The following is a 45,219-nucleotide window of genomic DNA, read 5'->3' on the forward strand; positions in this document are numbered from 1 at the left end:
CAAGCGAAGATAGAAAAATACATCGGAAGCATAGATTCAAATGATTCACTTTGGAGTTTTACCTTTCACATCCAGTTTTGAGGGCGCAAACCCTTGTATTTCAACTATAATTTTACCGAAAAGTATAGTTGACAAGTTCATCTCAATCCAGTAAGATGGACAAGTCTCAAATGTGGCGGTGTAGCTCAGCTGGCTAGAGCGTACGGTTCATACCCGTGAGGTCGGGGGTTCGATCCCCTTCGCCGCTACCACAAATGGAGGATTAGCTCAGCTGGGAGAGCATCTGCCTTACAAGCAGAGGGTCGGCGGTTCGAACCCGTCATCCTCCACCATAAAAATTTCAAAACATTAGCGCGGGGTGGAGCAGTTGGCAGCTCGTCGGGCTCATAACCCGAAGGTCACAGGTTCAAGTCCTGTCCCCGCAACCAATTTTTATGGAAACTTTTCAATAATACGGAGCTGTGGTGTAGTGGCCCAACATGCCTGCCTGTCACGCAGGAGATCGCGAGTTCGAATCTCGTCAGCTCCGCCATTTAATTTCTATTATGTTTGGCTCGGTAGCTCAGTCGGTAGAGCAAAGGACTGAAAATCCTTGTGTCGGCGGTTCGATTCCGTTCCGAGCCACCATTTTTACAACCGTGGAGGATTAGTGAAGTGGCTAAACACGGCAGACTGTAAATCTGCTCTCTTCGAGTTCGGTGGTTCGAATCCATCATCCTCCACCACTTCTATTTTAATAGGAGCCATTAGCTCAGTTGGTAGAGCACCTGACTTTTAATCAGGGTGTCGAAGGTTCGAGTCCTTCATGGCTCACCAGTTATTAATCGAACAGAGAGGGAAACCTCTCTTTTTTTGATTTTAAAATGTATTTATCTTATAATTCTACTTTTGAAATATCTCTTAAAAGGGGAGGTCGCCTGGTCATTCTCACAATGACTAAGCGACCTCCCCTTTTTGTATATTACTGTAAGTATTTCTTAAGCTCTTGAACGATTTCTGAAAGTCGAAGTTCTGTGTCTGCATCTAATGTAAATACATATTCACCAGTTTCAAGCTGCTCACGAGTAACGGCTGAATCTGTAGCATACATGCTCTTCGTATATTGTCGTGCACCCATAGAAGCAAGCACAGGTTTCAAGGAATAATCGATAGCGAGTAGATGTGACATTGATCCTGCGATAAAGACAGGTGTAATAATTTTTCCTTCGAATCCTTTTTGCGGCAGTAAATCAATATATGCTTTTAATACACCAGTAAATGAAGCTTTGTATACTGGGCTTGCAATAATAACAGCATCTGCCTGTTCAATTAGCTCATTTGCAGCGATAATATGTGGACTCATAAAGCGTGTATATACTAGATCCTCCGGGGGAAGATCTACAACATTAACAGCAGCAGTTTGAAATCCAGCTTCGGTTAATGCTTGACGAATATAGTTAGTCATACCGTTAAGGCGCGAGCTAGCGTTCGGACTACCTGATAAAATAACAACTTTACACATGATTTTACAGTATCCTCCTAAAACTTTTTATAATCTAAATAATAAGCTTCTTGTTAATAAAAAGTAGCTTCGAAAGCGTAGACCTAAAACTTTTTATAATCTAAATAATAAGCTTCTTGTTAATAAAAAGTAGCTTCGAAAGCGTAGACCTAAAACTTATTATAATCTGAATAATGAGCTTCCTGTTAATAAAAGTAGCTTCGGAAGCGTAGAACTATATAATTAGATCAATATAAGTGCATGTTAGTTTTGAACTTCATCTATAAGTGTATAAACTGTTATCAAGCGTATCATGAACTAGCGATAAGGGTCAAGAAACAAGAACAGAGCTTTTTTGTATCCGGCACTAATTAATATGGTACAATGACGGAAACTGCAGCAATGGGAGAGTGTCTAGTATGGGCGTTATAGATATGACCAAACAATTAGAACAAATATTGAATTGTTCTGTTATACGCAGCAATAGAAGTTTGGAGGATATTGCCCTTTTTATGGGACCTTCGTACGAGAATGCTACTATAGAAAAGGGACAGTATATAGAAGGAAATTATGATTGTTGGTTAGTTATGGATTTATTTGCAGAGTATTGTGAGGTCATTGAGTTTCAGCAGAAAACTTTGAGTACAACAGAAATGCAGCTTATTGCAATACTTTTATTGAATAGAACAAGTGTTACGCTTGATAACCAATATGCAGGAATGACGATGATTGAGAAGCAGGCAACGAAATTAGGCGAATGGCTTCAAAGTCAAATGGATGCTCATGCAACGAGGTCGAATATACCTGAGCATCTTATTATGTCAAGCTCCTTGTATCACGAAATGGTTCCTATTCTATTAATTGCTGATAGCTCTATACAATCCCATAGTAGCTACCCAGAGCTGGACAAGCTCCTTCGCTCTTTTCTATCTGAAGATGTTCTGCTTATTCCACTGCCGAATGATGAGTGGTTAATATGGGGACCGACTTCATTGCTAAGAGATGATGATTCCTCAGATTCTGATCATATAGATGAGGAGACGCTGGAAGATAGTTTATCTAATATTGCGCATGGTTTACATGATATGCTAGCTAGTGAATGGATTGGTGAAAGTCAGATCGCCATAACCTATCCGATCGTACCAGCTAAATCGATCGTTGAAACAATCGGGCAATTAAGAGAAAGTATTCATATTGGACGCAAATTTCATGTTGGAACCAATATACATTTGCCATGGTTGCTTCAATTAGAAGTATTGCTGCATGCGATACCCGAAGTGCATCGTCAGAAGTATTTAGAGCAATCATTGAAACGTGCAGATCTTTTTGTAGAAACAGAAATGCTAGCTACTTTAGAAACATTTTTCAGCTTGGATTGTAATGTTAGCGAGACAGCCAAGAAATTATATATTCATCGAAATACACTATTATACCGTTTAGATAAGTTGAAGCAGGAGACAGGACTTGATGTAAGATTGTTCCGCGATGCCGTATTAGTGAAGATTATTTTACTATTGTACAAAGTTACGAAAACACATTAATTTTTTTGTAAAGTATGTGCATAGTCAACTAACCGTACTTAGGATAAGATAAGGACATAAGAAAATTTCACTTTAGGGGGAAATACACATGGCAGGCGTACGTTTAGAAGGACTTTATAAAAAATACCCAGGAAGCGACAAAGCTTCTGTAACTGATGTTAGTCTTGATATTAAAGACAAAGAATTTTTGGTGCTAGTTGGTCCGTCTGGTTGTGGTAAATCTACAACTCTTCGTATGATCGCTGGTCTTGAAGAAATTTCTGAAGGTAAACTATTCATCGGCGACCGTTTGGTAAACGATGTAGCTCCAAAAGATCGTGACATTGCGATGGTATTCCAATCTTACGCTTTGTATCCACATATGAACGTATACCAAAACATGGCTTTTGGTTTGAAGCTTCGTAAATTCAAAAAAGCTGATATCGACAAACGTGTTCGTGAAGCAGCTGCAATTCTAGATATTACACATTTGTTGGAACGTAAGCCTAAAGCTCTTTCTGGTGGTCAACGTCAACGTGTTGCACTTGGTCGTGCGATCGTTCGTGAGCCTCAAGTATTCCTTATGGATGAGCCGCTTTCTAACTTGGATGCAAAACTTCGTGGACAAATGCGTGCGGAAATCTCTAAATTGACTAAACGTCTAGAGACTACAACAATTTATGTAACGCATGACCAAATCGAAGCAATGACAATGGGTGATCGTATCGTTGTAATGAAAGATGGTTTCATTCAACAAACAGCTTCTCCTGAAGAACTATACAACAGCCCAGTTAATATCTTTGTTGCTGGTTTCATCGGATCTCCGTCTATGAACTTCATCACTGGTTCAATTACAGAGCAATCTGGCGAAGTTAAGTTCAAAGCTAGTGGTGTAGACGTAGTTGTTCCAGAAGGTAAAGCAGCTACACTTCGTTCTAAAGGATTTATTGGTAAAGAAGTTGTTCTAGGTATTCGTCCTGAGGATCTTCATGAAGAGCCTGTATTCTTAGAAGCTTCACCAAAAACTATCGTTTCAGCTAACATCGAAGTTGCTGAAAACCTTGGTCATGAAATGTATCTATACCTTAACGGTATCGGCACTGATTCTGTAATCGCTCGTGTAGATGGTCGTTCTACTCTACGTGATGGCGCTACAGTTAAACTTGCAATCGACATGAACAAAGTTCATATGTTCGATAAAGAAACAGAACTTAACATTTTCGAAAGCTAAATTGTTATTAAGGCCTCACTGCAAACTATTGCAGTGGGGTTTTATTTATTATTGGGATATTTTATCCATTGTAAAGAGCCCTAACATTGCGTTTAGGCTCTTTTTGCTATACCATTGAGACATGATATATGATGGTTTATGGATTGTCATTGGAGGAGGAAATAAGTATGCCGAAGAAAGTAAAGGTAGCTGAACTTGTTAGACATTTCCAACTGGAAGTTCTATCGGGGGAAGATGGATTAAAACGATTAATTACCGTAGATGATTTGTATAGACCTGGCTTAGAAATGGCTGGCTATTTTCACTATCACCCAATCGAGCGCATTCAAATATTAGGTCGTACAGAGATTTCATTTATTAGTATGCTTCCGAGTGAAGAAAGACGCGAACGTATGCGCAAAATTTGTTTGGAAGAAACACCATGTATTCTTATTTCTCGCGGCTTGGAAGCACCAGCTGAGCTTATTGAATTTTCTAATGAAACTCAAATCCCTGTACTACGCAGTAATATTGCAACAACGATTCTATCTAGTCGCATTACAGATTTTCTTGAAAATAAATTAGCACCAACTGCCACCATTCATGGTGTACTAGTCGATGTGTATGGTGTAGGTATGCTAATTACTGGCGGTAGTGGTATCGGTAAAAGTGAAACTGCACTAGAATTAGTGAAGCGCGGACATCGATTAATTGCTGATGATGCGGTAGAAATTAGACAAACTTCAGATGGTAAGCTAACGGGTACAGCGCCTGAACTTATTCGTCATTTACTGGAAATTCGTGGACTAGGTATTATCAATGTAATGACTTTGTTTGGTGCGGGTGCTGTTCGTACACAGAAACGAATCGGACTAGTTATTCGTCTGGAAAATTGGCAACAGGATAAACAGTATGATCGTTTGGGACTTGATGAGGAAAAAACACAAATCATTGAGACGCATGTTCCACTTGTAACAATACCTGTAAGACCTGGACGTAACCTTGCTGTCATTATTGAAGTAGCAGCTATGAATTTCCGCTTGAAACGTATGGGCTACAATGCTGCCCTGCAATTTACGAATAAGCTAACGGAAACGATTGCCGATGATATGGAAGATTACGATTGATTAAGAAGTTATGTTACAGCAAGACGGTGAATAGAAAGGGTGAATGTAGTTGGAGTTAGTGCTTAATCCGGTTATGCTAGAAATCGGTCCGTTAATCATTCGTTGGTATGGTGTCATTCTTGCATTAGGTGCTGTAGCAGGTCTGCTATTAGCTATTCAAGAAGGTAAACGTTTTAGTATCAAGTCTGAATTTTTTATGGATTTATTATTAATAGGAGCCCCTACTGCAATTATTGCTGCACGGATTTATTACGTAGCTTTCCAGTGGGATCATTATAAAGATAATTTAATGGATGTATTCAAAATATGGGAAGGCGGCATTGCGATCTATGGCGCAATAGCAGGGGCGCTTATATGTGGATACTTCTTCAGCAAAGCAAGAGGATATAGTTTCTGGAGAATTGCGGACATTTGCGCACCAGGCCTATTAATTGGTCAAATGATTGGACGTTGGGGTAACTTTGTTAACCAAGAGGCTTATGGTGGTCCAGTAGAGGAATCATTTTTAAGAGATACATTACATATTCCGGGCTTTATAGTTGAACAGATGTATATTGTTAAGGAAGGGATATTTGTTCATCCAACGTTTTTGTATGAATCGTTATGGAGTTTAGTGGGACTAGCGATATTGTTTGTCATCCGTCGTCGCAAATTCTTGCGTGAAGGTGAATTAATTGCTACGTATATTGGTTGGTATTCTATCGGTCGTTTCTTCATAGAGGCGCTTCGTACTGATAGTCTTGGCTTTGTTGGTCCAACATGGTTAGCTAATCTAATTAATGGCTTATGGACACCGATGGAAGTTGTATTCCAGCAAGGGTATATGTCACCGTCTTACGGAAATATTCGTAGTTCGCAGTTAGTAGCATTGCTGCTTGTTCTAGGAGCAATTATTTTCGTTGTTGTGCGTCGTCTTAATATTAAATCAATTACGTACTACAATGATCCCCTTATTTGTACTAAGGTAGCTGCTGTTGTAGGAGTGGATCAAGTAGCAAATACAAATAGCGATACAAAGAAATCCCCAAAGAAAAAAGCTGATAGTTCAACTGCTATAGTTGATTCTAAAACGGATTCAACCAAGAAAACTGATAACCAAGGTTCAGATTCGAAGGCAGACCATCATTCTGATGGAGTTAGTCAAGCTGATTCATCGGGCGGAGATAGTGGTGGCGGAGAATAATTAACACAAATGATACGATTAAAGGATGGCATAAAATGAGAGCATACGATACGGTGCTATTTGATTTGGATGGCACAATACTAGATACAAATGAATTAATTATTAGATCATTTATTGAAGCGCTACAAGGTACGGTGGCTGACGATTTTAATCGGGATCATATTATTCCGTCAATGGGAGCACCGTTAGTAGATCAGATGAAACGTTTTTCAGGATTAGATGACGTCGAGCATCTTGTTGTGGCTTATCGTGAAGTTAACTTGCGTCTACATGATGAGTATGTAAAGGCTTTTGATTATGTAATAGAAGTGCTGGAACGTCTACAGACTGCTGGTGTGAAGATAGGTGTAGTAACTACGAAGATGCGTTTAACAACGGATCGTGGATTAGCCTTTGTTGATATCGCCAAATATATGGGCGCAGTCGTTACGATCGATGATGTAGTCAATGCTAAGCCTCATGCTGAGCCTGTTGAGAAGGCATTAGCATTACTGGGCGTAGGTCCGGAAAAAGCATTGATGGTCGGTGATAGTACGGTAGATATATTATCAGGCATTAATGCTGGAGTAGATACTGTAGCTGTAGCTTGGTCTATGAAGGGCGAGCAGGTGTTGAAAGAAGCAGGAGCGACATATGTCATTCATGATATGCGCGATCTTTATGCGATAGTAGGATTGGAGATTAACTAATTTGCGGAAAATTACTCGGTATCCAGTAGAAGGACCTAATGCATTGTGGCAGGTCTATTCTACAGTGAGTTATTGGAAATCTATTCGTAACTTTATAGCTATTCAACTTGCGCGATACTGCCCTTATCTTCCGCTGAAAAATTGGATCTATCGGCGCATATTAGGTATGAAGGTCGGGAAACATACTGCATTTGCGTTAATGGTAATGGTGGATGTGTTTTTCCCTGAAAAGATTACCGTTGGTAACAATAGCATTATTGGATACAATACGACGATCTTGACGCATGAATACCTTATTAAAGAGTACCGCCTTGGTGAAGTGCATATTGGAGCTAATGTGATGATTGGTGCGAATTGTACGATACTACCGGGTGTTACAATCGGCGATCATGCTGTAGTTGCTGCTGGCTCGCTTGTACATAAAGACGTAGCACCCAATAGCTTTGTAGGTGGTAATCCGATGACCGTAATAGCAAAGCAGAGGAACGAGTAAATGATATGCCCTTATTGCAAATATCTGACCATCAGATGTAGCGATAAGGGTATATTTGTATGCACTTGACTTTACTTATTATTACATGCTAAAATAGCAAAAACCTTTAATTTATTAGCATGGTAATATAGCAACGCTTTAATATGATAAAGAACTGAGGAGAACGGATATGTCTAAGCCTAAAGTATTTGAAAAACCAATTGGTTTAAAGGATTATTTGCCGAGTGTTGTGAAAAAACTTCGTGCAGTTGAACATAAAGTATTGAATTGCATGGAAGGATGGGGCTACGAGCAAATTATTACCCCTACGATGGAGTTTTACGATACGGTCGGTGTCGCAAGCTCAACATCAGATGAGAAGCTATTTAAGTTGTTGAATAATCGCGGTACGACGCTTGTGTTGCGCTCTGATATGACGGCACCTATTGCAAGGGTTGTATCTTCTTTACTGAAAGATCAGCAATTTCCACTACGCTTATCGTATCATGCCAATGTGTTTCGTACGATTGAAGAAGAAGCGGGTCGCGAAGCTGAATTTTTCCAGACAGGTGTAGAGCTTGTTGGAGATTCTTCGCCTGAGGCTGATGCTGAGGTTGTTGCATTAGCGATTGCTTCATTGAAAGCAGCAGGTGTGAAAAAGTTCAAAATTGCGATTGGCCATGTTGGTTTCTTGAACGGATTACTTGAAGAGGCATTGAAGGATCGTCTAGAGGATCAAGCTTCGTTGAAGGAAAAGTTGTTAAGTAGAGATTATGTTGGTTATAGAGATCAGCTTAATGGGCTACAATTAACGGATTCCGTTCGCAAGGAGCTGTCAGACCTTCTGCGCTTACGTGGTGGGGAAGAAATTTGTGAACATGCATTAACGGTAAGTAGTAATGAGACAGCAAGAGAAGCTATTCAACATCTATGTGCGATTTGGGCAGTGCTTGAAGCGTATGGAGTGTGTGAGCATGTTCTCATTGACCTGACGATGATTGGTGACTTCTCCTATTATACAGGTATGACATTTGAAGGCTATGCAGCAGATCTAGGATTCCCGGTAGTAAGTGGCGGACGCTACGATAATTTGTTATCGCAATTCGGTAGACCGGCTCCAGCAACGGGATTTGCTTTGAAAACAACACGAATACTGGAATTACTAGGTAATGAACAAGAGGAACAAACAGACAAGACGTTAATTATATATGATGAGCAAGGTCGCTTAGAAGCGCTGCAGCAGGCTCAAGCATTAAGAAGTGAAGGAATGTATGTCATTACTAGTAAAGTGTCTGAGCTACCAGCAGGATTTGCGTTAGACGGCGAGATGTCATACCAAGGCGTAACGTACACTACGGTGAAGACATATATGGGCGAAGGAGAGAAAGCGTAATGAACGGAAATCATGAAAACGTGCTAAGAGTTGCCATGCCTAAAGGACGTATCTATAAGCAAGCATCCAAATTATTTCGCGATGCAGGGATACCAATTCCGACCGAATATGATGATACTCGTAAATTAATTATTGAACTTCCCGAAGCGAAGATGGAATTCATTATGGCGAAGCCTGTTGATGTTCCGACTTATGTTGAATATGGAGTAACAGATATCGGAATTGTCGGAAAAGATGTATTGATGGAAGAAAATAGAGATGTATACGAGCTGCTCGATCTAGGTATTGCGAAATGCCGTATGAGTGTTATTGCTCTGCCAGATTGGAAGCAAACGTTTCATCCTCGAGTGGCGACGAAATATCCTAATGTTGCTTCTGCCTATTTCCGTGAGCTAGGTCAGCAAGTAGAAGTTATTAAATTAAATGGCTCTATCGAGCTAGCTCCAATGATCGGTCTTGCTGATCGCATCGTTGACATGGTCGAAACAGGCCAAACGTTGAAAGAGAATGGTTTAGTGGAGCAAACAGAGATTTTCGAAATTACAAGTAGATTGATTGCCAATCGTGTAAGCTATAGAATGAAAAATGAACGTATTCAAAGCTTATGTGATTTGTTACAAGAGACGTTAGCAGCACGAGGTTAACTCATCATTTTGCAGGCAAAGAGTATGATCAATAAGTGATATATAGTATCATTACAGTTAGTGTATCTACATAATAATAAGACTAACTGTGAGTGGAAAGGAAGCATGATGACATGAGTATGCGATTATTAAAGCCTGAACAATTTGGCTTAAAGCGAGAAGTTGAATATGGCACACCAGAGCAAAATGCGGCGGTAGAGCAAATTGTAGCGGGCATTAAAACCAGTGGTGATGAAGCACTATTACAATATACAGAGCAATTCGATCATGTGAAACTAACAGCACAGCAGCTAAGAGTTACCGATGAAGAAATTCAAGCTGCCTATGCTCATGTCGAAGATGATTTTCTTATTGCGATACGTGAAGCAGCTCACAATATCCGGAAATTCCATGAAAAGCAACTGCGTAATTCTTGGATAGATCTGTCACCAGACGGTACGATGTTAGGGCAAATTATGCGACCGCTGAAGCGGGTAGGGGTCTATGTACCAGGTGGTAAAGCAGCATATCCTTCATCTGTATTGATGAATGTCATTCCGGCGCAAGTAGCTGGCGTTCCTGAAATCGTAATGGTCACTCCACCGTCAACTGGCGGCAAGGAAGGTATTGATCCTTATATCCTTGTAGCGGCAGCGGAAGCGGGTGTAAAGGAACTATATCGCGTTGGTGGTGCGCAAGCGATAGCGGCATTAGCTTATGGAACAGAAAGTATTACTCCAGTTGATAAAATATGCGGTCCAGGTAATATTTATGTTGCACTAGCTAAACGTGCTGTATTTGGTGTTGTCGACATTGATAGCATTGCAGGACCTAGTGAAATTGTTGTATTAGCTGATGATACGGCTGATGTTCAATATATTGCTGCAGATCTACTTTCACAGGCTGAGCATGATGAGATGGCTTCTGCTATTCTAGTTACGCCATCTGTTGCGCTTGCTGAGGCGGTTATTGAAGAGGTGGAACGTCAGCTTGCGACATTGCCGCGTCATGATATTGCTCGAGCTTCCATTGATCAATATGGAGCTGTGTTACTAACAGAAAGCATTGAAGAAGGTATTAAAGTAGTGAATCAGCTTGCTCCGGAGCATCTTGAAATTATTACGGAAGATCCGATGAGCTTGTTAGCGTCTATTGAAAATGCAGGAGCGATCTTCCTTGGACCGTACAGTTCAGAGCCTGTGGGAGATTACTTCGCAGGACCGAATCATATTATTCCAACGAATGGAACGGCACGTTTCTCATCTCCTGTTAATGTAGACGACTTCTTGAAGAAATCAAGCTTAATCTACTATAGCAAACAAGCGTTAATGAGCAATGGAGACAAAATCATGACGCTTGCTCGTCATGAGGGGCTAGAAGGACATGCTCGCGCGATCGAAATGCGTTTGAATAAAGAAAGACAATAACCTATTTGCTAGCTTGTAGATGCCTATATAAAGCGTCTGTAAGCTAGCTTAACTTGGATTGAACGGATAAACCTACTTGAAAGCAAACATATAATAGAAAGAGGATGATTATAGATGACAGCACAATCTACTCGCGAAGCTTCTATTGTTCGCACAACGAAAGAAACAGATATTAAGTTAGCCTTTAATGTTGATGGTCAAGGAGAATCAACCATTCAGACGGATGTTCCATTCCTTAATCATATGCTCGATGCATTTACGAAGCATGGTCATTTCAATTTGAATGTTGATGCAAGGGGTGATATTGAAATAGACGATCACCATACAGTTGAAGATATCGGCATTGTGCTTGGTCAAGCATTGCTGCAATCGCTAGGGGACAAATCCGGTATTAAGCGCTGTGCAAGTGTCTTTGTTCCAATGGACGAAGCGTTAGCGCAAGTTATTGTTGATATTAGTAATCGCCCACACTTTGAATATCGTGCCCAGTATCCAGCTGCCCAAGTAGGAAGCTTTGCGGTTGATCTGGTTCATGAGTTTCTATGGAAATTCGCGCTAGAATCACGGATTACATTGCATGTTATCGTACATTATGGTTCTAATACACATCATATGATTGAAGCTATATTCAAAGCATTAGGAAGAGCATTGGACGAAGCGACTAGTATTGATCCGAGGGTAAAGGGAGTTCCTTCCACAAAAGGCATCCTTTAATAAGGAAGTTCAAAAAATGGACTTTGATAACGATGGGTATGCTGACGTAGCATATTCGACATCGCATCTGAAGCGCTACTTGGAAAGTACGGTTCGCATGTACCAATAACGTACATTTGCGCTTCCGCCTTTCTCAAGTAGCGTTTCACCTGCTCGGTTCTGAAAGCCCACTTTTTGAACCTTCATTGGAAGCCTATTGTAGGGGCTGAAGAATGAGAATAAGGAAAAAATTTTCTTTATTAGAGGAAGCTCGAACCATCTGACTGTGATCACGATGTAATACTGCGTAGATGATTTGGCGACGAATATGGAGCGAACACGCTCTACCTATATAGAAAGTGGGATTTAACGATGATCGCAATTATTGACTATGGGATGGGTAATTTACATTCTGTAAGTAAGGCAGTTGAGCGTCTGGGCTATGAAACGGTAGTAACAGGGGATGCTAACGCGATTATGTCTGCAGATGCTGTTATATTGCCAGGAGTTGGCGCCTATGGTGATGCTATGCAGCATTTGCGTGAGACTGGACTTGCTGAGGTAACAAAGCAGTTTGCTGCAACGGGTAAGCCTTTGCTTGGTATCTGTCTAGGGATGCAATTGTTATTTGAGCAGAGCGAGGAATATGGTATACATCCAGGTCTTGGCCTGCTGCAAGGTGAAGTTATTCGCTTTAAGGGGGATTTCAAAATTCCCCATATGGGCTGGAATATGTTACAGTTTTTGCAGCAATCCCCATTGTTTCATAACTTAACGGAAGGGCATGTATATTTCGTTCATTCGTATCATGTGCTACCGGCGAATAAAGACAATTTGCTAGCGATTGGAGATTATTACGGACCGGTAACGGCGATCGTCGGCAAAAACAATATATACGGTATGCAATTTCACCCCGAAAAAAGTGGTGAGCTGGGCATGCAGTTATTACAAAATTTCTTAACTTTATCGGGATGTTCAAAAAGTGGACTTTGATAACGATGGGTATGCTGACGTAGCTTACTCGACATCGAATATGAAGCTAATTTGGGAAGTCCGGGACTCGTGTACCAATAACGTACACTGGAGCGTCCTCCTTCCTAAAATTATCTCCATCTTCTCGGTTCTGAAAGCCCACTTTTTGAACCTTCATTGTAAAAGGAAGCTCAAAAAACTTCACAAAAAGTAAAGCGTATGCTTACGAAGTAACTTTTTGTTCGCAGGATGCAGTTTATATAGATTCACAAAAAGTAAGTCACATGCTTCCGATGTAACTTTTGATTACGAGAAGTGGATCGAGAAGTAACTGAAAAGTTTTAGGAGGGATAACGATGCTGGCTAAGAGAATCATTCCATGTCTCGATGTTAAGGATGGTCGTGTTGTAAAGGGAGTTAATTTCGTTAATTTGCGTGATGCTGGAGATCCTGTTGAACTTGCTGCAACGTACGATCAAGAGGGGGCTGATGAGCTAGTATTTCTTGATATTTCAGCTTCGGTAGAAGGACGTGCAACGATGATTGAAGTCGTTCGTCGTACGGCAGGGGAAATTACAATTCCATTTACAGTTGGTGGCGGGATATCAAGTGTTGATGATATGACACGTATATTGCGCGCCGGGGCAGATAAGATCGGGATTAATACGGCGGCTGTGCTTACACCTGAACTGATTACGGAAGGGTCACGCCGATTTGGAGCGCAATGTATCGTTGTTGCCATTGATGCTCGTTATAATAAAGAATGGCAGGACTGGGAAGTATATACACATGGCGGTCGCAAGCCGACCGGTATGCATGCTGTTGAATGGGCTCGCAAGGTTGAAGAACTTGGAGCAGGTGAAATATTGCTAACAAGTATGGATGCAGATGGTACGAAGGATGGCTTTGATATTGGCTTAACAAAAGCTGTTGCAGCTGCGGTAGGCATTCCTGTTATCGCTTCAGGTGGAGCGGGTAAGGTTGAGCACTTTGCTGAAGTATTCAAAGAAGCTAATGCAGATGCCGGGCTTGCAGCGACAATATTCCACTACAAGGAAATGACCATAGCTGAAGTGAAGGAAGATCTGCGTTCAAAAGGAGTAGAGGTACGATGAGTTTGAACGATATTAAATGGGATAGTAACGGGTTAGTACCCACAGTTGTCCAGGATGCGCAAAGTAAAGAAGTGCTTATGCTTGCTTATATGAATGAACAATCATTATCGTTGTCTCAGGAGTCAGGCTACACTTGGTTCTGGAGCCGTTCTCGTAATGAACTATGGAATAAAGGCGCAACTAGCGGTCATAAGCAACGTATTGTTAGTATGTCTTATGATTGCGATGGTGACACATTGCTTGTTAAGGTGATCCAGTCGGGTCCTGCCTGTCATACAGGTAGCTATAGCTGCTTTACAAATGAGCTTGAAATTGCTGATCAGCTAAGCGCACAACATGCACTAGTCGAGCAAGACCGTTTCAGTATGCTGACTCAGCTTGAGCAAACTATTGCACAGCGACATGCCGAGCGTCCAGCAGGAACGTATACGACTTATTTATTCGACAAAGGTGTCGACAAAATTTTGAAGAAAATTGGCGAAGAAAGTGCGGAAGTTATTATCGCTACGAAAAATGATGATAATGATGAATTACGCTCAGAAGCGACCGATCTTATATACCATCTTTCCGTGTTAATGCGCGAGCGTGGGCTATCTTGGGATGATATTATGAGCGAGCTAAAATCGCGTGAAGGCAAGCAAACAACGAATAAAATGCGATAGTTTTTATTATTGTCGAAAAAAAGTATTAATCTCTTTTTGAATTATTGACAAATCAATGTATAATAAGACAAGAAGTAAGCTCATGTTTACATTTAATTTATATGGTTGAAACGCTCAGGAGGGTATCATGTTAAGCGACAAGGTGCGTATATTTTCGGGTTCATCCAATCCCGCTCTAGCTCAAAAGATTAGTGAACAACTTGGTGTACCGTTAGGGGCTATCAAACTTTCCCGCTTTAAGAGTGGTGAGATTTATGTCCACTATGAAGAGACGATTCGGAATTGTGATGTGTTCCTAGTACAATCTTTTTCTCATCCGATCAACGAGCACTTCATAGAATTGCTAGTTATGATCGATGCTGCGAAGCGTGCTTCAGCGCGTACGATTAATATTATTATGCCGTACTATGGCTATGCTCGTCAGGAGAGAAAAGCAGCTCCACGCGAACCAATCTCAGCTAAAATGTTAGCTGATGTATTAACGACTGTAGGAGCTACACGTGTAGTGACAATCGATTTACATGCACCGGCAATTCAAGGTTTCTTCAATATTCCAGTTGACCACTTGACGGCATTAGATCTTATTAGTTCTTATCTACAATCTAAGAATATTAAGAACCCGGTTGTGGTTTCACCAGATGCTGGTCGTGCATCTACAGCAGAAAAGCTAGCGAACTATTTGGATACATCATTTGCTATTATGATTAAAAAGCGTACGGCACACAATGAATCATCGATTACTCATGTTATTGGTGATGTTGCAGGTCAGACGCCAATCATTATTGAAGATATGATTGATACTGGTAGTACGATTGTTAATGTTGTGGAAAGCTTGAAGGAACACGGCGCTGAAGATGTGTATGTATGTGCGACCCACCCGTTATTCTCAGGTAATGCGATTACGAGATTAGATCACCCTAGTATCAAAGAAGTGATCGTAACCGATACTATTGCTTTACCAGAAAATACGCCAGATCGCTTCAAGATTCTGACAGTGGCACCACTATTAGCGGAAGCTACGAAAATTATTTTGGATGGTGGATCAATTAGTACACTATTCAAAAATAATGGTGTCTAGTAGCAGCGTTTCAAAAAAATGAGTTAAACATATAAACCGCGGACGACTAGTCATCCGCGGTTTTTGTTTTCCAATTGTAGTTTTCAAGAGCGACTATGTTATAATCGAATCACTACAGAAGAAGGAGGTGCCTTGTTGATGAATAGAAACAAAAAGGTAGTAGGAGAAAATCGTAACATTATATCGATACAAATGGATGCTAACTTTTTCTATGAGCGAGCACTGCGCTCCTTGGATAGATTTCACTATGACAAGGCACTCAAATATTTTCAAAGAGCCGTCGATTATGAGCCAAGCAATCCTATTAACTATTGCAACATAGCCGGTGTATTATCGGAAATAGGTAAATATGGTGAATCCAATCACATTTTACAAAAAGTAATTGATGAAATAGATCCGAGTATGACGGAATGTCATTTCTACATGGCGAATAATTTTGCGAATATGGAGTTTTTTGAAGATGCTGAACGAGAGCTTATTCAATATTTGCAAAAAGACGAGGAAGGTCAATATTTAGAGGAAGCTGAAGAGATGATTGAATATCTTGAGCTAGAGCTTGAACGACCGACTTCAATAACGAAAGTAAAAGCAAGGGCAGGCGTCTATGAACATATTCACGCGCGTGAGTTGCTTGAGAAGGGGCAGTATGCTGACGCTATCCAATTACTTCAGACGATAACGAAAGAAAATCCCGATTTCCTTGCTGCACGTAATAATTTGGCGTTAGCGTATTATTATGTTGGCTTCAAAGCGGAAGGGAAACAAGCGATTGAAGAAGTTCTGATCGAGGAGCCTGGCAACTTGCATGCACTTTGCAATCTGGCATTGTTCTATCATTACGAAGGTGAAACAAGCGCACTGCATGCTTTACTGCAAACGTTGAAAAATATTGATCCCTTTTATCAAGAGCATACGTTCAAGATGGCTACTACAATGGGCATATTGAAGGAGCATCGGATTGCACTTCGTCACTTTTCTCGGCTAATTAGAGAAGGCGAAGCGAAGAAAGATACTTGTGTCTATCATTTTGCAGCTATAGCGGCTTGTAATATTGCAAAGTATGATGTAGCCAAAAAATATTGGGAAATGTATAAGGCGATGGATGAACATTCCTCCATTCCGCAATATTTTTTGGAATTATTGAATATTATTAAGCATGAACCATTGAAATCGTCTCTTACCTATAGTTTTTATCATTCAGTAGAAGAGCAAATGGCGGCATGGGAGCATCAAGCCTCTGAACGTGGAGTAGCTATTGAACCACAATTATTGAAAGCATTTTTCTATTGGGCACTACAACATGGCAATTATGCTGCGAAGCTGAAAAGTATTCAAGCAATGGAGTCTTATGCAGATGAACAAGTAGCTATAGTGATGAGGCAGTTTCTATTGTTACCGGATGAAGATGATTATTTGAAACAAATTGCAATGTTTGTTCTTCGTTCGATGGGTGTGAATGAAGCATTCCACGTGATGATTAGTGGACAAAAAATAAATGTTGAAGCTGAGCGCGTACCTGCTATGCCATCTCCGGAGCTAATATATGCTGATCTGAACTGGGAAGAAGTTGCTCAACTTGCCATCACCAAAACGGCAAAGTATTTTAATGTAATAGAGCAGCATGATATGATTACGTTGTGGATTAACTTCTTAAGTAAAAGCTCCAGAACTGCACCGAAGTTGAATAAAATTGAAGCTTGGGCTGCAGCGATAGAGTATTTAACTGCAAAAATGTACAAACGATCGGTTACGTATCATGATGTTGCCCTTCGTTATGGCACGAGTATTTCTACAGTTAGCAAGCGTGTCAAACAAATTGATGAAATATGTGAAGTGAAGAGAAAGATGAAATCAATGACATATTCTTGGATGATGACATGAAAGAAGTGCAACAAGCAGCAACCTTAATCTAGTAGTATTCGAGCGGCTGAAAAGACTATGCTATGTGAGAAAATCCATAGGCAATAGTCTTTTACTGTTTATAATATGGTAATGTTAGATGGTAATTTACGATGCTTGACCATTGCGTTTACAACGCTTATAGTTGAAATGGAACTTTATATTATGAACGAGGTGACTTTGTCATGTCTGAAAAAATTTATGTTGGTGTTGACGTTGGCGGTACAACTGTAAAGCTAGGAATTTGTAATTCAGAAGGTACATTATTACAAACATATGAAGGACCAACAGAGGTTAACAAAGGATCAGATGCTATTCTTCATAATATTGCACAGTACGTCCAATTAATTGTTGAACAATCTGATTATGAATGGGAGCAAGTCAGCGGTGTTGGTATTGGTATCGCAGGCTTCTTAGATATCCCTAATGGAATAATAAAGCAATCACCGAATTTAAATCTAAATAATGTTGATCTTAAAGGCTTTTTGGAGAAAGAGCTTAATACAATAATAAGAGTAAACAATGATGCAAACGTTGCAGCGCTAGGAGAAGCTTGGGCTGGAGCGGGACGTGGTATTGCCAATTGCGTAATGTATACACTTGGTACTGGCGTTGGTGGTGGAATTATTATTGACGGTAAAATTGTGGAAGGGTTCCAAAGCGTTGCCGGCGAGATCGGTCATATGGCCATCGTACCGGATCTTGAAGCAATTCAATGTGGCTGCAGTAAAATGGGTTGCCTCGAAACCGTTTCTTCTGCTACAGGTATTATTCGTATGGCTAAGGAAGCCGTTGCACGCGGGGATCGTACTTCTCTAGTAGATGTTGAAGAAATTATGGCTAAAGACGTTCTTGATGCAGCGAAAGCAGGCGATGAAGTAGCGACACGAATCGTTGCGCGCGCAGCTTATTACCTTGGTCGTTCTATGGCAATGATGTCCGTTATTTTGAATCCAGAATATTACATTATCGGTGGTGGCGTTGCTAAAGCTGGTGATTTCTTATTTGATCAGATTAAAGAAGTATTTGAAAAATATACGCAAGAAGCTTCGAAAACCAGTGTTAAGATTGTACCTGCGGTGCTAGGAAATAACGCTGGTGTAGTTGGCGCGGCTGGTCTAATTCTAAGAGGATAGTAGGTGTTGCTAGGTGGGAGCGACAACGACTTTGTCACAACTTGTTATTATTACTGGGATGTCTGGTGCAGGAAAAACAATTGCGGTTCAAAGCTTAGAGGATCTAGGCTTTTTCTGCGTAGACAATTTACCACCAGTGCTTATTCCAAAATTTGCTGAATTGATCGAGCAGTCCAATGGAAAAATCGGCAAGGTAGCTTTAGTTATCGATTTGCGTGGTCGAGAATTTTTTACATCTCTATCTGAATCGCTTGATTATATAAGTGAGCATCATACAATTAATTCTGAAATTTTATTTCTAGATGCGAAGGACGAAACACTTATTCAGCGTTATAAGGAAAGTAGACGTAGACATCCCATGTCTCAGCATAGTATGCCATTAGAAGGTATACGCGCAGAACGAACATTGTTAGAGGATTTGAAAGGAAAAGCTTCATTAGTTATTAATACTAGCGATCTGAAGCCGGCCATGCTGAAGGAACGTATTATTAATCATTTTGGTCAGATGCAATCCAAATCTTTAACGGTAAATATTACTTCTTTTGGATTCAAATACGGTATACCACTGGATGCAGATCTCGTATTTGATGTACGTTTTTTGCCGAATCCACATTATATTGATGAGCTTCGTCCTAACACTGGCAAACATCCTGATGTATTCGAATACGTTATGAAATGGCCAGAAACGCAAAAGTTTTTGGGGAAATTAGTAGATATGTTAGAATATCTTATTCCTCAATATGATGATGAAGGAAAAAGTCAGATCGTAATCGGAATAGGGTGCACGGGTGGAAAGCATCGCTCAGTAGCTATCTCTGAGTACTTAGGTACGGCTTTGAAACTTAAAGATTCAGAACAGATTCGAGTTAGTCATCGTGATTCAGAGCGCGACAGGCAGTAATGAGAGGAGGGCATGCTTATCGTGCAGAAGGATGTCGGACGCCCTAAAATAGTTGTAATTGGTGGAGGAACTGGCTTATCGGTTATGTTAAGAGGGCTGAAAGAAAAGCCTTTAGATATTACAGCGATCGTTACCGTTGCTGATGATGGTGGTAGCTCTGGTATTCTACGGAATGAACTACATATCCCTCCACCTGGAGATATTCGAAATGTGTTATCGGCGTTGGCAGATGCGGAGCCATTACTAACGGACGTATTACAATATCGCTTTACATCAGGGACAGGATTAGCGGGCCATAGCTTGGGTAATCTAATGTTAGCAGCGATGACGGATATTTCTGGTGATTTTGTAACGGGCGTGAAGCAGCTTAGTAAAGTTCTAGCTGTAAGAGGAACGGTATTGCCTGCTGCCAATGGTGCAATTGTATTGAAGGCTGAGATGGAAGATGGAACGATTATTACTGGTGAATCGATGATTCCAAAAGCTGGTGGAGCGATTAAGCGTGTCTTTCTAGAACCGCAGGATGTCGAGCCACTGCCAGATGCTGTTGAAGCAATCAAACAGGCGGATGCGATTCTTATCGGTCCAGGAAGTCTTTACACTAGCATCATGCCGAATCTAATGGTTCCTAAGCTAGCGCAAGCTATTGTAGAATCAGCAGCAGTAAAATTATTCGTTTGTAACGTTATGACACAGCCAGGTGAAACTGATAACTATTCTGTTAGTGATCATCTAGATGCGATCTACGATCATATTGGTCATCATTTGTTCGATTATGTTATTGTAAATAATGGTGAAATACCTCCTCACGTAGAAAGTAAATACGCGGAGATAGGTGCAAAAGCAGTGCAACTAGACATTGATGAAGTAACAAAGCGAGGTTATCATGTTATTGCGGATCAACTCGTATTATTCCGTACGTTTTTAAGACATGATGCGGAGCGATTAAGCCATCATATTTACAAACTAGTTGAGAACTGGATGCTTAGAAAGAGGTGAGATGAAATGTCTTTTGCGGCACAGACCAAGAAGGAATTAACGATGATTCAGACAGATAACTGTTGCGAAAGAGCAGAATTAGCAGCTCTTATGCGCATGAACGGATCTGTCAGTTTATCGAGCCGCAAGGTCGTATTAGATATTTCAACGGAAAACGCTGCGATTGCTCGTAGAATATATACACTCGTGAAGAAGCACTTTGAAGTACACGTCGAATTGCTTGTTCGTAAAAAAATGCGCTTGAAAAAGAATAATGTTTATATTGTTCGGATGCCTGAGCGAGTGCAAGAAATATTGAGTGAGTTGAAAATTGTGTCTGAAGGATTTATGTTTACCTCAGAGATAGATAAAGATATTATTAAGAAGAATTGCTGCAAGCGTTCTTATTTACGAGGAGCTTTTCTAGCCGGTGGTTCAGTTAATAATCCAGAAGGATCTTCCTATCATCTAGAGATATCATCGATGTATGAAGCACATTGTAAGTCATTAGTCGATCTTGCTAATAAATTTTATTTGAATGCCAGGTGCATTGAACGCAAAAAGGGGTTTATTTTTTACATCAAAGAGGGCGAGAAAATTATTGAGTTGCTTAACATAATCGGTGCGCATCAAGCCTTATTCAAATTTGAGGACGTAAGGATTATGCGTGATATGCGTAACTCAGTGAATCGAATCGTCAATTGTGAAACTGCTAACTTGAATAAAACGATTGGTGCTGCGGTAAGACAAATCGATAATATAAAGCTTCTTGAAAGAGAATTTGGTCTTGAAAACTTACCTGATAAAATTCGTGAGGTAGCTGAAGTACGCTTACAGCATCCTGATTTGAACTTAACGGAAGTTGGAGAGATGCTTAAAGTGAAAGTAAGTAAGTCGGGTGTTAATCATCGTTTACGCAAAATAGACGAACTTGCTGATAAAATACGAAATGGTTCAACTTTATCCTAGTAGAAACAGTGCGAAAATGGTATAATAATTTGTAAAGCTTTAATTATGAACGATTGTGAATGAATTAGTGATTCAATTATATAGGGGGTATGTTTACCATGGCAAGGCTTCCAGTTGTTGTTCGTCTAAAAACAGGACTACACGCAAGACCAGCAGCATTATTTGTGCAAGAAGCAAACAAATTTTCCTCCGAGGTATTTGTTGAGAAGGACGATAAAAAAGTGAATGCAAAGTCGATTATGGGTATTATGAGTCTTGCAATAAGCTCTGGTACGGAAATTACAATTAGTGCCGAAGGTTCAGATGCTGAACAAGCAGTTAATGGCCTAATTGCATTAGTAAGCAAAGAAGAATTAGAAAATCAATAGTCATGTGGCTTAAGCGCATTATTATTGATTTTCGATATGAACTTTGTATGTACAGTCATATGATCGAAAGTTATAGAAGGATACTTGGTTATATTCACATTCGCGGATATAAGCAGGTATCCTTTTTGCTATGGTTAAGGGATGGATCATTACTTAGTAAAAAGTAAAAAGTCTGCATGAGAAGGGGAAGCGATTTGCTCCCTTCATGCAGACTTTTTACATGGTGAAACTATAATGATCAATTACATTTTGTTGTAATCAAGTTCAAGATTCAAGCTATCAATCATGCCTTTAAGTTTATTGGCAGATTTCTCAAATAATTGTTGCTCCTCAGGAGTTAAATTCAACTCAAGTGGTTGACGAACACCGCTGCGATCAACGATACATGGAACGCCTAGATAGACATCAGACACACCGCAATAATTATCTAATAATGTAGATACGTTCAATACTGCACCTTCATCATCAAAGATGGCCGTTACAATACGATCAATCGCGAGTGCAATGGCATAGTAAGTAGAGCCCTTTGCCTCGATGATCTCATAAGCAGCGTCGCGGGTATTCGTGAAAATATTTTGCTTCGTATCATCAGGAAGCTTGAGATCTACTCCTGCAACGTTAGCTAAGCTCCATACTGGAAGTTCAGAATCACCATGCTCGCCAATAATATGTGCATGCACACTACGAGGATCGATTTTCAATTCTTTACCCAGCAAGTAACGGAATCTTGCGCTATCTAGCAATGTACCAGATCCGATGACACGATGAACTGGCCAACCAGATTTCTTCAGTGCTACATAGCTCATAATATCTACTGGATTTGTTGCGATAAGCAGAATCGCTTCTTGGTTATACGGTAATATTTGTTTAATGATGCTATCAAAAATATCTGCATTACGTTGCAAAAGATCTGTACGAGATTCACCAGGCTTTTGTGCCGCGCCTGCAGTAATAATAATAATGTCCGCACCTACGCAATCAGCATAAGTACCTGCCCATAATTTTGCTCCGCCTACAAATGGCATTCCGTGATTCATATCTAGTGCATCACCTGCTGCTTTTGCGTGATTAGCATCGATAAGAACGAGTTCATCGACGCGATTGCGAAGCAATAGCGTATATGCCGTTGTAGAGCCTACTGCACCTGTGCCGATCATAACAAGTTTACGTGTTTTCATAGTTATTCCCCACTCTCTTTGAAATAAGGTTTGTTGAGATAATAATAGAACGTGGCCATAAGTACACTGCCGCCCATTATATTACCTAATGTTGCAGGGATGAGGTTATGTAGTATATCTCCGATGCTAAGTACTCCCCAGCCTTGGGCTGCTATAGATATAGCGAAAACAGACATATTTGCGATACTATGTTCAAATCCAGCGATAAAGAAGCTGAATACCAACAATACCATGACGAACATTTTTGCTCCATCAGTTTTCATAAAGTATGGAATGAAAAATGCTAAACATACAAGCCAGTTACATAAGATAGCACGAAAAAATATTTCGATGGTTGAAGCATCAATTTTTTTGTGAGCAACTTCCAGTAGAAAAGTATTCACATTAACATCAGCAAAAAGCTGTGTTAACCAAACGAGTATTGCGAACAGAATTGCACCAACAATATTTCCTATATAGCTAGATAATAGCATTTTTAATGTATCTATCCAAGTCATTTTACGACGTAATGCAGCATAGCTAAGATAAAATGTATTACCTGTAAATAGATCTCCACCAGCATAGTAGATTAGAATAATAGCCATACCGAATATCAATGCTGCAGCAGGGTATGCAAACGGTGATTCAACTTGATAGAAGAGAGATCCCGTCTTAAAGGCTGCAATAACACCAAATCCAATAAACATACTTGCCATAATTGATCTCAATAAGGAACGGAATTTATCCTGTTTGAAAATAGATAGTTTTTTTGCAGCTAGTTGTTCAATTTGAGCTAATGCTTCTGTTTCCATAATAGAATTCCTCCAAGTAAGCAAAATCTATTTGATGATATCTTTATCATATTGTGAACAGCTTATAATGTATGTGACATAAATCACGAATAAGAAATATATGGAAAATTATCAAATGAAAAAGACGACAGTGGTTGGTTCACTAGAACAAAAAATGTTCAATGTGGATCAACCACTATCGTCTCTAGATAAGTGTTACAAAGCTGTAGGTATTAATCTATGCGTTTGATAACTTTATCGATCAAACCGTATTCCAGTGCTTCTTGAGCGCTCATGAAGTAATCGCGATCAGTATCCTTTTCAAGACGTTCAATCGGATTGCCAGAACGTTCTGCAAGAATACCGTTCAATTTCTCGCGCATTTTAATGATGCGGTTAGCGCGAATGGCGATATCACTTGCTTGACCTTCAACACCACCAAGCGGTTGATGAATCATAACTTCGCTGTTCGGAAGTGCAAAACGTTTGCCCTTCGCTCCAGCAGTAAGTAAAAATGCACCCATAGATGCTGCCATACCTACGCAAATTGTAGATACATCAGGCTTAATATATTGCATCGTATCGTAGATAGCCATACCTGAAGTGATAGAGCCACCTGGACTATTAATGTATAGATGAATGTCTTTCTCTGGGTCGTCTGCTGCTAAGAAAAGCATTTGCGCAATAATGGAATTGGCAACGACGTCGTTTACACCAGATCCAAGAATGATGATGCGATCCTTCAGAAGTCGAGAATAAATATCATAAGAACGTTCTCCGCGATTACTTTGCTCGATAACCATTGGTACAAAGTTCATTTTCACCAATCCTCCTTAAACTTTTCATGAACTACTTGGTACAACTTCTTGTAAATGAAAAGTAGCGTCGAAAGCATCGACTTAAACTTTTCATGAACTACTAAGTACAACACCACATCACAACTATGTTGTGTAAATATCATAATAGAATTTTAATTAAAAGTCAAAGATAGTCAGACTTTATTTCCACTTCATCATTGTTACCTATATTGGTAGTCATTAAACATAATAAATGACGAGAAAATGTATCGATATCCTACATTAGCTTATGTATAAAATGATAGTAGCATGATTATAAAAATAAAAAAGCCCGTACAAGAAAATTCTCTTGTACAGGCTATAAGTAGAAGGTTTGGCGCGCCCGCTAGGAATCGAACCTAGATCTCAGGCTCCGGAGGCCTACGTCATATCCATTGGACCACGGGCGCTAATTTAAGATGACATTGTCGATTATATGGGATAATAGGAAGCGAAGCAAGTTTAAAATTCAAATAAATTATTCGGGCAATCGCTTACATGAAGAAACGGCACTTGCAGTACGTCAAAATATTAGGTAAACTAAAGGTGGGACTTAAATCATACCACAGGGACAGAAGATGTCCAATGAGTTCTAGAGTAATGTTGTATGTGGTACACGTGGACTCTTTCCGATGGAGTGATGGTATTTATGCGTCAGCTTATTGAACTGCAAAGACAGTTAGTACCAGAGCTTTTGGATGTCATGAGAAAGCGATATAAAATTATGCAGCAAGTGATGCTTGCAGGAACAATTGGTCGACGTGCGTTAGCAACAACGTTATCGATGACCGAACGAGTGCTACGAGCTGAAACGGAGCTGTTGAAAGAACAAGGACTTCTAATTATTCAATCTTCTGGCATGCAATTAAGCGAAGACGGCAAGAAAGTGCTTGAGGAAATCGAGCAGCTTGGCGATCAAGTGTTTCGTAGCTCAGAAATTGAAGACAAGCTGAAGTCGATGTATGGGTTAAAGCAGGTTATTGTCGTTGCTGGCGATTCTGAACAATCAGAAATTGCAAAGCGTGAATTGGGCCGTGCAGCAAGCCAGTTGCTGAAGCAAGCAATACGTTCTGGAGATGTTATCGCGGTATCAGGTGGAACGACAACTGCACAGGTTGCCAAGTACATGAGCTTACCCAATTCCATCAAAGATATTGTATTTGTACCAGCTCGTGGTGGTCTTGGTGAAAGCTTGGATTATCAAGCGAACACGATCGCATCTATGCTGGCGAAACGGACGGGTGGACATTACCGATTACTACATGTGCCCGATCATATTAGCTCTGATGCGTATGAATCGATCATTCAAGAACCTTCCATTAAAGAAATTGTTGAAGTTATTCGAAATGCACGAATTATTGTGCACGGCATTGGTGACGCTATTGTAATGGCCAGACGAAGAAAGACTGATCCTGAAGAATTACTGGCGATGCAAGGCGAAGGTGCAATGGCCGAATCATTCGGTTTTTATTTTAATCGTAATGGTGAACCTATTTATAAAATGAAAACAGTAGGTATGCGGCTTGAGGATATTGCTCAAACTGAAGTGTTGATAGCAGTTGCTGGCGGTGCTAGCAAAGCTGAAGCTATTGATGCAATCATGAAATTTGGTTATGATCACGCACTTGTCACTGATGAAGGGGCAGCGTTGCGGATGATCGAGAACTATGAAGCTAATCGGCATCACGACGAACTGTAATTTATTACACTCGTCTCAAATATATAAATCTTTTCAAAAACAAATTAACCTTAGGAGGATTTACTCATGATTAAAGTAGGTATTAATGGTTTTGGACGTATTGGTCGCTTGGCATTCCGTCGCATTCAAAATGTGGCAGGTATTGAGGTAGTAGCAATTAACGATTTGACAGATGCTAAAATGCTTGCTCATTTGCTTAAATATGATACAACTCAAGGCCGTTTCGATGGCGAAGTTGAAGTGCATGACGGCTTCTTCAAAGTTAATGGCAAAGAAGTTAAAGTTCTTGCTAACCGTAACCCAGAAGAACTACCTTGGGGCGAGCTTGGCGTTGATATCGTTCTAGAATGTACTGGTTTCTTCACAACTCTAGAAGGTGCTGAAAAACATCTTAAAGGTGGAGCGAAAAAAGTTGTTATCTCTGCTCCAGCTACAGGCGATATGAAAACTATCGTTTATAACACTAACCATGAAATTCTTGATGGTACTGAAACGGTTATCTCTGGTGCTTCTTGTACTACTAACTGTCTAGCTCCTATGGCTAAAGTTCTTAATGACCAATTCGGTATCGTTCAAGGTCTTATGACAACTATTCATGCTTACACAGGTGACCAAAATACACTAGATACTCCACACCCTAAAGGTGACTTCCGTCGTGCTCGTGCAGCGGCTGAAAATATCATCCCTAACACAACTGGTGCTGCTAAAGCAATCGGTCTAGTAATTCCTGAACTTAACGGTAAACTTGACGGTGCAGCTCAACGTGTACCAACAGCAACTGGTTCTCTAACTGAACTTGTTACTGTGTTGAACAAAAAAGTAACTGTTGATGAAGTTAATGCTGCTATGAAAGCTGCTGCTGACGAATCATTCGGTTACACAGAAGACGAAATCGTATCTTCTGACGTTATTGGTATTACTTACGGTTCTCTATTCGATGCAACTCAAACTAAAGTTCAAACTATGGGCGACCAACAATTGGTTAAAACTGTATCATGGTACGACAATGAAATGTCATACGCATCTCAATTGATTCGCACAGTTGAACATTTTGCAAAACTTATCAAGTAATATTTGAGTAATATCAAAGAGCGGAAACAGTGATATTGTTTCCGCTCTTTATATATAATCGTGTCGTGAAGTTTCAACAATATTAGCATGACTAGGTTTTGTGGTTCTAAGCTATAGACAATATAAATGGTGCGGAGGAACGTCTAATGAATAAGAAAAGTGTACGTGATATCGAAGTAACTGGAAAACGAGTATTTGTTCGTGTAGATTATAATGTTCCGCTTGAAGATGGAAAAATTACAGATGACAAACGTATTCGCGAGACATTGCCTACAATCAATTTCCTAATTGAAAATGGTGCTAAAGTTATTCTTGCTAGTCACCTTGGTCGCCCTGATGGCGCAATAGTTGAAGAGCTTCGTCATACTGCAAGTGCAGTTCGTCTTGCTGAGTTACTTGGCAAACCAGTTGTTAAAGCTAATGAGTCAGTTGGCGATGCTGTTAAAGCACTTATCGCTGATATGAACAATGGTGATGTAATGTTGCTTGAAAACGTTCGTTTCAATGCTGGTGAAGAGAAAAATGATGCAGAACTAGCAAAACAATTTGCTGATCTTGCTGATCTATTCGTAAATGATGCATTCGGTGCTGCTCACCGTGCACATGCTTCAACAGAGGGTATCGCTCACTTCCTACCGGCTGTATCTGGTTTGCTTATGGAGAAAGAATTGGATGTGCTAGGCAAAGCGCTTAACAATCCAGCTCGTCCGTTCACGGCAATCGTTGGTGGATCTAAAGTTAAAGATAAAATTGCAGTTATTGAAAAAATGATCGAAATCGCGGATAACATTATTATCGGTGGCGGTCTTTCTTATACATTCTTCAAAGCTCAAGGTCATGAAATCGGTCAATCTCTTCTTGATAACAGTAAACTTGATCTTGCACTTGAATTCATTGAAAAAGCAAAAGCTGCTGGCAAGAACTTATACTTACCAGTTGATGTTGTTGTAACGGATGAATTCAGTGCAAAAGCTAACACGAAAATTGTTTCCATAGACAGCATTCCAGCTGACATGGAAGGTATCGATATCGGTCCAAAAACTCGTGAAATCTACGCTGAAGTTATCAAAAACTCTAAGCTAGTAGTATGGAACGGACCTATGGGCGTATTTGAAATCGAGCCATTCTCTCATGGTACACAAGCAGTAGCTAAAGCAACAGCTGAAACTGATGCTTACACAGTAATCGGTGGTGGAGATTCCGCAGCTGCAGCTGAGAAATTCGGCCTAGCTGATAAAATGAACTTCATCTCAACTGGTGGCGGTGCTTCCCTTGAGTTCATGGAAGGTAAAGTTCTTCCAGGTGTAGTAGCTCTTAACGATAAATAAGAACGTAACGTTCTAACATAAGCGTTCGATATACTTTTCATATACTGGCTAAGTATATCGAACGCTAAAAAGTTTTGACTATGCTTTCGAAGTAAATTTTCATTAACCGAGAAGTGAATCGTGAAGCGATGAAAAAGTTTTAGCTTATGCTTTCGAGGTAACTTTTCGTTACAGAGAAGTTGCTTATGATAGTTAACGAAAAGTTTTTAGGAGGGTATATGATGAGTAGAACACCTATTATTGCAGGTAACTGGAAAATGTTCAAAACGATTTCAGAAGCGGTTTCTTTCTTCGATGCTATTAAAGGTAAAGCTGAAGTTGCTGGAGTAGAAAGCGTAATTTGTGCACCATTTACAAATTTACCAGCACTTGTTGAGGCTGCTAAAGGCACATCTATTGCTATCGGCGCGCAAAACCTTCACTTTGAAGATAACGGCGCATTCACTGGCGAGATCAGTGGTGTAATGTTGAAAGATCTTGGCGTGAAATATGTATTGATCGGACACTCTGAGCGTCGTCAATATTTCGCTGAAACTGATGAAACAGTTAACAAAAAGGTTCATGCTGCGATTAAACATAGCCTTGTACCCATCGTATGTATTGGTGAAAAGCTTGAAGAGCGTGAAGCTGGTACTACGAAAGATGTATGTAAAGTTCAAACTGAAGCTGCGCTTCAAGGTCTATCTGCAGCTCAAGTAGCGGACATCGTTATTGCATACGAACCAATTTGGGCAATCGGAACTGGTAAATCATCAACTTCCGCTGATGCTCAAGAAGTTATCGGTTATGTACGTAGCGTTGTTGCTGAATTGTATGATCAAGCAACTGCTGATGCTGTTCGTATTCAATACGGCGGTAGTGTTAAACCGGAAAATGTAACGGAATATATGGGTCAAGCTGATATCGACGGAGCACTAGTAGGTGGCGCAAGTCTTGAGCCAACTTCTTATATTGCACTTGTCGAGGGGGCCAAGTAAGATGGCTAACCGCAAACCAGTAGCACTTATTATTATGGATGGCTTCGGTCTTCGTAATGATGTTGTTGGTAACGCCGTGGCACAAGCTAATAAGCCGAACTACGACCGTTATTTGACTCAATACCCAAATACAACTCTAACAGCGTGTGGTGAAGCAGTAGGACTACCAGAGGGCCAAATGGGTAACTCTGAAGTAGGTCACTTAAACATCGGGGCTGGACGTATTGTATATCAAGATTTAACTCGTATTACGAAATCCGTTCGTGATGGCGATTTCTATGATAATGAAACATTGCTTAAAGCATTGCTTCATGCCAAAGAAAATGGCAAAAAACTTCACCTATACGGATTGTTATCCGATGGTGGTGTGCACAGTCATATCGAGCATCTATTTGCTTTGCTTGATATGGCGAAACGTAATGATTTCTCTGAAGTATATATTCATGCATTCCTAGATGGTCGTGATGTATCTCCAGATAGCGGACTTGGCTATGTTGAAAGATTACAAGCGAAAATCCAAGAAGTAGGCGTTGGTAAAATCGCAACACTGCAAGGTCGTTACTATGCAATGGACCGTGACAAACGCTGGGATCGTGTAGAGAAATCTTATCGTTCTATGGTGTATGGTGATGGCCCATCTGCAACGGATGCATTGCAAGCTGTTAAAGATTCTTACGCTGCTAACGTTTATGATGAATTCTTCTTACCTACCGTAATGCTACAAGAAGATGGTAGCCCAATTGGATTGGTTGAAACTGGAGATTCTGTAATCTTCTTTAATTTCCGTCCTGACCGTGCAATCCAGCTTTCTCAAGTATTTACGAATGAAGAATTCCCTGGATTTGATCGTGGTGAGAAATTACCGAAGGATCTATTCTATGTATGTTTGACACTGTTCAGTGAAACAGTTGGTGGACTAGTTGCTTACTCGCCGAAAAACCTTGATAATACGCTTGGTGAAGTATTGGCGCAAAACAACTTGAAACAACTACGTACAGCTGAAACTGAAAAATATCCGCATGTCACGTTCTTCTTCAGTGGTGGTCGTGATAAAGAGCTTCCTGGTGAAACTCGTGTCTTGATTAACTCTCCAAAAGTTGCGACATATGACTTGCAGCCTGAGATGAGTGCTTATGAACTAGCGGAATCTACAGTTCGTGAGATTGAATCAGACAAGCATGATGTTATTATCCTTAACTTTGCAAATCCAGATATGGTTGGTCACTCTGGTATGCTTGAACCGACAATTAAAGCGGTAGAAGCTACTGATGAGTGTGTTGGTAAAGTAGTAGACGCTGTTCTTGCCAAAGGTGGCGTATGTCTAATTACTGCTGACCATGGTAATGCTGATATGGTGTTTGATGAAAATGGTCGTCCTCATACGGCGCATACAACAAACCCTGTTCCATTTATTGTGACTTCTAATGATGTGCAATTACGTGAAGGCGGAATCTTAGCTGATATCGCTCCAACGATGCTTTCATTGCTTGAAGTAGCAAAACCAGAAGAAATGACAGGTTCTACATTGATTAAGTAGTACCAAAACATGTACAATATAGTTATAAAGTAATTAAATAATAATTAAAAACCTAAAGGAGTTGTAACTTAATGTCTATTATCGTTGACGTATACGCACGCGAAGTTCTTGACTCTCGTGGTAATCCTACTGTAGAAGTAGAAGTTTCTCTTGAATCTGGTGGCAAAGGCCGCGCAATCGTTCCATCCGGTGCATCTACTGGTGCATACGAAGCTGTTGAGCTTCGTGATGGCGACAAATCTCGTTACCTAGGAAAAGGTGTAGTGAAAGCTGTTGACAATGTTAACTCAATCATTGCTCCAGAAATTATCGGTCTTGACGCTCTTGATCAAGTTGCTATCGACCGTAAAATGATTCAATTAGATGGTACTCATAACAAAGCTAAGCTAGGTGCTAACGCTATTCTTGCAGTATCTATGGCTACTGCTCGTGCAGCTGCTGACGCTCTTGATGTACCTCTTTACACATATCTTGGTGGATTCAACGCTAAAGTATTGCCAGTTCCAATGATGAACATCATCAATGGTGGTGAGCATGCTGATAACAACATCGACGTTCAAGAATTCATGGTTCTTCCTGTTGGTGCTGAAAGCTTCAAAGAAGCTCTACGCATTGGTGCTGAAATCTTCCACAACCTTAAAGCGGTTCTTCATGACAAAGGTCTTAACACAGCTGTTGGTGACGAAGGTGGATTCGCTCCAAACCTTGGTTCTAACGAAGAAGCAATTGTTACAATTCTTGAAGCTATCGAGCGTGCTGGTTACAAAGCAGGCGAAGATGTATTCCTAGGTATGGACGTAGCTGCTACTGAGTTCTACAAAGATGGTAAATACGTTCTTGCTGGTGAAGGTAAATCCTTTACATCTGCTGAGTTCGTTGACCTTCTTGGTTCTTGGGTTGATAAATACCCAATTATCTCAATCGAGGATGGTCTTGATGAGGATGACTGGGCAGGTTGGAAACTTCTTACTGAAAAACTTGGTAACAAAGTACAATTGGTTGGTGATGACTTGTTCGTTACTAACACTGAGCGTCTATACGATGGTATCGAAAAAGGCGTTGGTAACTCAATTCTAGTTAAAGTTAACCAAATCGGTACATTGACTGAAACTTTCGATGCAATCGAAATGGCTAAACGTGCTGGTTATACAGCTGTTATCTCTCACCGTTCGGGTGAATCAGAAGATAGCACAATCGCTGACATTGCTGTTGCGACTAACGCTGGACAAATCAAAACTGGTGCTCCTTCTCGTACTGACCGTGTTGCGAAATACAACCAATTGCTTCGTATCGAAGATCAACTTGGTTCTACAGCTCAATACGCTGGTAAAACAGCATTCTACAACTTGAAAAAATTCAAATAAGTTAATCCAATAACTTATTATAAATAGGGAAGTACTTCTTACATCTTAACGGATGAGGGAGTGCCTCCCTTTTTTGTTGCTGACACATGAAACAGACCACTCTAGGTAATAATGAACGTAATAAATACAGATGAGTGGGTAATAGACAATGAATAAACCAAATAGTAAAGAAAACAATGAGTCCAATAATGTAACAAAAAATGAGTCAACACATGAACCTAACAATGATTCAAAGAATGAACCTAACAATGAATCAAAGATTGCAACAAAACAAGGTCCAATAATCGGTATGCAAATGTATTCGATGAGCCAGCTTGCAGAATATGATATGGAGAAAACGTTAGAGGAAATTGCGAACATCGGCTATCAAGCTGTGGAGATGACTGGATATTATACGTATTCGGCTCAGCAGATTAGAAGGAATGTTAACCGCCTTAATCTCGTAATACCGTCAGTTCATGTTCCATTACGAATTTATGATGAAGAAAAAATTGTTGAGGATTTCGAGAAGTCTGCTGAGTATGCAGCAGAAGTAGGTGCAAAGTATGTTGTTATTCCTTGGCTACCGATTAGTGAGAAAGTTAAAGAGAGTGAAATCCAATATCTTGTACATTTAATTGGTACTTGTATCTCGGTTGCGAAAAAGAATGATTTGCAGCTTGTTCTTCATAACTATTCAAGAGAATTCAAAATAATTGATGGTGAATTTGTACTTGAACAGCTCATTGGACCATTCGACAAAGATCAATTACAGTTAGAGTTAGATCTTGGCTCTGTTTATATCTCGGGATTAGATCCTTTTCAAATATACCGAGATTATGAGGAACGATCCCCTTTAATTCATTTGCGAGATGTGACTTATGGAAGAAAAGATTGTAATCTTGGAAAAGGTAAAATTGATTATGCAAGGCAGTTACATCGCTTGCCTCATCTTGAGGAGAAAATAATATATATCGATCAACAATTTGATAATGAACACGAACTAGAGCATGCTCGGCATAACTATCAATTTGTAAAAGAACAACTTCAAAAGCGACAAGTACCTCTACAATATCAATTCTAATCGAAACCCGTCCTATTGTAACAGCGCCTAATTTATGTTAGAATCATATTATCTATTTTTGTATGGATTGGCTATGCTGGAGGTGGAAGAAATGGATGTTGCTTTGAAAATCTTGTTAATTGTTTTTGCGCTTGGTTTGATTGGAGCAGTATTGCTGCAAAAAGGTAAAAGCGCGGGACTTACTGGTGCAATCACTGGTGGTGCTGAACATTTATTCGGTAAACAAAAGGCTCGTGGTTTAGACCTATTTTTGGAGCGTCTAACTGTGGCTTTAGCTGCAGGTTTCTTTATTTTGGCGTTAGTAGTATCGTATTTCTTAAATGCATAATTAGAGCATTGAAAAGCGAGGGATTCCCTCGCTTTTTTTTGTTGGTATCTTACATATATTTAAGATTGATTTAATCACATATAGTGTATACTTAACAGTATGATGATATAAGAATAAGGGGGAAAGTTTATGGTGAACGAGAGTCAATTACTCGAATTTATGAAAGAAATAGCCTATAAACCGATGACATATCAAGAATTAGAACAGCATTTTGCGATTAGTGAAGCTACAGATTTCAAAAACTTTCTGAAAATGCTTGTTGCATTAGAGGATGAAGGGAAGATTCTTAGAACGCGGACAGAGCGTTATGGTGTGCCAGAGCGAATGAATTTATTGCGTGGGCGGATACAGGCACATGCTAAAGGTTTTGGATTTCTAATTCCAGATGACAAGGAACACGGAGATGTCTATATTCATGCCAATGATTTGAAAAGTGCGATGAATGGTGATATCGTCCTTATTCGCATTACAAGCAAAAGCGAAGCAGGCGGTCGTATGGAAGGGGAAGTCGAACGTATTGTAAAACGTGCGGTAACTCAAGTTGTAGGTGTTATTGAACACCATGAAGCCTTCGCATTCGTTATGCCAGATGATCAGCGAATTAATCGAGACATCTTTATTCCTAAAGGTAAAGCAAAAGGCGCAGTTTCCGGACAAAAGGTTGTCGTGCAAATTAAGGTTTATCCTGAAGGAAGATCGGCTGCAGAAGGCGAAGTTATCGAAATTCTTGGTCATAAAAATGATCCAGGTGTAGATATACTATCCATCATACGTAAACATCAATTACCCGAAAAATTTCCTGATGAAGTTATGGCCGAAGCAGAAGCTGCTCCTGAAGTCATTACTGAAGATGAAATTACTAGTCAAAATCGTCGCGATCTTCGTAATGAAGTGATCGTAACGATCGATGGTGCAGATGCAAAAGATCTTGATGACGCTGTTCATGTAAAACGGTTAGACAATGGTAATCTGTTACTCGGTGTGCATATCGCTGATGTAGGCTACTATGTAAAAGAACGTTCTGAACTTGATCAAGAAGCGTTTCTTCGAGGCTGCAGTGTCTATTTGGTAGACCGAGTTATTCCGATGCTACCACATCGTCTATCTAATGGAATATGTTCCTTGAACCCGCAAGTAGATCGTTTGACGCTTTCTTGTGAAATTGAATTTGATGCGGAGTCGTTAAAGCAAGTTAAACATGACATATTTACTAGTGTTATTCGTACAACAGAGCGTATGACGTATACAGATGTTCGCGATATTCTTATAGCTACAGAAGAAGAACCTCATACGGAACTGAAAGAACGTTACGCTCCATTACTAGATATGTTCCAGTTGATGGAACATCTAGCTATGAGATTGCGAAAGAGCCGGATGAAGCGTGGAGCGATTGATTTTGATTTCCAAGAATCAAAAATAATTGTTGATGACGATGGTAAAGCTATAGATATCGTAAAGCGTGAACGTTCTGTAGCTGAGCAAATTATTGAAGAGTTTATGCTAGTAGCTAATGAAACAGTTGCAGAGCATTTCTATTGGATGAAAGTACCTTTCCTTTATCGTATCCATGAGGATCCAGATCAAGAAAAACTACAAACATTTATGACATTTGCTGCGAACTTTGGTCATGTAGTAAAAGGAAAAGGTAATTCGGTACATCCTCGTGCATTGCAGACGCTACTTGATAAAATTCAAGGTACGAAGGAAGCAACGGTTATCTCGACGATGATGCTTCGTTCGATGAAACAAGCGAAATACGATGCGGAAAGCTTAGGCCATTTCGGGCTTGCGGCTGAATATTATTCGCATTTCACATCGCCAATTCGTCGTTATCCTGACCTTGCCATTCATCGGGTCATTCGTGAAGTAATCGAAGGTGGCGGTTCACTAAGTAGCAAACGCCAGGAAACGCTAGCTATTCGTATGCCGGATATTGCCCAACATTCCTCACAACGTGAACGTATTGCTGTAGAGGCTGAACGTGACACTGATCGTTTGAAAAAATGCGAATATATGCTTGATAAGGTTGGCGAGACATTCAGTGGGATCATTGGCAGTGTGACAAGTTTCGGGATGTTTGTAGAACTTGAAAATTCTGTTGAAGGATTAATTCGTCTTGGAGATATGACCGATGACTATTACAATTTCCACCAGGATCATATGATTCTTGTCGGAGAACGTACTTCGAAAATATATCGGATCGGTGATGAAGTAGAAATTACGGTTAATCGTGTGAATATGAGCGACCATACGATAGATTTTGTGTTTGCAGGTACGAAAGGGAATAGTGATCGTTACTCTGGAAGAACGGGACGAAACCGTCAAGATGTAGGTCAAGCAGGTGATCGCAAGCCGGCACGCGGTGGGAAGCCAGGGACAGCTGTTGGAGGAAGTAGTAATGATCGACGTAAGCCAAGAGCAGGTGGAGATCGTAATCCTCGTCAAGGGGATAAACGTTCTGGAGCAACAGATTCTCGTGATAACAAAGAGAAGAAGGACTTCAAGCGTGGTCCGCGGACAAGCGCAGTAACTGGTGATAAGTCGAAAAATCCGTGGGTGGAAGACAACCGCTTAATTCTTGACTTTGATAGTGTGGATAAAGAAAAGGCTGCGGCTCAGCCGAATCGTGAAGAGGGCGGAACATATTACTCCAACCCATTTGCAGGAAAACCACCAAGAAAGAAAAAGTCTGCTTCAGCTCAAGGGGATAATAAGAGATACTATAAGAAGACATCAGCAAGTGGGGTGTTTAATGGCGGTAAAGATAGTTCAAAATCGTCTGGTATTGTGTTAGATCCCGCACAGAAGAAGGCGAAAAAGAAAAAAGATAAAGCCAAAAAAGCAATGGGTGGCTTCGTACGTAAAAAGAAATAAGCGCAATTTCGATAACGAATAAAAATACATTCGGATGAATAAAGGGAGAAAGCAAAACAAGTAAAACGCTTGCTTTTTCCCAATTCCTATAGTAAACTCAAGCTAATTGATATGATTCACCTCTATTCACATATTGAAAAGGGTATCATCATCTTCATGAACCTTTTTCAATGTGTGAATTTTTTGTTTTACAACGAAATAGGCGCATATTATTTATTTCTTTATAAAGGAGGCTATTTCACATGCAACAAGGTACAGTTAAATGGTTTAACGCTGAAAAAGGCTACGGCTTTATCGAAGCTGAAGGCGGAAATGATGTATTCGTACATTTCTCCGCAATCACTGGCGACGGCTTCAAAACTCTTGAAGAAGGCCAACAAGTTGAGTTCAACGTAGTTGACGGCAACCGTGGACCACAAGCAGAAAACGTAGTTAAGCTTTAATAGCTTACTTGCGCTAATGCGTGAACGAAGGACCGACCTAGACCATTCGTGGCTAGGCGGTCCTTCTTGTCTCTATCACAATATTGCTTTTGTACAGTAGAATTGCTACAATATAGTTTCATGAGATTAGAAGTAGAGAGGTGAATGGTGTGAGTAAAAATGTAACGGAGAGTAAGCCATTAGCACGAAATAAAAAGGCATCTCATGATTACTTTATTGAAGAAACCTTGGAAGCTGGGATGGTGCTAACCGGTACAGAAATCAAATCTCTTCGTACAGGTAGGGCAAATATTAATGATGCGTTTGCGACGATTCGTAATGGCGAAATCTTTATTCACAATCTGCATATTAGTCCTTTCGAACAAGGGAATATTCACAATCCAACTGATCCAACTCGTGCTCGTAAGCTATTGCTTCACAAGTCTCAAATTCTTAAACTTCTGGGTCAGGCAAAGCAAGAAGGTTATTCTATTGTGCCATTGAAAATTTATGTGCGTAATGGCTATGCCAAATTGCTAATTGGACTAGGTAAAGGTAAGAAACAATTCGATAAACGTGATGCAGCAGCAAAACGTGATTCGCAGCGTGATATTCAACGTATATTACGTGAAAAGCAGAAAGTCATTCGCTAAGTAGAAAAGAGAGAGTATTCCTCTTTAACAGTGAATTTGATAATTTCCAACGATCATACAGTGTGAATTGATGAAAATCATGATATACTATAGTAGTAATCAAATCTTATTAGTCGGTGGCTAATGAGTACATTAATCCGTGCTTACTTCTTGTTGAAGCAAGCGTTCCTAAGCTAAAGCTTATTACGATAAGCTTGATGCCATTTAGGGGGCGTTTATGGATTCGACGGGGACTGGACGAGCGCGGGTTGCGAGTAGTGGGGCCGCGTCCGCTTTATCAACGCTAAAGCCTATTAAACGGCAAAACTCAAACAAACTACGCTTTCGCAGCCTAAGAAACTGTGTGCGTGCTTCTACCCAGCATCGTCCATGTGACTGGAATAGGGGCTAACAAGTAGTGGAATACGCTGTCTCATCTCCGCCTGGGGTGAGCAGAAGAAGACAATCAGGCTGGGCCTAGTGAAAGCCGGTTACGGGGCGTTTACTAGATCGACAATAAAACTGTGACTACACTCGTAGAAGCCTGTGTGGCGTAGTCTTCGGACAGGGGTTCAAATCCCCTCGCCTCCACCATCATCAACACCATCCGCATGAGGATGGTGTTTTTGTTTTGTCTGAAATAAATATTATAATTTTGTAACTATTTAACAATTGAATATTTTTAAGATGAATGGAAATTCGCCTTCAAATATTTTAGCAAAGTTCATGTTTAGTTCTGAATCAAATGAATTAAAATCGATTGATGTAAACTATATTTATAATTCTAGATTAGGTGAAACATTAGAATTTATGAATAATACTCAAATACATTTTACTTTTCTCATTAACTCTATATTATCTGCTAGAAGTAAATTAGTGATTGTCTCTCCGTGGATAAGATTTAATGTTATTAATAATATAGATTTGGTTAGTGCATTTGAGTCAGCAATAAAACAAAGTGTTGATGTTACAATTTATACTGATGAAGGTTTTAACAAGGAGAATGGTATTTATACAGATTCGTTTATTAAGGCTCATAAAATTTTAGAAGGTCTAGGAGTAAAGGTAATATTACTAAAACGTGTTCACAGTAAGTTATTATGGTTAGATGAAAGTGTGTTTGTAGTTGGATCATTTAATTGGTTGTCTGCAGTAAGAGATGAACAGAATTTATATAGTAACTTAGAAATGTCATTGATATATAGAGGCGAAAAAGTTAGTCAATACATTAATGAAACAATAAAAGCATTTGAAGCTATCAAAAATTGATAATCTAAATGATTACTGACACTAGACTTGAATATGTTACTAGTGTCAGTAATGTTAGTCTATATGTTTCACAGGATTTTGTTTGTGCGCCTAGCATAGGCTTTATTTATAGGGTGAATTTTAATGCTTTCAGTTAAATTAGTGTCGTTATATATAACCAATAGATAATTAATAATATAGCAATTCAAACCCTCCACTAAGACACCACCCTATTGATATTTTGATATAGTAACGTCCTAAGAGTTATTTAGGGGGTCAGAACATGGTATTGAAGGTTATGAATTTGTCAGTAACATATGCTCAGAAAACCGTAGTTGATCGAATTAGTTTTCAAGTAAAGACTGGACAAGTTATTGGATTGTTAGGTGCAAATGGGACACGTACAGAAACTGCTCGGATTCTGGAACTTTCACCTGAAGTTATTTGGAATTGGGAACGAAATGGATTGATAACAGTCCCTAGACTTTCAAATGGGACTCGTATATACAGAAAATGAAGTAAAGAGGTTGAAAATTATTTGATCGTTAAGAACAGCACATTATTCGATAAGCGGAATCCTTTGATTGATGAATAAAGCAGATAAAATGACGGGAGCTAATCTCAATATTAAGAAAGTGCTCGACACACCTGAAGATCATGAGGACATTATTTCAGTGGCAGATCGATTAATCTATTCACTGGATTAAGCTATTGAGTCTGCAAAGGAACTTATATTGTTACTAAAGAAAAAACAGCACTTAGAGTGGTGACATTTCAGGGTTGAAGTTTGTGAAAATACAGTGAGAGCATTTCGCAAGAGTTATGGATAACAAAATATGAAATTACATCTATAATGTATACTCTTATCTAAATTCGTAAAACCTTCATCTTATATAAGTTGAAAATAATTATTGTGGGGGTTATCATGAAGATTTTTACAATGTTTTTAATGTCTATATTACTTATCAGTGTGCCACAATCGATAGCTAATGCGAATAAGCGACAGTTTGATGCTGGTGTAATCGCATTATTAGATTCACAAGGAAATGAAATTGGGAATGCGGAGTTTACTGAGTATAGAAATAAAGGTGTTAAAATTCATCTGGAGGCTAGTAAATTACCTCCAGGTATTCACGGTATTCACATTCACGAATTTGGTAAATGTGAACCACCTGATTTTACCTCTTCAGGAGGGCATTTTAATCCAGTTGGTAAACAGCATGGATTTAATAATCCAAAAGGTTTTCATAACGGAGATTTACCTAATCTCGTAGTAGGTAAAGATGGGAAAGTTATTGCAGATTTTGAAACGGAAGCAATAACCCTAGAAGAAGGCCAACCTAATTCTATTCGGAGACCTGAAGGTACTTCTCTTATCATTCACGAGAATGCTGATGATTATAATACAGACCCGTCTGGCAATTCAGATGGTCGCATCGCATGCGGTGTAATTAAATAAGACGAATAAGAGTATTCATAAACATAAATAACCTCCACTATAAGCACTAGAACTATTAGACTACTTAAGGTTTAAGGCTTACTTTAGTGGAGGCTCTTCCGTAGGTTTTTAATCCAGGAACTTTCTACAAAAACTCTATGTCCAAGCCCAGAAGTACCCATAGGCATCTTTTACTGAAGTGTGAAATAGACGAGATTGTAGCAAATAGGGGCATATTGTACAGGTTCGCTCCCGCAGAATAAATCCAAAACAATGACTACACCCGTAGAAGCTTATATGGTGTATTCTTCTCACAGGGTTTTCAACAGTGTAAGCTCGCCTCCACCAATATGTAGAACCCCGATCACAACAAGAGGTCGGGGTTTTTGCTTGTGCGCCATACGTGACAAATAACTAGGCGGTGAAAGTCCGCTGTAGGGGGTTTATAGTTTCCAACCACTAGTCAAGAGCAAGGGTGTCCATCGCAAGGTGGAATCTGAAGGAAGCTGGAGGCAAAATTCCGATCCGAGGAACACGAGCATCATCAGGCACAAGGTATGGGATGAGCTTGCAAGACAAAGCAAAGTCCAATCAACTACATAGACATGTTGTGTAAATGGTGTGGGTACAAGGAAGGAAAGTGAAACTAATTTGTGTAAAATAATTTTAAATTATGTTTTTATATTCCCTTTACTAAACTATAACAATTATTTACATAATATTAACCTGAAATTGAGATTCTGAAAATAATCCAGTAATACAATAAGAAAGAATAACAATTTGAAGGAGGAATTATTTTGAAAAAAAAGTGGGTTTTGTCCGGTTTAGCTGCAATGATGATATCTTTATTAGCTAGCCCGGCAGCTACACATGCTTCTGAACCTTTCGATTTAACCATTTTGCACTTAAATGATCACCATTCGCACTTGGAAAGTCAAACTTATGATTTAAGCTTAAACTATGACGACGCACAAGAAGGAGAAAAGGTGCGCTTGAAATTAGGTGGAATGTCATACATATCCTCATTAATTAATAATAACAAAAATGACCACTCCTTATTTTTGCAAAGTGGAGAATTAAACGGAACCCTTTATTACAGCATTTATAAGGGTGAAACTGACATAAAAGTGATAAACGAATTGCAACCTGATGCTTACATGCTTGGTAATCATGCATTTGATGAGGGCGACAAACACCTTGCGGATTTGTATGATATAGCAACATTCCCAATTTTATCAGGAAATATTAAGCCTAATGAAAAATCCCCGCTCTATGAAAAATTAGACAAGCCGTACATGATTAAAGAAGTAAAAGGTGAAAAGGTAGCCATTATCGGCGTTTTAAAAGTAGAAAAAACGAAGGAGTCCTCTCTTGTCAGTGATGATGTAGACTTTATTAACGAAATCGAGTTTGTAAAGAGTGCGGTTGAAGAAGTAAAGGAGCAAGGCATAAATAAAATCGTAGTTCTGAGTCATATAGGTTATGACTTTGACCAAGTTTTGGCAGCTGAAACAAGCGACATCGACTTAATTGTAGGTGGAGATACACACGACTTACTTGACTCTACGGGTGAAATGAAAGCTCTAGGCTTGCCTGTAAACGGTGAATATCCAACGGTTGTTAAGAACGCAGAAGGTAAAGATACTTACATTGTTCAAGCATGGGAAAGTGCAAAGCTTCTGGGCAAAATTGATCTGAAATTTGATGAGCAAGGCGAAGTAATTAGCATAGACGGGAATCCAATTGCTCCTGTTAGTGGTCCCTACCAGGTTTACGAAGACAGCAAATGGGTTGACGCGGACGAAGCTACATTGACCAAAATCAACAACATTATTTCAAGTAGTAAAGTTCTGGTTGAGGGCAGAGCAAACCCTGCTGTGGAGGAAATTATTAATCCGTATCGGGAAGGGTTAGAAACCCAAATGGTGACAGTAATCGGCTCTGTGACAGAAACGCTATCTAACGAGCGGATCCCTAAACCTTTCACAGATATGAAAGATGCGAACGGAAGCTTTGCGGCACAGGTTGTTGCCGACGCATTCTTATATGGCTTGCCGAATGCTGATATTGCCATTCAGAATGCTGGCGGCGTAAGGGCAAACTTCTTGCAGGGTGACTATACAATGGCAGATGCCTACACGATGCTGCCTTTCTCGAATACCGTTACCACTCTCAAAATAACCGGTGAAGAAATCATTAATGTTTTGGATGAAGCCATTCGTTATTCGCAAGGCATTACACAGTCAACAGGTGCGTTTCCTTATGCATCACACTTGAGATATGACGTTTACTTGAATGCAACAGAAAATGTTAAGAGCGTATACAATGTGGACGTAAAAGATCGTAAGACAGGCGTATGGTCTCCAATTGACATGAAAAAGACCTATGTCGTAGCTACCAACTCCTTCACAGCGCTTGGCAAGGACGGCTACGTCACTTTCGAAAAGGCAATTGAGAGAGACCCTAATATAAAAGAAGAAACTCATATTCAATATGCCGTACCTCTTGTTGAGTTATTTACAGAGCAACTTAACGGTGGAGAGCTTGTTAAACCGAGTGCAGAGAGCTACTCCATAAAATCGGTAAAAGAATGGCAGTCGGAGCAATCTCCAGTAGTCGAAACTCCTAAAGAGGAGCCCTCAGAAAAACCTGTAGTTGTGAAAACTTATACAGTCGTAAAGGGAGATAATCTTTTCAAAATTGCTAAGAAAACATTAAATGACGGAACGCTTTGGAAACAAATTTATGAATTAAACAAGGGTACGATTAAAAATTCTAACTTGATTTTCCCAGGACAAATACTTGTGCTGCCATAAGCACGACAAAGCAACGTTTTCGACACTAAGTCTACAACTTTTTTATATCGATTCTATACTATATTTTTCAGTATAATACTTTATTATCACGGAACAAATGCCGTTTTTCCGTAATAGGAGAAGCGGTATTTTTGTATGTTGAGAAAAACAAGAACCACATGATTAGTCGGATAGAGGAGTTGGTGAGCTTACGAGAAAAAGCATTATAACGAGCGGAGCTAAAGCGATAAAAGAACATTTGGAAGCTATTAATCATAAAGATGCAATATTATACGTTGAAGAGATCGTCAAAAATCAAGAGAATCTATCGGAATGGCAAATAAAAAGCATAATAATACGATGCGCAGCCTGTGTGGCGTGATCTTCGGACAGGGGTTCAAATCCCCTCGCCTCCACCATGATTAAACCCGACCGCATGAGGTCGGGTTTTTTGTTTTATCTTTAGGAAGTAGACATTTACTAGACATTGGTTTTATAGATTAACAATTACGATGAATATAAGTAGACAAAATGTCTACTAAACTGTAATGTATTTAATTATTTGCCATAGGGTGAACCGTATCAAGTAGTGTTAAATCAGAAATATGTATTAAGGGTAGAAGCGTCGATGTTTTATATCCATTTAGGGGGTTAATTATACACATTCGATGCATATTGAGTGCTGTTCGTAGATGATTTACGTCGGTAAGTAGTGGTCAAGAAGAGGAAACTGATAAATAAGTAGCAGTTATTCTCGTTCTGTGACCTCGATTCGTTTTACGAATTCAGATATAATTGGTTTGGCTAGTTTCTTAAGTGGTTTCTGAGCTATTATCGAGATGATGATGCTTTTGGATAGAACATCAGATGTATTGAATTAGAGTGAGCTCTGTAGCTCACTCATTTTTTTGGACAATTCAGTTACTAAAAAGTCGAGTAATTCACCCTTTTTTGATTGTTTTCGAGCTGTTCAGAGTTGTCAGCTTGGCTAATAACAATAGCAATATGATTGAGTTGTTCCATAATCGTGTGACTAAGCTCGATTTCAGCGATAAAATGCTGGCTAGACTGTGGACGATTTTCACTCCGTTCTCCCATCAGTTTTTGAACTACATCGAATAGTTCTCGAGAGATGATGGGTGTGTGTATCTTTGACCACAATATAATCACACTTCGGAACTTTCCTACGAATAATAGAAGTAACGCTAATCGTTTTTTCTCTTTCTTGTACAAGGTCACCTACATAGTGTGGATATATAAGTATCCGCTTTATCGTTGATCCATACCAGAATTTTGATTAAATCGATTTACCAGCATATGTTGAAGGAGTTGGAATTGCACGTTTGGAAAGTGAACGAGCAAAAGTCTCAAATCAGTTAGAAGCTTACTATCAAGAAAATGTAACAGTGCCTTAAATGTAATAATTATGTTTATAGAAAAAAATATAAATTCAATATTATTCATTAATAATATTGAACCAACACATCATCAAGTGTTAATTTGTAGTAATACATCATGTTATAGTATGAAATAAAATAATAATAAAAAAGCTTGCAATCTATTAGGCTGCTATGGTATATTACTTCTTACCGCGACAAGAGATTGCGGGACACACACGAAAACGAAATGCGAGTCACACTTACGTAAGTAAATGAGAAACGCTTTGATATTTTCACTTGATCTTTGAAAACTGAACAACGAGTAAGAACTGCCATTAACAATTTCACCCCGTGAAATTGTTAATAACAAGCGAAACACGAAGAT

42 protein-coding genes, 8 tRNA genes, 1 other RNA gene and 1 pseudogene are annotated in these 45,219 nt (G+C 39.7%); 45 read left to right on the plus strand and 7 right to left on the minus strand.

Annotation, left to right across the window (positions count from 1 at the left end):
* Window positions 1-174: 174 nt before the first annotated feature.
* From AC1TO5_RS20145 to AC1TO5_RS20175, 7 genes are all read left to right on the plus strand, one after another.
* A tRNA-Met gene (locus AC1TO5_RS20145) sits at window positions 175-251 on the plus strand.
* A gap of 5 nt (window positions 252-256) precedes the next feature.
* A tRNA-Val gene (locus tag AC1TO5_RS20150) sits at window positions 257-332 on the plus strand.
* 20 nt (window positions 333-352) lie between these two features.
* Window positions 353-428: transfer RNA gene (locus AC1TO5_RS20155), tRNA-Met, on the plus strand.
* Window positions 429-455: 27 nt separating this feature from the next.
* A tRNA-Asp gene (locus AC1TO5_RS20160) sits at window positions 456-532 on the plus strand.
* 19 nt (window positions 533-551) lie between these two features.
* A tRNA-Phe gene (locus AC1TO5_RS20165) sits at window positions 552-627 on the plus strand.
* A 13-nt stretch (window positions 628-640) separates the two neighbouring features.
* A tRNA-Tyr gene (locus AC1TO5_RS20170) sits at window positions 641-725 on the plus strand.
* Between the two features lie 15 nt (window positions 726-740).
* Window positions 741-816 (plus strand) — tRNA-Lys (locus AC1TO5_RS20175).
* 145 nt (window positions 817-961) lie between these two features.
* On the opposite strand, the gene ssuE is transcribed toward AC1TO5_RS20175, so the two are convergent.
* Window positions 962-1,501, minus strand: coding sequence for an NADPH-dependent FMN reductase (ssuE, locus tag AC1TO5_RS20180; protein WP_482064640.1), 540 nt, complete (start codon window positions 1,499-1,501; stop codon window positions 962-964).
* Between the two features lie 398 nt (window positions 1,502-1,899).
* On the opposite strand from ssuE, the gene AC1TO5_RS20185 reads away from it, so the two are divergent.
* The 20 genes from AC1TO5_RS20185 to AC1TO5_RS20280 all read left to right on the plus strand — a co-directional run bounded on the left by AC1TO5_RS20185 (window position 1,900) and on the right by AC1TO5_RS20280 (window position 21,895).
* The gene (locus AC1TO5_RS20185; protein WP_482064641.1) at window positions 1,900-3,021 is read left to right on the plus strand and encodes a PucR family transcriptional regulator; all 1,122 of its coding nucleotides are present in this window, start codon (window positions 1,900-1,902) and stop codon (window positions 3,019-3,021) included.
* An 88-nt stretch (window positions 3,022-3,109) separates the two neighbouring features.
* On the plus strand, window positions 3,110-4,231 hold the full coding sequence (locus AC1TO5_RS20190) for an ABC transporter ATP-binding protein (RefSeq protein WP_482064642.1): 1,122 nt from the start codon (window positions 3,110-3,112) through the stop codon (window positions 4,229-4,231).
* Between the two features lie 167 nt (window positions 4,232-4,398).
* The gene (gene hprK / locus AC1TO5_RS20195; RefSeq protein ID WP_482064643.1) at window positions 4,399-5,337 is read left to right on the plus strand and encodes an HPr(Ser) kinase/phosphatase; all 939 of its coding nucleotides are present in this window, start codon (window positions 4,399-4,401) and stop codon (window positions 5,335-5,337) included.
* A 73-nt stretch (window positions 5,338-5,410) separates the two neighbouring features.
* Entirely contained in the window at window positions 5,411-6,520 is a 1,110-nt protein-coding gene (lgt, locus tag AC1TO5_RS20200) for a prolipoprotein diacylglyceryl transferase (RefSeq protein ID WP_482064677.1), read from the plus strand.
* Window positions 6,521-6,555: 35 nt separating this feature from the next.
* Window positions 6,556-7,209, plus strand: a complete 654-nt coding sequence (ppaX, locus tag AC1TO5_RS20205) for a pyrophosphatase PpaX (RefSeq protein ID WP_482064644.1) — start codon at window positions 6,556-6,558, stop codon at window positions 7,207-7,209.
* Between the two features lies 1 nt (window position 7,210).
* Window positions 7,211-7,702: an acyltransferase gene (locus tag AC1TO5_RS20210; RefSeq protein ID WP_482064645.1), complete on the plus strand. Its 492-nt coding sequence runs from the start codon at window positions 7,211-7,213 to the stop codon at window positions 7,700-7,702.
* A gap of 169 nt (window positions 7,703-7,871) precedes the next feature.
* Complete coding sequence (locus AC1TO5_RS20215; RefSeq protein WP_482064646.1) at window positions 7,872-9,074, plus strand: ATP phosphoribosyltransferase regulatory subunit; 1,203 nt, start codon at window positions 7,872-7,874, stop codon at window positions 9,072-9,074.
* Entirely contained in the window at window positions 9,074-9,718 is a 645-nt protein-coding gene (gene hisG, locus AC1TO5_RS20220) for an ATP phosphoribosyltransferase (protein WP_482064647.1), read from the plus strand. The genes AC1TO5_RS20215 and hisG overlap by 1 nt, the downstream gene beginning before the upstream one ends.
* Window positions 9,719-9,837: 119 nt before the next feature.
* The gene (gene hisD, locus AC1TO5_RS20225; protein ID WP_482064678.1) at window positions 9,838-11,124 is read left to right on the plus strand and encodes a histidinol dehydrogenase; all 1,287 of its coding nucleotides are present in this window, start codon (window positions 9,838-9,840) and stop codon (window positions 11,122-11,124) included.
* Between the two features lie 114 nt (window positions 11,125-11,238).
* Entirely contained in the window at window positions 11,239-11,838 is a 600-nt protein-coding gene (hisB, locus tag AC1TO5_RS20230) for an imidazoleglycerol-phosphate dehydratase HisB (protein ID WP_482064648.1), read from the plus strand.
* Window positions 11,839-12,189: 351 nt separating this feature from the next.
* Window positions 12,190-12,810 carry an imidazole glycerol phosphate synthase subunit HisH gene (gene hisH / locus AC1TO5_RS20235; protein ID WP_482064649.1) on the plus strand — a complete coding sequence of 207 codons (621 nt, stop codon included), beginning with the start codon at window positions 12,190-12,192 and terminating at the stop codon, window positions 12,808-12,810.
* A gap of 335 nt (window positions 12,811-13,145) precedes the next feature.
* The gene (hisF, locus tag AC1TO5_RS20240) at window positions 13,146-13,904 is read left to right on the plus strand and encodes an imidazole glycerol phosphate synthase subunit HisF (RefSeq protein ID WP_482064650.1); all 759 of its coding nucleotides are present in this window, start codon (window positions 13,146-13,148) and stop codon (window positions 13,902-13,904) included.
* Window positions 13,901-14,566, plus strand: coding sequence for a bifunctional phosphoribosyl-AMP cyclohydrolase/phosphoribosyl-ATP diphosphatase HisIE (gene hisIE, locus AC1TO5_RS20245; RefSeq protein WP_482064651.1), 666 nt, complete (start codon window positions 13,901-13,903; stop codon window positions 14,564-14,566). The genes hisF and hisIE overlap by 4 nt, the downstream gene beginning before the upstream one ends.
* A 127-nt stretch (window positions 14,567-14,693) precedes the next feature.
* The gene (locus AC1TO5_RS20250) at window positions 14,694-15,644 is read left to right on the plus strand and encodes a ribose-phosphate diphosphokinase (protein WP_482064652.1); all 951 of its coding nucleotides are present in this window, start codon (window positions 14,694-14,696) and stop codon (window positions 15,642-15,644) included.
* A gap of 138 nt (window positions 15,645-15,782) precedes the next feature.
* Window positions 15,783-17,525 (plus strand): tetratricopeptide repeat protein, encoded by a 1,743-nt coding sequence (locus AC1TO5_RS20255; RefSeq protein WP_482064653.1) that lies wholly within the window; start codon window positions 15,783-15,785, stop codon window positions 17,523-17,525.
* A gap of 203 nt (window positions 17,526-17,728) precedes the next feature.
* A complete protein-coding gene (locus AC1TO5_RS20260) occupies window positions 17,729-18,679 on the plus strand; it encodes an ROK family glucokinase (protein WP_482064654.1) in 951 nt (316 codons plus the stop codon).
* A gap of 31 nt (window positions 18,680-18,710) precedes the next feature.
* Window positions 18,711-19,580: an RNase adapter RapZ gene (rapZ, locus tag AC1TO5_RS20265; RefSeq protein ID WP_482064655.1), complete on the plus strand. Its 870-nt coding sequence runs from the start codon at window positions 18,711-18,713 to the stop codon at window positions 19,578-19,580.
* Window positions 19,581-19,601: 21 nt separating this feature from the next.
* Window positions 19,602-20,579: a gluconeogenesis factor YvcK family protein gene (locus AC1TO5_RS20270; protein WP_482064656.1), complete on the plus strand. Its 978-nt coding sequence runs from the start codon at window positions 19,602-19,604 to the stop codon at window positions 20,577-20,579.
* 6 nt (window positions 20,580-20,585) lie between these two features.
* Window positions 20,586-21,527: a DNA-binding protein WhiA gene (gene whiA, locus AC1TO5_RS20275; RefSeq protein WP_482064657.1), complete on the plus strand. Its 942-nt coding sequence runs from the start codon at window positions 20,586-20,588 to the stop codon at window positions 21,525-21,527.
* 98 nt (window positions 21,528-21,625) lie between these two features.
* Window positions 21,626-21,895, plus strand: a complete 270-nt coding sequence (locus AC1TO5_RS20280) for an HPr family phosphocarrier protein (protein ID WP_258202682.1) — start codon at window positions 21,626-21,628, stop codon at window positions 21,893-21,895.
* A 242-nt stretch (window positions 21,896-22,137) separates the two neighbouring features.
* Here the strand turns inward: AC1TO5_RS20280 and AC1TO5_RS20285 are convergent, their stop codons facing one another.
* The 4 genes from AC1TO5_RS20285 to AC1TO5_RS20300 all read right to left on the minus strand — a co-directional run bounded on the left by AC1TO5_RS20285 (window position 22,138) and on the right by AC1TO5_RS20300 (window position 25,089).
* Window positions 22,138-23,073, minus strand: coding sequence for an L-lactate dehydrogenase (locus AC1TO5_RS20285; protein WP_482064658.1), 936 nt, complete (start codon window positions 23,071-23,073; stop codon window positions 22,138-22,140).
* A 2-nt stretch (window positions 23,074-23,075) separates the two neighbouring features.
* Entirely contained in the window at window positions 23,076-23,864 is a 789-nt protein-coding gene (locus tag AC1TO5_RS20290; RefSeq protein WP_482064659.1) for a formate/nitrite transporter family protein, read from the minus strand.
* A 212-nt stretch (window positions 23,865-24,076) separates the two neighbouring features.
* Window positions 24,077-24,661, minus strand: a complete 585-nt coding sequence (gene clpP / locus AC1TO5_RS20295) for an ATP-dependent Clp endopeptidase proteolytic subunit ClpP (RefSeq protein ID WP_482064660.1) — start codon at window positions 24,659-24,661, stop codon at window positions 24,077-24,079.
* A gap of 353 nt (window positions 24,662-25,014) precedes the next feature.
* Window positions 25,015-25,089 (minus strand) — tRNA-Arg (locus AC1TO5_RS20300).
* A gap of 197 nt (window positions 25,090-25,286) precedes the next feature.
* Here AC1TO5_RS20300 and AC1TO5_RS20305 point away from each other — a divergent pair.
* From AC1TO5_RS20305 to AC1TO5_RS20390, 18 genes and pseudogenes are all read left to right on the plus strand, one after another.
* Complete coding sequence (locus tag AC1TO5_RS20305; protein ID WP_482064661.1) at window positions 25,287-26,378, plus strand: sugar-binding transcriptional regulator; 1,092 nt, start codon at window positions 25,287-25,289, stop codon at window positions 26,376-26,378.
* 66 nt (window positions 26,379-26,444) lie between these two features.
* The gene (gene gap, locus AC1TO5_RS20310) at window positions 26,445-27,449 is read left to right on the plus strand and encodes a type I glyceraldehyde-3-phosphate dehydrogenase (protein ID WP_482064662.1); all 1,005 of its coding nucleotides are present in this window, start codon (window positions 26,445-26,447) and stop codon (window positions 27,447-27,449) included.
* A gap of 146 nt (window positions 27,450-27,595) precedes the next feature.
* On the plus strand, window positions 27,596-28,777 hold the full coding sequence (locus AC1TO5_RS20315) for a phosphoglycerate kinase (protein ID WP_482064663.1): 1,182 nt from the start codon (window positions 27,596-27,598) through the stop codon (window positions 28,775-28,777).
* A gap of 221 nt (window positions 28,778-28,998) precedes the next feature.
* On the plus strand, window positions 28,999-29,754 hold the full coding sequence (gene tpiA, locus AC1TO5_RS20320; protein WP_482064679.1) for a triose-phosphate isomerase: 756 nt from the start codon (window positions 28,999-29,001) through the stop codon (window positions 29,752-29,754).
* 1 nt (window position 29,755) lies between these two features.
* Complete coding sequence (gene gpmI, locus AC1TO5_RS20325; RefSeq protein ID WP_482064664.1) at window positions 29,756-31,291, plus strand: 2,3-bisphosphoglycerate-independent phosphoglycerate mutase; 1,536 nt, start codon at window positions 29,756-29,758, stop codon at window positions 31,289-31,291.
* Window positions 31,292-31,362: 71 nt separating this feature from the next.
* The gene (gene eno / locus AC1TO5_RS20330) at window positions 31,363-32,655 is read left to right on the plus strand and encodes a phosphopyruvate hydratase (RefSeq protein WP_482064665.1); all 1,293 of its coding nucleotides are present in this window, start codon (window positions 31,363-31,365) and stop codon (window positions 32,653-32,655) included.
* Window positions 32,656-32,803: 148 nt separating this feature from the next.
* Entirely contained in the window at window positions 32,804-33,718 is a 915-nt protein-coding gene (locus tag AC1TO5_RS20335; protein ID WP_482064666.1) for a sugar phosphate isomerase/epimerase family protein, read from the plus strand.
* Window positions 33,719-33,809: 91 nt separating this feature from the next.
* Window positions 33,810-34,046, plus strand: a complete 237-nt coding sequence (secG, locus tag AC1TO5_RS20340) for a preprotein translocase subunit SecG (protein ID WP_482064667.1) — start codon at window positions 33,810-33,812, stop codon at window positions 34,044-34,046.
* 129 nt (window positions 34,047-34,175) lie between these two features.
* Window positions 34,176-36,920, plus strand: coding sequence for a ribonuclease R (gene rnr / locus AC1TO5_RS20345; RefSeq protein WP_482064668.1), 2,745 nt, complete (start codon window positions 34,176-34,178; stop codon window positions 36,918-36,920).
* 242 nt (window positions 36,921-37,162) lie between these two features.
* Entirely contained in the window at window positions 37,163-37,363 is a 201-nt protein-coding gene (locus tag AC1TO5_RS20350; RefSeq protein WP_482064669.1) for a cold-shock protein, read from the plus strand.
* 149 nt (window positions 37,364-37,512) lie between these two features.
* Complete coding sequence (gene smpB / locus AC1TO5_RS20355) at window positions 37,513-37,995, plus strand: SsrA-binding protein SmpB (protein WP_482064670.1); 483 nt, start codon at window positions 37,513-37,515, stop codon at window positions 37,993-37,995.
* Window positions 37,996-38,202: 207 nt separating this feature from the next.
* Window positions 38,203-38,568, plus strand: a transfer-messenger RNA (tmRNA) gene (ssrA, locus tag AC1TO5_RS20360).
* A 93-nt stretch (window positions 38,569-38,661) separates the two neighbouring features.
* Window positions 38,662-39,243 carry a phospholipase D-like domain-containing protein gene (locus AC1TO5_RS20365; RefSeq protein ID WP_482064671.1) on the plus strand — a complete coding sequence of 194 codons (582 nt, stop codon included), beginning with the start codon at window positions 38,662-38,664 and terminating at the stop codon, window positions 39,241-39,243.
* Between the two features lie 262 nt (window positions 39,244-39,505).
* The gene (locus AC1TO5_RS20370; RefSeq protein WP_482064672.1) at window positions 39,506-39,739 is read left to right on the plus strand and encodes a MerR family transcriptional regulator; all 234 of its coding nucleotides are present in this window, start codon (window positions 39,506-39,508) and stop codon (window positions 39,737-39,739) included.
* Between the two features lie 67 nt (window positions 39,740-39,806).
* A complete protein-coding gene (locus AC1TO5_RS20375; RefSeq protein ID WP_482064673.1) occupies window positions 39,807-39,929 on the plus strand; it encodes a hypothetical protein in 123 nt (40 codons plus the stop codon).
* A gap of 218 nt (window positions 39,930-40,147) precedes the next feature.
* A complete protein-coding gene (locus AC1TO5_RS20380; RefSeq protein WP_482064674.1) occupies window positions 40,148-40,681 on the plus strand; it encodes a superoxide dismutase family protein in 534 nt (177 codons plus the stop codon).
* Window positions 40,682-41,457: 776 nt separating this feature from the next.
* Window positions 41,458-43,476 (plus strand): 5'-nucleotidase C-terminal domain-containing protein, encoded by a 2,019-nt coding sequence (locus tag AC1TO5_RS20385; RefSeq protein WP_482064675.1) that lies wholly within the window; start codon window positions 41,458-41,460, stop codon window positions 43,474-43,476.
* A 205-nt stretch (window positions 43,477-43,681) separates the two neighbouring features.
* A pseudogene (locus tag AC1TO5_RS20390) lies at window positions 43,682-43,807 on the plus strand (Fic family protein); the annotation flags it as partial.
* Between the two features lie 572 nt (window positions 43,808-44,379).
* On the opposite strand, the gene AC1TO5_RS20395 reads toward AC1TO5_RS20390, so the two are convergent.
* Both AC1TO5_RS20395 and AC1TO5_RS20400 read right to left on the minus strand, forming a co-directional pair.
* Complete coding sequence (locus AC1TO5_RS20395) at window positions 44,380-44,616, minus strand: hypothetical protein (RefSeq protein WP_482064676.1); 237 nt, start codon at window positions 44,614-44,616, stop codon at window positions 44,380-44,382.
* Complete coding sequence (locus AC1TO5_RS20400) at window positions 44,537-44,728, minus strand: hypothetical protein (protein WP_482064680.1); 192 nt, start codon at window positions 44,726-44,728, stop codon at window positions 44,537-44,539. Before AC1TO5_RS20400 ends, AC1TO5_RS20395 begins: the two co-directional genes overlap by 80 nt.
* Window positions 44,729-45,219 lie beyond the last annotated feature (491 nt).

Source organism: Paenibacillus sp. Y930, from assembly GCF_056786375.1.

Coding starts and splice junctions, on each gene's coding strand:
- ssuE (WP_482064640.1), bottom strand. CDS start 1,501: ATGTGTAAAGTTGTTATTTTATCAGGTAGTCCGAACGCTAGCTCGCGC.
- AC1TO5_RS20185 (WP_482064641.1), top strand. CDS start 1,900: ATGGGCGTTATAGATATGACCAAACAATTAGAACAAATATTGAATTGT.
- AC1TO5_RS20190 (WP_482064642.1), top strand. CDS start 3,110: ATGGCAGGCGTACGTTTAGAAGGACTTTATAAAAAATACCCAGGAAGC.
- hprK (WP_482064643.1), top strand. CDS start 4,399: ATGCCGAAGAAAGTAAAGGTAGCTGAACTTGTTAGACATTTCCAACTG.
- lgt (WP_482064677.1), top strand. CDS start 5,411: ATGCTAGAAATCGGTCCGTTAATCATTCGTTGGTATGGTGTCATTCTT.
- ppaX (WP_482064644.1), top strand. CDS start 6,556: ATGAGAGCATACGATACGGTGCTATTTGATTTGGATGGCACAATACTA.
- AC1TO5_RS20215 (WP_482064646.1), top strand. CDS start 7,872: ATGTCTAAGCCTAAAGTATTTGAAAAACCAATTGGTTTAAAGGATTAT.
- hisG (WP_482064647.1), top strand. CDS start 9,074: ATGAACGGAAATCATGAAAACGTGCTAAGAGTTGCCATGCCTAAAGGA.
- hisD (WP_482064678.1), top strand. CDS start 9,838: ATGCGATTATTAAAGCCTGAACAATTTGGCTTAAAGCGAGAAGTTGAA.
- hisB (WP_482064648.1), top strand. CDS start 11,239: ATGACAGCACAATCTACTCGCGAAGCTTCTATTGTTCGCACAACGAAA.
- hisH (WP_482064649.1), top strand. CDS start 12,190: ATGATCGCAATTATTGACTATGGGATGGGTAATTTACATTCTGTAAGT.
- hisF (WP_482064650.1), top strand. CDS start 13,146: ATGCTGGCTAAGAGAATCATTCCATGTCTCGATGTTAAGGATGGTCGT.
- hisIE (WP_482064651.1), top strand. CDS start 13,901: ATGAGTTTGAACGATATTAAATGGGATAGTAACGGGTTAGTACCCACA.
- AC1TO5_RS20250 (WP_482064652.1), top strand. CDS start 14,694: ATGTTAAGCGACAAGGTGCGTATATTTTCGGGTTCATCCAATCCCGCT.
- AC1TO5_RS20255 (WP_482064653.1), top strand. CDS start 15,783: ATGAATAGAAACAAAAAGGTAGTAGGAGAAAATCGTAACATTATATCG.
- AC1TO5_RS20260 (WP_482064654.1), top strand. CDS start 17,729: ATGTCTGAAAAAATTTATGTTGGTGTTGACGTTGGCGGTACAACTGTA.
- whiA (WP_482064657.1), top strand. CDS start 20,586: ATGTCTTTTGCGGCACAGACCAAGAAGGAATTAACGATGATTCAGACA.
- AC1TO5_RS20280 (WP_258202682.1), top strand. CDS start 21,626: ATGGCAAGGCTTCCAGTTGTTGTTCGTCTAAAAACAGGACTACACGCA.
- AC1TO5_RS20285 (WP_482064658.1), bottom strand. CDS start 23,073: ATGAAAACACGTAAACTTGTTATGATCGGCACAGGTGCAGTAGGCTCT.
- AC1TO5_RS20290 (WP_482064659.1), bottom strand. CDS start 23,864: ATGGAAACAGAAGCATTAGCTCAAATTGAACAACTAGCTGCAAAAAAA.
- clpP (WP_482064660.1), bottom strand. CDS start 24,661: ATGAACTTTGTACCAATGGTTATCGAGCAAAGTAATCGCGGAGAACGT.
- AC1TO5_RS20305 (WP_482064661.1), top strand. CDS start 25,287: ATGTGGTACACGTGGACTCTTTCCGATGGAGTGATGGTATTTATGCGT.
- gap (WP_482064662.1), top strand. CDS start 26,445: ATGATTAAAGTAGGTATTAATGGTTTTGGACGTATTGGTCGCTTGGCA.
- AC1TO5_RS20315 (WP_482064663.1), top strand. CDS start 27,596: ATGAATAAGAAAAGTGTACGTGATATCGAAGTAACTGGAAAACGAGTA.
- tpiA (WP_482064679.1), top strand. CDS start 28,999: ATGAGTAGAACACCTATTATTGCAGGTAACTGGAAAATGTTCAAAACG.
- gpmI (WP_482064664.1), top strand. CDS start 29,756: ATGGCTAACCGCAAACCAGTAGCACTTATTATTATGGATGGCTTCGGT.
- eno (WP_482064665.1), top strand. CDS start 31,363: ATGTCTATTATCGTTGACGTATACGCACGCGAAGTTCTTGACTCTCGT.
- AC1TO5_RS20335 (WP_482064666.1), top strand. CDS start 32,804: ATGAATAAACCAAATAGTAAAGAAAACAATGAGTCCAATAATGTAACA.
- secG (WP_482064667.1), top strand. CDS start 33,810: ATGGATGTTGCTTTGAAAATCTTGTTAATTGTTTTTGCGCTTGGTTTG.
- rnr (WP_482064668.1), top strand. CDS start 34,176: ATGGTGAACGAGAGTCAATTACTCGAATTTATGAAAGAAATAGCCTAT.
- AC1TO5_RS20350 (WP_482064669.1), top strand. CDS start 37,163: ATGCAACAAGGTACAGTTAAATGGTTTAACGCTGAAAAAGGCTACGGC.
- AC1TO5_RS20365 (WP_482064671.1), top strand. CDS start 38,662: ATGAATGGAAATTCGCCTTCAAATATTTTAGCAAAGTTCATGTTTAGT.
- AC1TO5_RS20370 (WP_482064672.1), top strand. CDS start 39,506: ATGGTATTGAAGGTTATGAATTTGTCAGTAACATATGCTCAGAAAACC.
- AC1TO5_RS20380 (WP_482064674.1), top strand. CDS start 40,148: ATGAAGATTTTTACAATGTTTTTAATGTCTATATTACTTATCAGTGTG.